Genomic DNA, 55,682 nt, shown 5'->3' on the forward strand with positions numbered 1-55,682 from the left:
TCGCCAACTTCATGGGATTCGTCAAACTCGCAGCCATCGCCATCTGGCTCAAATAGCTAAATCGTCACTACCGCCTAGTGGCTGAAACAATCCATGCACATTCATTTGTATCTGAAAATTTAATCGATTTGCCATGGCATTTGCCTTGCCGATTACCTAACTGAGTGCCACAACACCCTTCCAATCTTTATGGAGGTCCGTCCGTGGAACAGGCAGAAATCGGCCTTATTGGTCTTGGCGTCATGGGTTCAAACCTGGCTTTGAACATCGCGGAAAAAGGCAACAAGATTGCCGTTTTCAACCGTAGCCCGGAGGCCACGAAAAAGTTCTTTGCCGAAGCCGGAGCCCTGCAGGGGCAGATCATTGCTTGCGAGACGTTGGAAGAGTTCGTTGCTGCCATCCGCCCGCCGCGCCCGATCATCATCATGATCAAGGCTGGTGAGCCGGTCGATCAGCAGATGGAGCTTCTGAAGCCCTATCTTGATGCTGGCGACATCATGATCGACGCAGGGAATGCCAATTTCCGAGACACCATCCGTCGTTTTGACTCTCTCAAGGATAGCCCGCTGACCTTCATCGGCATGGGTGTTTCCGGCGGCGAAGAGGGCGCGCGCCATGGTCCTTCCATCATGGTGGGTGGCACTGAGGACAGCTGGAAGCGTGTCGAGAAGGTGCTGACATCCATCTCGGCCAAGTTCAACGGCGACCCTTGCGTGGCCTGGCTCGGCAATGACGGGGCAGGGCATTTCGTCAAGACGATCCATAACGGTATCGAATACGCCGACATGCAGATGATCGCCGAAATCTACGGCATTCTACGCGACGGGATGAAGCTCTCGGCCAGTGAGATCGGTCAGGTCTTCGGACGCTGGAATGAAGGGCGCCTCAATTCCTATCTCATTGAGATCACTGAGAAGGTTCTGGCCGCAACCGACCCGGTGACGGGTAAGCCCATGGTCGATATGATCCTTGATGCTGCCGGCCAGAAGGGTACGGGCAAGTGGTCCGTCATCGAGGCACAGAATCTGGGCGTTGCCGCAACCGGCATTGAGGCTGCGGTCGCGGGCCGTATTCTTTCCAGCCAGAAGGTGGAGCGCGAGGCAGCCGAGAAAATCCTGGGTCTGCCGCAGACGGTTGCCATGCCGAGCACGGATGGCCTTTCGTTCTTGGATGATCTCGAAAATGCGCTGCTGGCCGCCAAGATCGGTGCTTATGCGCAGGGCTTTGCCGTCATGGCGGCGGCATCGAAGGAGTATGGTTGGAACCTGCCGATGCCGACGATTGCCCGCATCTGGCGCGCTGGCTGCATCATTCGCTCGCAGTTCCTGGATGAAATCACGTCCGCCTTCACGAAGGATCCGGACACGGCAAACCTCATCGTGACGCCTGCCTTCTCGAAGCTGGTGCAGGAAACCGATGGCGCGCTTCGCCGTGTGGTATCCACGGCGGTCATGTCTGGTCTGCCGGTGCCGGCGCTGTCTTCGGCTCTCGCCTATTTCGACAGCTACCGTCGCGGCCGAGGCACGGCTAACCTCATTCAGGCGCAGCGTGACTTCTTCGGCGCCCACGGCTTCGACCGCGTCGACGGCGTAGACAAGCATCATGGCCCATGGGGCAGCGGTCTCAACGCGTAACACAAGAATGGCAGGGTGCGGAGAGGATGCGCCCTGCCTTTTTCCTTGTCTCGCGTTAACGCCAACCGCCTTTTACGGGCATTTCCAATTGCAATTCGGAGGAGAAATCATGGCCTGGCAACCGGCTGAAGATCGTTATTCCCGTATGAAATACAATCGCTGTGGCCGCTCCGGCCTCAAGCTTCCGGCGCTTTCGCTGGGGCTCTGGCACAATTTCGGCGATGACACACCGCACCAGCGCAAGCGTGATATCTGCCGCAAGGCGTTCGATCTTGGCATCACGCATTTCGATCTCGCCAACAATTACGGCCCGCTGCCGGGTAGCGCTGAAACAGCGTTCGGAGAGATCCTGAGAACGGATTTCGCAGGCTATCGTGACGAACTCATCATCTCGTCCAAGGCAGGCTACAACATGTGGCCGGGTCCATACGGCGAGTGGGGAAGCCGGAAATACCTCATCGCCTCCTGCGATCAGTCGCTGAAGCGCATGGGTCTCGATTACGTCGATATCTTCTATTCCCACCGGTTTGACCCGGATACGCCGTTGGAAGAAACATGCGGTGCGCTGGATCATATCGTGCGGTCGGGCAGGGCGCTCTATGTCGGCATCTCCTCGTACAATTCGAAGCGGACGCAGGAGGCTGCGGCAATCCTGAAGGATCTGGGCACGCCTTGTCTCATTCACCAGCCCAGCTATTCCATCATCAATCGCTGGGTGGAAGAAGATGGCCTTCTGGATACGCTGGACGATCTCGGGATTGGCTCCATCGTGTTCTCGCCACTTGCGCAGGGCATGCTGACGTCCAAGTATCTCGGCGGTATTCCAGATGACAGCCGTGCCGCGCAGGGCAAATCCTTGCGGCCTGCTTTCCTCAATGACCGCAACATCGAGAACCTGCGCGGGCTGAATGCCATTGCTGAAAAGCGTGGGCAGACACTTGCGCAGATGGCAATTGCATGGGTGCTGCGTGGTGGCCGTGTGACCTCTGCTCTTATCGGCGCCAGCCGTCCCGAGCAGGTGGAAGATTGCGTGAAGGCGCTCGAGAAGCCGGATTTCTCCGAGGCGGAACTTTCCGAAATCGAGGTCTTCGCGAAGGATGCCGACATCAACCTCTGGGCTGCATCGGCAGAGCGCGAAGGGCCTTCGCGCTGATTTCCGACTATCGGATCATGCAGAGAGCCCGGAAATTTGCCGGGCTCTCTCGCTTTCAGGCAGCCTTGGGAGACCAACTCGCAAATGGATCTGGCAGGTCGCGCCAGCGGTCTGGCTGGAAGCTCTTGTCCTTCAGCAGGCAGGCGTCCAGTTCCGCCCGGATCCAGGCTTCGTCCATGGGGTCGGCACCGATGAACACCAGTTCCTGGCGACGATCACCCCAGACCGGATCGAGATAGCGGGCAAGGCCATCGCGGAAACCATTGTCCTGCGGCCATTGCTCACGAGGCACAGCATCCCACCAGAGGCCCAGCTTCTGTGTCCTGATGATCGCTCCCGCCTGTGAAAGCTCGCCAACATGGTAGGGTCTTGTCGCCAGCCAGAAAAAGCCTTTCGCCCTGATGACACCCGGCCAGGACTTGCTGATGAAGCGGTGCAGTTTTTCTGGATCAAAGGGGCGGCGTTGACGGTAGACGAATGAGCGGATGCCGTATTCTTCGGTCTCCGGCACATGGTCCTTGAACCCGTGCAATTCCTTGAACCAGAGCGGATGTGTTTCCGCCTTCCCGAATTCAAACAGTCCGGTGCCCAGAATCTGCTTTGGCTCCACCATACCGAAATCGGTCTCGATGATTTTTGCGACAGGGTTCAGCCCGCTGATGATTTTGCGGGCGGCATCGACCTCGTCCGGCGTGGCGGCAGACACCTTGTTGAGGATGACGACGTCGGCGAACTCGATCTGCTCTACTAAAAGGTCTACCAGCGTGCGGTTGTCCCCATCGCCCGCGGTTTCTCCCCGGTCTGCGAGAAAATCGGAGGAGCCGTAATCTTTCAGCAGATTTGCCGCGTCGACCACCGTCACCATCGTGTCCAGCCGTGCGACGTCTGAAAGACTGTTGCCGTCTTCATCGCGAAATTCAAATGTAGCGGCGACCGGAAGTGGTTCTGCAATGCCGGTCGATTCGATCAAGAGGTAGTCAAAACGCTTTTGCTCGGCCAGTTGACGCACCTCGGTCAGAAGGTCGTCGCGCAGCGTGCAACAGATGCAGCCATTGGTCATTTCCACGAGTTGCTCTTCCGTACGCGAAAGGTTGGCCTCTCCTTCGCGTACGAGACTGGCGTCGATATTCACCTCGCTCATGTCGTTCACGATCAGCGCCACGCGAAGACCATCGCGATTAGCAAGGATATGATTCAGCAGGGTTGTTTTACCTGCGCCCAAAAAGCCGGAAAGGACTGTAACAGGGAGTCTGTTGTCCATTATCGAATTCCCATTTGTTATAACATTACATTTTGAGTTCCAAAAAAGGGCGCCTCAGTTAGCGCCATCTCTATCGTCAGGCGTCTTTGTCCAAGCAATCGACGAGGGATTTGGACATGTTGCGCATGAGGTTGAAGTAGAGCTCTGGCCCTTCCTTAAGTGTTGCGCCTTCCGGATCCAGAGTGCCACTCTTGGCCTTTGTCCCTGCAGTGACGACATCAATCAGTTTGGGCTGAAACTGCGGCTCGGCGAAGACGCAGACGGCATTCAGCGACGCCAGCTTCTTGTGGATCTCGCTCAGCCGTTCAGCGCCCGGTACGGTTTCCGGGCTGACAGTGATCGAGCCCACGACATTGATGTCATAGTGATGTTCGAAATACTGATAGGCGTCGTGGAAGACCACAAGCGGCTTGGCCCTTACTGGTGCCAGCGCACTGCGGATTTCCTGATCCAGGGCGTCGATCTTTTTCTCGAGTTCCGCAGCATTGCGATTGTAGATTGCAACGTGCTCGGGATCGGCCTTGATCAAGCGCGCCTGAATCTCCTTCACCATCGCCTTGGCGTTCGAGGGATCGAGCCAGAGATGCATGTCGAAACCTTCATGATCGTGATCGTCATGCCCGGCCTGTTTCTCATGATCGTGTTTAGCATGGTCGTGCTTGGCGTGATCATGACCGGCATGATCATCGTGATCCTCGTCCGAGTGATCGTGGCTCTCAAATGTACCGCCCTCGCGCAGCTTCAGCTTTTCGACGCCTGGGGCTTCAGACAGCGCGACGACCGTTGCCTTTTTGCCCAGAGCATCCAGCGGCTTCTCCAGGAAGGTTTCGAGGTTTTCTCCCACCCAAAAAATCACATCAGCCTTTTCAAGCGAGCGGGCGTTCGAAGGCTTCATCGTAAAGGTATGCGGCGAAGCAGCACCTTCCACAATCAGCTTAGGCACGGCAACGCCTTCCATTACCGCCGCGACGAGAGAATGGATTGGCTTGACGGAAACCACGACCTCCGGTGCTGCCATAGCGCTACTTGCGGCGAAAACCGAAGTGGTTGCAAAGAGGGCGGCGAGGGAAGTCTTCATGTCTGGCTCCTTGAATGCGTCACGTAATGTTATTACATGAATTGTGTTACCCTATAACGTGTGCAATAGCAGAGGGCAACACCAGAATAGGATTTTTCATGCTGGCTGAGCCGGGCACCTCCGATCGAATTCTCGTGACCATGTCGAATGCGGGCATCCGCCGACAAGGGCGGTGGCTCGTGCGCGGCATCGATCTAACGCTTCGTAAAGGCGAAATCGTCACATTGATCGGTCCAAACGGAGCGGGCAAATCCACGACCGCAAAGCTTGCCATTGGCGTTCTGAAGGCGGACGAGGGGCAGGTACAGCGGTCTTCGGGCCTCAAGGTGGGCTACGTTCCCCAAAAGCTCGCCATAGATCGGACGATGCCTTTAACCGTCGAACGGCTGATGAGGCTTACGGGGCCACTGAGCAAGGACAGGCTGGATGCGGCGCTGTATGCGGTTTCGATCCCGCATCTTGTGAAGGCGGAAGTACAGCACCTGTCCGGCGGTGAATTTCAACGTGCGCTTCTTGCCCGTGCGATTGCCCGAGATCCTGACTTGCTGGTTTTGGATGAGCCCGTCCAGGGCGTGGATTTTGCCGGGGAGACGGCGCTTTACCAGTTGATTGGCGAGATCAGGGACAAGACCGGTTGTGGCATCCTCATGATCTCGCACGATCTGCATGTGGTGATGGCAGCCACCGATACGGTTGTATGCCTGAATGGCCATGTCTGTTGCCGTGGAACGCCTGCTGCCGTCAGCCAGAGCGAGGACTATCGTCGATTGTTTGGCGCGTCCCGCCCCGGAATTGCCTTCTACAATCACCAACATGACCATACACACCTGCCCGATGGGCGCGTCCAGCATCGGGATGGTACCATCACCGACCACTGCCACCCCGAGGATGGACATCATCACGACGGCCATGATCATGATCATCATCACGGTCATGAACATAGCCATAGCCATAGCCACGACCACAAGCACGTTCATGCGCCCGATCTGACGGGGGATCGCCATGCTTGACGATTTCTTCATTCGCGCTTTGCTTGCGGGGGTGGGCCTCGCGCTGACGACTGGACCTTTAGGCTGTCTCGTCGTCTGGCGGCGTATGGCTTACTTCGGCGATACGATGGCACATTCGGCGCTGCTGGGCGTGGCGCTCTCCCTGTTGCTGGAAGCCAATCTGCTGATCAGCGTATTCGCTGTTGCTGTTGCCGTCTCTCTTCTGCTGCTTTTGTTGCAGAGGGTGCATGCGCTTTCAGCGGATTCGCTGCTTGGCATCCTGTCTCACTCGACGCTCGCCATTGGCCTTGTGATGGTGGCGTTCATGACCTGGGTCCGGATTGATCTGATCGGTTATCTGTTCGGCGATATTCTCGCGGTGACCTGGATGGATATCGCCTTGATCTGGGGCGGTGGCACTCTGGTGCTGGTCAGCCTGGTTTTTCTCTGGCGGCCTCTGGTCGCTTCTACAGTCAGCCATGAACTGGCCGAGGCCGAGGGGCTGCACCCGGAGCGGGCCCGGCTTTGCTTCATGCTGCTGATGGCGCTGGTCATTGCAATCGCAATGAAAATCGTTGGCATCATGTTGATCACCGCGCTGCTCATCATACCCGCCGCAACGGCGCGCCAGTTCGCCGGCAGCCCCGAACGCATGGCGGTTCTCGCCTCCATCTTTGGTGCGGTATCGGTCGTGCTCGGCCTGTTCGGTTCGCTTTATCAGGATACGCCTTCGGGGCCATCTATCGTTGTTGCGGCCCTGCTTCTTTTCATCATCAGCCTGCTGCCGCGACCCGGTCGTCAGGAAGCGCAGACTGATCTCATTTCAGGAGGACGCCGATGAGTACGGTCAATCTCACCAAGAACCAGACTTTGGTGCTCGATGTGCTGACCCGATCCGAGGGGCCTCTCAGCGCTTATACCATTCTCGATAAACTACGAGATCATGGATTTCGGGCGCCATTGCAGGTCTACAGGGCGCTGGAAAAGTTGCTGGAATTTGGCCTGGTACATCGACTGGAAAGCTTGAATTCTTTCGTAGCCTGCGCCCATCGAGAACATGCATGCTGCTCCCACGGGACTGTGGCTTTCGCGATTTGCGAGAGCTGCGGTCAGGTCAGCGAATTCCACGATCACGTCATCGACGACCAATTGAACAGCTGGACGCGCGGCAAGGGCTTTAAACCGTCGAAAACGACTATCGAAATAAGAGGTCTTTGCGCCGCATGCAACATCTGATCAAGCAGCTAGCGCAGCGGCGATCGTGCGGTTGCGGCCGCGCTCTTTTGCCTCGTAGAGCGCTGTATCGGCTGCTTGCATGATAGAACTCGCTGAGGGTCCAGCCATGATAGCCAGCCCTATGCTGACTGTCACCGGTGGCAGACTTTGGGGCCATTGCGCCTGCATTGCCGCGTGAATTCGGGTTGCAACGCGATCCGCACCCTCTGGACTGGTATCCCGCAGAATGATCGCAAATTCCTCGCCGCCGATGCGGGCGATGATATCCTGTTCCCGGCGGGTTTGCTCTGAAATCCGTGCTGCCACTTCTTTCAGGCACGCATCGCCAGCCGGATGGCCGTGCGTGTCGTTGTAGCGTTTGAAATGATCCACATCGATCAGAAGCAATCCGAGCACGCCATGCTGTTCACGCGCATTCTGGCAGGCGAGTTCGAACTCGAGGTCGAAGCGGCGGCGATTTGAAACACCCGTGAGAGCGTCCGTGTAGGAGATTTCGCTCAGTTCCTGGTTTGCCTGTTCCATGTCCTGCGTACGGATCTGTTCGCGCAGGATGAGCAGATAGAGATGCCGCATGGTGGCATCGTGCCGGAAGTTGGCGAGCAGGGTGATGATGGTGGCCGCGATTAGGAACGTTATGGCGAGGATTGTCTGGTCATCGAACTTGACCAGTCTTTGCCATGTCATCAGGACGGTGGTCAGACACACGCCGACCGACAACGTCGTCGCGACCCTCGGCCTGAGGTGAAATACGATATTGATGACGATGAGATAGAGTCCGATGCTGAATGCAAGGTGAGCAGCTGTCGCACCGCGCATCTCGACAAGCAGATTGAGCATGATTGCTCCCCAGACTAAACTCGCTGCTATTAGCCAGTCGCGGGAAATATAGTTTTCTAAGCGATTGCTCGACCAGATCACGAAGAGAATAGGCAGGGTCGTGCCAAAGAAACGAATTCCAAAGAACTGCCAGATCAGATCCGGCGCAAATTTGTAATCAAGGATCAGGCCAAAGTTGAAAAGCGCCAAACAAATGGCTGCTGCGGGCAACGACCTCCTGGATTTCATTTCGACGGAATAGGCACCGTAGGAATTTGATAGCGCCTTGGGAAAACGCATTTTGCGCGGGGCTTGGACTAAAGCCTCATCCACCAACGATCTGAGTGGACGTTTGTCGTCCGATTGGAAGCGTGTATCGATCATCGATTCCCACCTGTCCGCGTCAAGCGGCGGTCCTATGCTCGCGGTGAAGCTAAGCGGGAAAAGTAAATTTTGTTCTTATAATTTTAATCAGGCTATAGCCTAGATCTCCTTAAGTTCAGATGCAAAGCGCTTCCAGTTCTCTGCATAGTTGAGTGCCGAAGCTTTGAGCTTCGCTGCTGATGCCTCATCTAGTGTACGGATAGCCTTGGCTGGCGAGCCGACGATCAGCGAATTATCGGGAAACTCCTTGCCCTCCGTCACAAGTGCATTGGCACCGACTAGGCAGTTGTTGCCGATCTTTGCACCGTTTAGGATTGTGGCGCCCATGCCGATCAGCGAATTATTGCCGATAATGCAGCCGTGAATGATGGCGGAATGGCCGATCGTGCAGTCTTCACCGATTGTTGTCGGCGAACCCCAGTCTGTGTGGATCACGGTATTTTCCTGAATGTTGGTGCGAGCACCGATCGTGATCCATTCATTGTCGCCGCGCAGGACCGCACCGAACCAGATGCCGACATCTTCTGCGAGATCGACCTTGCCCATCACATGCGCGCCGGGCGCGATCCAGTAACGATCGGATGCAGGCAGCTTCGGTTCGAATTCGCCCAGCGCATAAATCGGCATGAAAGATGTCCTCCCAGACTTTGATCAGATGACGGTCACAGAAAACTCTGCGACACCTTCCGCGGCACAGGTGATGTGATCGCCTCTGACGATCGGGCCAACACCTGCAGGGGTTCCTGTCATGATGATATCGCCAGCCGCCAGCGTAAAGAGCTTCGATAGTTCAACGATGATTTCCGGCAGCTTCCAGATCATCTGCGCCATGTCGCCGGTTTGCTTGCGCTCTCCATTCACATCGAGCCAGATCGCGCCTGTATGCGGGTGACCAGTCACTTCGACGGGAACGAGTGCGGAAACCGGAGCCGATGCTTCGAACGCCTTCGCCGCTTCCCAGGGCCGACCCGCCTTCTTGATCGCGGCCTGCAAATCGCGACGGGTAAAGTCGATTCCCACGCCGTAGCCCCAGACACAGTCCAGTGCGTCCGACAGCGCGATATTATCTCCGCCCGCCTTCAGCGCCATGACGAGTTCCACTTCGAAGTGAACATCTTCCGACAGCGGCGGGTAGGGAAAACGTCCGTCCGTCACGAGGTTTTGCGGGTTCTTCTGGAAGAAGAAGGGTGGCTCACGGGATGGATCGTGGCCCATCTCGATGGCATGGTCGGCATAGTTGCGGCCAACGCAATAAACGCGGCGGACGGGGACGGTGGCAGAAGAGCCCTTGACCGGTAACAGTGTCAGCGGCGGTGCCGGAATGACGGTTGTGGTCGCGTCGGTCATGGTCTCTCTCCTCAATGCCTTTTACAGTGCTGTTTTGCTTAGGACATTTTTCAGAGATCTGAAATTGATTCTGCATGCGAGGATGCAGAATCCTGCATCGGCGAACTCCGGGATGCGGTCGCGAACGCGTTTGCGCTTTCGCGACCGATCAGTCGAAAGGAGAGGGTTTGTCGTCAGGTTGTCCAGTCCAGAACGATCTTGCCGCTATTGCCGCCCTGCATGATATCGAAGCCGGTCTTGAACTCGCTCGCGGACATCCGGTGCGTGATGACCTTGCGAACATCCAGCCCGCTTTCCAGCATGGCGAGCATCTTGTGCCAGGTTTCGAACATTTCGCGGCCGTAGATGCCCTTGATGGTCAGCATCTTGAAGACAACATTGGTCCAATCGACGGGCGCAGGGCGTGCCGGAATGCCCAGCATGGCAATCTTGCCGCCCATGACGAGATGATCGACCATCTGCGCGAAAGCGGGCGGAGCGCCGCTCATTTCCAGCCCGATGTCGAAGCCCTCCTTCATGCCCAGGCGGGCCTTCACGTCGTGCAGATCTTCCTTGCTGACATCGACCGGAACCACATCTGCCACTTCACCCGCGAGCGCCAGACGTGTGGGATTGATGTCGGTGATGACCACGTGCCGAGCGCCGACATGGCGGGCAATGGCCGCCGCCATTATGCCGATCGGCCCGGCGCCGGTGATCAGCACATCTTCGCCAACGAGATCGAAGGAGAGGGCGGTGTGGACTGCATTGCCGAGCGGATCGAGAATCGCGCCCAGTTCATCATCGACGCTCTCGGGCAGCGGCACGACGTTGAAGGCGGGCAGTGCCAGATATTCGGCAAAAGCGCCGGGGATGTTGACGCCGATGCCCTTGGTTTCCGGGTCGAGGTGATAACGCCCACCGCGCGCGGCGCGGCTTTTCATGCCGATGACATGGCCTTCGCCCGATACGCGCTGCCCGATCTGCAGATTGCGGACATTCGAGCCGACCTGAACGATTTCGCCTGCATACTCATGGCCGACGACCATGGGTACCGGAACTGTTCTCTGCGCCCATTCGTCCCAGGCATAGATGTGGATATCGGTGCCGCAGATGCCGGTCTTGCGGATCTTGACCAGAACGTCGTCTGGTCCGATTTCCGGCACTGGCCGCTCTTCCAGCCAGAGACCCGGCTGAGCGTGCGCTTTGACAAGAGCTTTCACGGATTTTTCTCCCAGAAACAAATCAGATGATGCCGAGCGATTTACCGGCATCGGTAAAGGCGGCGATGGCGAAATCGATGTCCTGTGTCGTCAGCGCGGCAGACATCTGCGTGCGAATGCGGGCTTTGCCCTTTGGCACGACCGGGAAGAAGAAGCCCGCGACGAACACCCCACGCTCATCCAGCGCGCGCGCCATGTCCTGCGCCAGCCGTGCTTCGTGCAGCATGACGGGAATGATGGGGGTTTCGCCCTGCAACAGTTCAAACCCGGCTGCCTGCATGCCTTCGCGAAAACGCTTCGTATGGGCTGCCAGCGTTGTGCGCCGATCATCAGCCTGTTCTGCTATCTCGATCGCCTTGATGGAACCTGCGGCAACGGCAGGCGCAAGGCTGTTGGAGAAGAGATAGGGGCGGGCACGCTGGCGTAAGAGATCGATGATCGGCTGCGATGCGGCCACATAGCCGCCCATGGCGCCGCCGAGACTCTTGCCCAGTGTGCCGGTGAGAATATCCACCTTCTGGCCAACGCCGGTAAGGGTGGGCGTTCCACGTCCTGCTTCACCCAGATGGCCGGTGGCATGGCAATCATCCACCATCACCAGAGCGTTGTAGCGTTCTGCCAGTTCGCAGATGGCGGGCAGGTTGGCGATATAGCCATCCATGGAAAACACGCCGTCGGTGACAATCAGCTTAAAGCGTGAGCCTGCCTGATCCGCCTCTTTCAAGCGATCCTCCAGCTCGTTCATGTCGCCATTGGTAAAGCGAAAGCGCTTGGCCTTGCACAGACGCACGCCATCAATGATCGAGGCGTGGTTGAGGCTATCGGAGATGATTGCGTCCTCAGCTTCGAGTAGCGGCTCGAAGACACCGCCATTGGCATCGAAACAGGCGGCAAACAGGATCGCGTCATCCTTGCCCAGATAGCGGGCGATGGTTTGCTCGAGTTCACGGTGGAGCGTCTGCGTGCCGCAGATGAACCGGACGGACGCCATGCCAAAGCCGAATGCATCCAGCCCCTGCTTTGCTGCAGCAATGATATCCGGGTGGTCGGCCAGCCCGAGATAATTGTTGGCGCAGAGATTGACCACGCGACGGTCGCCACCAGCGGCCGCAATCGTGATCGAGCCGCTCTGCGGACTGGTGATGTTGCGTTCGCGCTTGTAGAGGCCATCTGCCTCAATCTGCGTCAGAACCTGCCTGATGTGATCTTCCAGTTTGAGCGACATGGATCCTCCATTCCGTTATGTTGGAAAAATTCACTATATTGGATCGATCGTCAAGAGGCCTCCACGTAGATCGAGGCTTTTGATCGTGAACAAATTCCGATATAAAGGAATTCTGGTTCAAGATATGCGAGGATGCCCTTGTCGAAACGAACGCCCAAGATTGGCCCTGCCGTACAGAAGGAACGCAAGCGAAAGGGGCTGACGCTTGAACAGCTTGCGCTGCGCTCGGGCGTTTCCAAATCCATGCTCAGCCAGATAGAGCGGGGCGAGGCAAATCCCACCTTCGCCGTCGTCTGGAGCCTGACGCAGGCGCTGGAGATCGATGTTGCCGAACTGATCGGCGGGACGTCCTCCCAGAGACAGACTGTGCAGATCGAGATTACCACCGGAACCCTCACGCCGCGTATTCAAAGTGCTGACGGGCTTTGTCAGCTCAAGATACTCGGTCCGCCGAGACTGGCGGGCCAGACCGAATGGTATGAGGTGGAAATTCAGCCGGGCGGCAGGCTGGAAAGCGATCCGCATACGCTTGGCACTTTCGAGCACTTCACGTCTCTGGATGGCGAATTCCAGGTGCAAAGCGGCGCGGTGAGTGTCGTCATCAAGGAAGGTGAAACCGCGCATTATCCCGCTGACGTGGCGCATGCCATTGCCAATGCAGGCACCGAAACCGTGCGCGGACTGCTGGTGGTTCTCTACAAATAGGCAGGTCATGCTGCGGGTTCTTTCCTTTGTCATCCTGTGATAGAGGATAGCGCGCCCAAGAGAGCTGGAACCAAATTTTTCCCATGTTGAAAGACAAGTATCTGAACCGCGACAGGCTGTTCGCTGTTGCCCCGATGATCGACTGGACCGATCGACATTGCCGCTATCTGCACCGGCAATTGTCGAGCCATGCGGTGCTGTTTACCGAGATGGTGGTGGCGGATGCGATCATCCACGGTCCGCGCGAGAGGCTGCTGTCGCACCATGCTGCGGAACATCCGGTGACGCTGCAACTGGGCGGATCGGATCCGAACAAGCTGGCGAAGGCGGTGGAGATCGCGGCGGACTTCGCTTACGACGAGATCAACCTCAATGTCGGCTGTCCATCTGACCGGGTGCAGAGCGGCACTTTTGGCGCCTGCCTGATGAAGACGCCGGACCTCGTGGCCGATTGCGTGGCGGCGATGAAGGCGGTGACGCGCCTGCCGGTGACGGTGAAGTGCCGGATCGGGGTTGACGATCAGGAGCCGGAAACGGTGCTGCCGGATTTCCTCGCCAAGGTTATTGCGGCGGGAAGCGATGCCGTCTGGATTCACGCCCGCAAGGCCTGGCTGCAAGGGCTGAGCCCGAAGGAGAACCGGGAAATTCCGCCGCTGGATTACGATCTGGTTTATGCCATGAAGCGCGAACATCCCAATGTTTTCATCGGGATAAACGGCGGAATTCAGGATTTGAATCAGGCGGGCGAGCACCTGAAGCATGTCGATGGCGTGATGCTTGGCCGCGCAGCCTATCAGAATGCCGGGCTGCTGACGGGTGTCGATGCGGCAGTCTATGGAGAGCCGGAGCGGGAGTTCGACTGGCTGGCGCTTCGCGATGCGATGATGGCCTATGCGAGCGAGGTGATCGCCTCCGGCGGGCGTCTGCACCATGTTACCCGGCATATGGTGGGCCTGTTCCAGGGCTTTGCCGGTGCGCGACGGTTCCGCCAGATCCTGTCTTCCGAGGCGACGAAGCCGGGTGCTGACCCGGAGCTTATCGCCACCGCGTTTGCAGCGGTTGATCTCACTGCCGGTCCGAAGGGATCGATGGCGGATGGAGAGCGACTGGCCGGTTGATCGGCTCAGACATCCTCGTGCAACTGTCCGGCAATGCGGCGCTGAACCTGATCGGCGCTGCCGCGCACATAGAGCGAAAGCGGCTTGCCGCCCTGACCCGCCATGGCAAGGGCGATGATCGAAACATCGGCTTCATAAACGGTCACGTAGAGCACCTGCGCCGGATTGATGAAAACGGGCTGGTTGTGCGTGTTGATGAAGCCGATCATTCTCAGTCCTTCTGCGTATCTGCTGTCTTAGGAAGATGTATCGCAAAAACCGGTTGATGGCCGTTTAACAATCAGCAATTCGTGATCAACGCCCGAGCGAAATGAACCAGCGTCGAAGCTGCTTCCAGTGCCGACGAGGAATGAGGGCACGAATAGTGCTCTCCGCCAACGCCATTTGAACGGGATCAAGCCTGGCCGGATATTCCGGTTGTTTCTGTTTCAGGAGGAAGGCGTTGTGCAGTGCCAGAACGCCTTCGCCAAATGCAACAGCCGGGTCGCCCATGCTGCGCGGCATGCTGGACCAGCAAACCGGTAGGAGGGCATTTTCCGGACCGCAACACGCCAGCTTGCGGCGGCATTCACGGTTGCGGCAATTCAGAAGGGGCATGGCAAGTGCCTCGCTGATCTTGCGTATGGTGTGCTCTTTCCGATCCGTGTCGGAATTATTGACTGTAGCGTCCATCGTTGCTTCCTGTTTTGAAGACGCGCATGCTCGTTCACGCGGCAGAACCTGCCCGTGGCTTGAAGGTCAGTTCGGGCCGTATCGTGTCGGGATACGGGGTATGCGGTCGGGGCACTGAAAGCTGCCTCGATATGGTAGTAGAAGGTGACACCTCTCAGCGCCCCGTTCAGCGGTTTATGCCCGCGACTTCGGTCTCTCTGCCTGAAATGGCTGCCGGAAAGGTTTGTTGAAACCTATCGGCTCCCGGTGATCCGGCGGACTTGACCCGACAGACCTTCCCGACACCATTCCCCATGTGTGCCACACAGGCACGCCTGACGCGCCAGTTCGGAGATGAAACAACAGGCTGGAATCCGTCGCCTGCCATTTCCCCCGTGTCGCCAGAGGGAGACCATTTTCCGCGAACCCGGAGGTGAAGGTTTTGCGTCTTGCCCTTCACACCCGCGCCGGCCCCGCATCGCCAGCACGCCTGCTGGTGTAACCGTTGCGGAACGGGAGCAGTGAAACATGAGTGGAATAGGGTGGCGGAGTGAGGGGCGAAAAAATATTGGCGAAGGGCGACGATTTTTTCGAACGTCGGTGGGTCGGATCGGACCTGAGTACTAAAGCGCGGCGCGTTCGATTGAACGCGCGAACGACGCTGTAAGACTTTGAAATAATGCATGTCGCACAGTCTTTATCCGGGGCTTGACCCCCCTCTGTCCTGCCGGACATCTCCCCCTCAAGGGGGGAGATCGGCAGAACGGCTGATGCTCGTACACCATCTCCCGTCGATGGGGTTTGCTACGCACGATAGGGCAAGATCTGGAGCGAAGGGCTAACCACGAATCGATCTCCCCCCTTGAGGGGGAGATGTCCGGCAGGACAGAGGGGGGTATGCGGCGTCCGCACCATATCGGCATCGCCCGAACTTGCTTCGAAAGGTCAAGCGCCTGCTTGCATGCGCATGCACGGAATAAATCCCCCACATCTTGCAATTGCAGACGCAACCTCGGCGGCATAGGCTGACCGCGGAACCGGAAGTAACGGGCCGGTTCCGGGGCGTAGAAACCCCACACACGTTCGGCTGGCATCCGCTAAACGAGATGCCCTCTCAGTCACTGGTTGGTGGCTGAGTGATTGAGCTTGCCCTATAAAGCTCTCCACCTTCTATGGCTGGGGAGGCCCTGACGTATGTCCAAGGCGTTCGCGCCTAAAGGTCGGGGCGGTCGTACGTGTGCGATTTTCTAACTCCCCGGCCGCCAGAGGCCACGGCACCACCAGCCCCCAATCGGAAACGATTGCGGGACCGGTGCGGCCGGTTTGGTGTTTTCCGCTGTCTCATCTTCGATGGGGCAACCGGTGACACTCCTGTGCAAGCTGGTTTTTGGCGCGCCTTCCCCCGTTTGAAACGATGCGTGTGATGCGATGCGGCGTGCGGGTGGACGGGCGTGTTCCTGCTCACCTTGCTGCCCGCGCTCGGCGCATCAAGGACGTAGACCGGGAGGCACCTGAGCCATGGACAACTACAATCTCGCTGCCGACCTGCTCGCCACCTTCCGGGCCTCGCCGGATGTCATCAAGGCGCTATGGCTGCTCGTGCCGCCGGGCTTCGTGCTGGGCCTGCTGCATCTGCTGCTGCGATGGCGCGAGGGACGCGCAAGGCCTTGGCGCGTGGCTGGACGTGGCCCCGATGGCGCGAGAATGGTTTGGGCCGCCAACCTGCCGCGCGGTGGGGTGATCGAGGATGGGCGGGTGCAGCCGGTGGATGTGGTGGCGCTGGGGGTGAGGGAGGAGTGAGGGGGGCAATGTCAATCCGAAATTACCCAATTCGATAACAAGGGCTGATCCTAAAAGAAATTTGCTCTATGCGTACAACTATTGATGAGTAAGAATTGGCCGTTCCTCCAATGCAATGTTCGAATTTTAGGCATTGAAGTTTGCTGTCTGTGAAGTGAGGTACTTATTGGCTGAGGTCAAAATTCATCATCCCAAGGATCGTCTGTATCTTTGATTGTCACGCCAAAATTCGCTTGTTGGTGCAAGTGAATATTTATACGTGCCGCCACATTTGAGGGGGCGCTATCAATCGGAAACGCTAGTCCGTGCGCTGTCTGTTGTATGCGCATTTCCCCCCAGACTGAAATTTCTCGGGGCCAATAGGCGCTGGCCATGAGATTGGCAGCCGCATCTGCATAGTCCCAGTTATTTTCCTGATTTTTCTTCCAGCGTCTCGCTATCACCCATTTATCACCGAGTGCATAATCAATCCGTGGCTTGGCTGGAGAAGCTGTCTCATCGCTTCGCGGCTTCGCGCTGCCCCAATCACCATAGATTAGCCGCTCATTGTTAAAGCGCTGAGAAACGGCTTTGAACAGTTCTCTCGATCCTATGGGAACTTCTTCTACACCGCTGATATGATCAAATAGCTTCGGAAAGCTGGTTGTCGATAATACTATCGGTGCCTTTTCAACGGCTGAAAAAATAAACTTGCAACAGTCTGTGAACCATAATTCGTCAAAAAGCGGATTATTAGACCATCCTCCGCAAATGTGAACACCGAACTGATCGGCATCCAGCCCCTCTAATACCGCTCCTAACTCTTCCGTCACATTAGAACGGTATCTGTCAACGCTTACCACTACTCCCTTGTCCAGCTTTAATGCGGCATCGATTTGATGACGAAGGCTTTCATAGTTTGCGCCAACAAGAAAAGCACACGGAATAGCTTGTTCTACTGATTTTGCGAAATCCAAGTAATCACGATAATGGTTTTCTCCGCCAGAAATTCGCGCAAAATCACGCTGCGCATCACTCTTTGTCTTCTCTTTCGGGTAGTAACGATCGATCCCGAGAATAAATGTTCGAGATCCGTACGATTTTTCAATTCGATTTATGCTAGCTAATAGGTTTGAGCTCCCTACCCAAGGGGAAAGCATAATGTAGGGAAAAATTACATCCTTATCTTTTTCCGGTAATTCTTCTAATGCGCGCATCTCTGACGGCCTAACGCAAAGAGATGGCATATATGTGCATTCGAAGATAGATTTGAGCATCTATATCCCTAGTCTTATCTGCGCAGCCTGAGCGGAGACGCCAAAATGTTTACTTGCATATTGGATAAGTTCGTCTTCCGAGACCCAGATCATCTTCAGAAGCTTTTCAACTTCGTTGCGTGGCATCAAAAGATCGGCCGCAAATCTGTTTGCTTCATATTCAACAGAGTTTGAAAGCTTTGATCGGTAAAGAGCGTCATCTGAAAGCCCATCACCTATCAAATCACGATGGAGCAAAAAATGCCCGAGTTCATGAGCCAGCGTAAACCGTTGGCGCTCAACTGTTTCGTGACGATTAATCCGGATCGCATACTGGTCTTCGCCAATCTTCTTAATCTCACCCGAAATCCCAGCCGGAAGCGTGGCTCGGAACACCTGGACGCCCAGTTTTGCTGCGAGGCTACCGAGCTTAACCGGAAGTTCGCCAATCGCCTCATCGATAAGTTCGGCGGTCTTAGCATCGATTTTGTGGTGGATTGTCATAGATCTTCCTCTTTGGGGTCAAGAATCCCGGATGATTCATCTATTCCAATACCTCGAAAGACTGATTCTCGATATAACCGTTCAGCCAAATTGTAAAGATCGCCTCCTGGTTGAGTTTGCTGTTTATATGTTCTGTTCAAAGTGTCAACCGCCAACTCATGCAATGAACCACCTGGCTGGAGCGCTGTACGCGTTTCCTGTTTGGCAATTTCATGCATGTGACCTTTAAGGAGGCCGTCCTGAACCGACTTCTCGATCTCAGCTTTTGAAGTGCTTTCGACACCGTCCTTTATGATGTTGAAGCCAAAGAAAGCGAGGACAGCTACGAATACTCCAAAGAATGTGAATATTACTGATATAGCAGAGAGCAACAAGCTTGAGAATGCATTGACGTCTAGCTGCTTCAAGTTCCCATTTGTTGTAAGAAAAAGGCAAGCAATCACTGCGCCAATCACAACCCCTGAGAGGGCTATGCCAATAGATATTATTAGCCAATAAGGACGAGCCATTTACATGCCACAATAAACTGAAAGATTTTGATTGTTCAGCACGCTTTGATTGCAAATGTCAACTGCTATGTTCACCATATAGGATCTATGGCGCAGCGTGGCTAACGTGGGACCGGGACTTACCGCCCCGGTCTGCCGGTCTTGCCCTTGGTGCGGCTTTTGCGCTTTTGCTCTGCCGGATCTTCGTAGGAGCCGACGCCGACTTTGCCGCGCACGAGGGGGCGCGGGTCGTCTGAATTGAGACGTTCCGGCTGGCCTTCGAGAAGTGGAGAGTGGCGGGACTTACCCCCCTCTGTCCTGCCGGACATCTCCCCCTCAAGGGGGGAGATCGCCTCGTGGCTTCTGTCATGCCTCGGCTTTTCCGGCAGTTTGCCGGGCACGGGCTTTTCGGTTCGGCCAACCGTCATTTCATCGAGTGTGTTCTTGCGGAACAGCGGTTTGGCCGTATCGGTGCCCGGTCCCATGTCGTCGAGGGAGGGCTTGGCGAAGTAGGAGGATTGGGCCTCTCTGTCTGCTGAGGCGGAATTCCCCTCCCGGCTCGCGTTGCTCGCCACCCTCCCCACAGGGGGGAGGGCCTGACTCGTGGCTGCCGCTTGCGCCCGGTCTCCCCCCTTGTGGGGGAGATGGCCCGCAGGGCCAGAGGGGGCTTTTTCCTGGTTCCGGGCCTCGTCCTTGGCGATTGGATCGTCCATGCTGGCGAGTTCGACCGCCTTGAGACGCTTGATTTCGTCGCGCAGGCGGGCGGCCTTTTCGAAGTCGAGATCTGCGGCGGCATCACGCATGCTCTTTTCCAGCGCATTGAGGTGAGCCTGCAGGTTGTTGCCCACCAGATGGCCGCCATCGGCGAAGCCTTTGCCAGCGGTACCGGAGATATCGGCCCGCACGTGATCGCGCTCGTAGACGCTATCGAGGATATCCGAAATACGCGCCTTGACCGATTCCGGCGTGATGCCGTGCTCGGTGTTATAGGCCATCTGTTTTTCGCGGCGGCGGCTGGTTTCTTCCATCGCGCGCTTCATGGAGCCGGTGACATTATCCGCATAGAGGATGACCTTGCCATCCACGTTACGGGCCGCGCGGCCAATGGTCTGGATGAGCGAGGTTTCCGAACGCAGGAAGCCTTCCTTATCCGCATCGAGAATGGCGACGAAGCCGCATTCGGGAATATCCAGACCCTCGCGCAGCAGGTTGATGCCCACCAGCACATCGAAGGCGCCGAGGCGCAGATCGCGGATGATTTCGATGCGTTCCAGCGTATCGATATCCGAGTGCATGTAGCGCACGCGCACGCCCTGTTCGTGCAGATATTCGGTGAGGTCTTCCGCCATGCGCTTGGTGAGAACCGTGACCAGCGTGCGGTAACCCTTGAGCGAGGTTTCCTTGATCTCGCCCAGAACATCGTCCACCTGGGAGCGGGCGCTGCGCACCTCGACCGGCGGATCAATGAGGCCTGTCGGACGGATGACCTGTTCGGCAAACACGCCGCCCGCCGCTTCCATCTCCCAATTTCCCGGCGTGGCGGACACGGCCACCGTTTGCGGGCGCATGGCATCCCATTCCTCGAAGCGAAGCGGGCGGTTATCCATGCAGGAGGGCAGGCGGAAGCCATATTCCGCCAGCGTCGCCTTGCGGCGGAAGTCGCCGCGATACATGCCGCCGATCTGCGGGATCGTGACGTGGCTTTCGTCAATGAAGATCAGGGCGTTATCCGGAATATATTCGAACAGCGTCGGTGGCGGCTCGCCCGGTCTGCGGCCCGTGAGATAGCGCGAATAGTTTTCGATGCCGTTGCAGGAGCCCGTGGCTTCCATCATCTCGACATCGTAGCGGGTGCGCTGCTCCAGTCGCTGCGCTTCCAGCAGGCGGCCCGCCTTTTCCAGCTCCGCCAGACGATGCTTCAGCTCTTCCTTGATGGCCTTGATCGCGCCGTTCAGCGTGGGGCGCGGGGTGACATAGTGCGAATTGGCGTAGATCTTCACCGACTTCAGGTCGCCGGTCTTGTGGCCCGTCAGCGGATCGAACTCGGTGATCGAGTCGATCTCGTCTCCGAAAAGCGAGATGCGCCAGGCGGCATCTTCCAGGTGGGCCGGGAAGATTTCAATGGTATCGCCGCGCACGCGGAAGGAACCGCGCACGAAATTGATGTCCTGCCGCTTGTATTGCTGGGCCACGAGATCCGCCAGCAATTGCCGCTGGTCGATACGGTCGCCGACTTCCATCTGGAAGGTCATGGCGGTGTAGGTTTCCACCGAACCAATACCGTAAATGCAGGATACCGACGCGATGATGATACAGTCGTCACGCTCCAGGATAGCGCGCGTGGCCGCGTGGCGCATGCGGTCGATCTGCTCGTTGATCGAGCTTTCCTTCTCGATGAAGGTATCGGAGCGCGGCACATAGGCTTCCGGCTGGTAGTAGTCGTAATAGGAGACGAAATACTCCACCGCGTTGTCCGGGAAGAAGTTCTTGAATTCCGAATAGAGCTGCGCTGCCAGCGTCTTGTTCGGCGCGAGAATGACGGCGGGGCGCTGCGTGGCCTCGATGACCTTCGCCATCGTGAAGGTTTTGCCCGAGCCGGTGACGCCGAGCAGAACCTGGCTTCGCTCGCCGCTGTTCAGTCCGTCCACCAGATCGGCAATCGCCGTGGGCTGGTCGCCCGCCGGCTGATAGTCCGACGCCATGCGGATAGGAATGCCACCTTCGGACTTGGCCGGACGGGCCGGACGGTGCGGCGTCCACAGCTTGCCATCCTTGAACAGCGGATTGCCGCTTTCAATGAGCTTCGACAGCGCGTCGACCGTGGCGGTCACAGCCCCGGGTGCAATGCTTTGCGCCTCCTCGAGCGACATATCCATGCCCGCGACAGGATTAAGACCGGCGGCGGCGCGCGTTTTCGGATCCGACGATGCGCCGATTGACACCCCGCGAGATGTTTTCTGTGAAGTCGTTTTTTTGTTTGTGCTCACGGCCGCTCCGCCCTTCGGGCTGGCCTCCGCACGGGGCGCCGGACGACCGGCGGCGGCCGCTTGGCCGCTGCGCTTCGCTCTGGCGGCCTCTTCCTTGGCTCGGGCGGCTTCTTCTTCCTTCGCCTCGCGGATGGCCTGCTCACGCGCGGCAATCTCGATTTTCTTGCGATGCTTGCCAGCCTTGGATGCGATTTCGCGCTGCGTTTCGACGGAAGAGGCCTCCGCTTCCGCTTCCAGTTGTTTCAACCAGTCCGACACAGAGCCCGACAGGGGGGCGCCTTCGAAAGCGGCCTGCGGCGCTTCCTCGAAACCGTTGCTGGAATTCTGGGGCGGGGATTTTTTCGGAGCTTTCGACATGCTTGCGAATATGGCGAGAGTCCTGCCAAATTGGAAGTGTTGGCGTGAAACAAATTAGGAACAGTGCAAGCTGACTTGCATAGGTGGCGCGGGTTGCCTAAGTGCGGGTCAAACGGAGTCATCGCCCATGCTTTCCCTTGAGAAGCGCATCGAGCTGAAGAACAGCACACCGCGCACGATGCTTTCATTGCATCACACCGAAAACTGCCGTCTGCTTCCCAACCGGACCGAGCTTCTTCACCGGCTTCCCCATGGCGGTATTGTCGCGGAGATCGGCGTCGCCTTTGGCGACTATTCGCGCGAGATCATGGATCACAACCGTCCGGCTCAGTTGCACCTGATCGATCCCTGGGATCTGACGCGCTACAACGAAGGCTATGAGCGCGTGAAGAGCATGTTTGCCAGCGAGATCAAGAGCGGTCAGGTGCAGTTGCATCTTGGAGGTTCCACCGAAAAGCTGCCGGAGTTTGCCGATCATTTCTTCGACTGGGTCTATATCGATACAGATCATTCCTACGCGAACACCTGGAACGAGTTGGTTCTTTGCGATCAGAAGGTAAAGCGCGACGGGCGCATCTGCGGCCATGATTTCTGCACTGGCAACGTCATCAAGCCTGTAGTCTATGGCGTTGTGCAGGCGGTCAACAAGTTCTGCGTCGACTATGGCTGGCAGTTCGAGTATCTGACCGTCGAACCGGACGCACACTTTTCCTACTGTCTGAAACGGCTGTAAAGCACCGTTTCGTTCAGGCGACGGCCGCTTTGGGAAGGCTGCGCGCACGTGGGTTGCGCAGCCATTCCTCCAGCGCCCGTGCGTTCATCGGACGCGAGAAAAGATAGCCCTGGCCGATCTTGCAGCCGAGCGAGCGAAGGGTTCTCGATTCCTCTTCCGTCTCCACACCCTCGGCAAGAATGGTCATGGACAGCGCTTCTCCTAGCCGGATAAGCGCTGAAATGATGGCCTGATTGCGCGGTGAGGCGGCAATGCCGGTGGTAATGCCACGATCGATCTTGAGGCGGTCTACCTTAAGATCGATGAGACGTGTCAGCGAGGAGTGTCCGGCACCGAAATCATCGACGGCTAGCGCAAAGCCGGATCTCTCCAACTGCTTCAACTGCTCTCCAGCGATAACGGTATCGAGCAGCGCTTCCTCCGTAATCTCGATCTCGAGCAGGCTAGGCTTGATGCCATGCTGTTTGACCTTGGCATCCAGCATCTCTGATACGGAATAGAGGGCGAATTCGCGCGGCGAGACGTTGATCGCAACGGTCGCTTCGGGCAGGCCGAGCTCTGGCAGGCGCTTGAGCATGGCGCAAGCCGCATCAGCAATGGCACCGGTTAGACGGTCGGATGCCTGGATCGAATAGGCGGCCTGCACGATTTCGGGTGGCGCGATGAAACCGAGGGTCGGGTGGTGCCACCGGACGAGCGCTTCAAACCCGAGAATAATGTTCCGCTGCAGGCAGACCTGCGGCTGAAACCATGCCTCGATCTTGTGCTTTTCGATCGCTTCGAGAATATCGGCTTCGATCTGTCGCTGTCGATCAGCCGCAATCCGCAGCTTCGGATCGAACTTGCGCCAACGACCGCGTCCCTGTTCCTTCGAGCGGTAGAGCGCCATATCTGCGGAAACGAACAGTTCATCCGCTTGCGTGGCGTGATCGGGATAGATCGCGAGGCCGACCGAAGTCCCGATGGAGCAGTTCTGACCGCTGAGGAAGAAGGGTTTGCGGACCTGATGCAAAATGATGTCTGCGGAGCGAGTTGCTTCTAGGACTGCATCGTTGCCGGTGACGATTATGGCGAATTCATCGCCGCCGAGCCGCGCGATGAATGTATTGCTCGGAGGGAGAGAATTGCGCAGACGCTGGGCAAATTCCGTCAATAGAGTATCCCCGGCCTTGTGGCCCATTGTATCGTTGACGTGCTTGAAGCGATCAAGATCGACCACCAGCAGCCCGATCTTGCCTTTGCTATCGCGGGCTTCCTGAATGGCATTTGCGAGCGTCGAGTTGAAGGCACTGCGGTTGGCAAGTCCAGTAAGGGGATCGCAGCTAGCGAGCAGCTCCAGCCGAGCATTTGCCTGGAGCATTTCGGAATGAGCTGCCGTCAGCGATGTCGCAAGCGCTGTCGCTTCCAGTTTCCGGGTAATGCTTTCTAGAAACGATCTTTCGCTGTTCTGACAGCTTCTGTGCAGGATCATGGTCAGGACCACGACATTCAGCGCGACGATGATACCCGAAATGCCCCCCGTGGACACCACCGAAACGATGACCGCCAGGTGGATCGGAGTAGAGAAGGCAACGGATACCCAACGATAACCTACGCCCAGCAGCACGGATCCGATCGAGATGCCGAGCATCATCAGGTAAAGCCCGGCATCAAGACTGAATGCGTTGAAATGAGGTAGAATGAATGGCAGGGTTCCCCAGGCAACACCTGACGAACAGGAACCGACTGTGATCAGCGAAAGGCTGAGCTGCGGATTCTTCCGATTTAGATCCACGCGCTGAATGTAACGGGAAATTCCAAAGCGGAACAGCAGAGAGAGATAGATCAGCGCCAGCCAATAGATACCTTCAGGCCCTGTACCTTCCCGAAAGAAAATGAGTGCGTAGGCCGAAGCGGAAATGCCCGCATTTGTCAAAACGGTCGAAACACTGCGGGCCCAGACAGTCTGGGCCTGCAGGTATCTTACATCTGCATTCAGGCTGTTGGAATGCTTCTGCTCGATTGCTGACTTTCGCGGCATCGTCTACATCCGGATATTCACATCACCGTGTTTACTAATGGATGCTCAATAAGATATCCTTAAAAGTACGCGGTAAACCCTTGTCCGACGAGCCATTTGGCCCATTTTGGACGTCTGACTCAGGCAAAACTTCAAATGAAAGCTAATCGATCCTTACCGAACCAATCTCCAAGTGATCGATCTGTCCGAAAATGGTCGTATTTCCAAACTCCAAACCTCGGTAGATTTTGACTGCGAAACCTGATCCAGACCGAATAGTTTAATAAGGATTTTGGATGGCCGCCTCCTTTCCGACCATCGCTGCGAGACGGTTCTGCTATGGGCTGAAACCGAGAGAGACGCCTCCATCTGACATCAATTCGCTGATGCTCCAGCTCCAGAAGGGGTCCAAGGCGGTGCCGCGTTTTCCACGCGAGGGCGCCCTCGGGCGTCGTGAAACGCTGGGTCGTCTCGTATCCGTACGAACGGTCGAGGAACGTGCCGCACAGGATGGACGCCCCAACCCCGCTCTCCGTCAGGAAACCCAGCGGGAGGCGGAACGTCTATTGCGTCGGGATGCCCTTTCCCGTGTCGCGCAGGCGGTGTATTCCGAAAACGGATTCTTTGAACGACTAGCCAGTTTCTGGGTCAATCACTTCGCCGTTAATGCGACGGCAACTTATGAAATGCGGCTTCTTGCACCGCTATTGGAGACGGAGGCTATACGCCCCAATCTTGCTGCCAGCTTCGCGGATCTGCTCAAGGCGGCTGTGCTACATCCGGCCATGCTGATCTACCTTGATCAGGCGTCTTCCGTTGGTCCGCAGTCTCCAGTTGCCGAGAGAAGCGGGGGTGCGTTGAACCAAAGCCTGGCGCAGGAGCTTCTTAGGGTCCATTCGCTTGGAGACCAGGCGGAATTTTCGGCTGCCGATATCAACGGTGCCGCGCTGATCCTTACTGGTCTGTCTCTCGATCCACGCAGTCTTGAGGTGAGCAATCGTCCAGGTCGGGCGGAGCCTGGTTCTCACGTTTTGCTTGGCAAATCCTATAGCGACCGTGCGCGTAACGGTTCCGACCACCTCGAGATGCTGACGGACCTCGCAAACCATCCGGCGACCGCCCGCAACATCTGCAATAAGCTCGTTCGTCATTTCATCAGCGAAGATGTCAATCACGACATGCTAGACGGGATGATCCAACGTTGGCAGGCGAGTGGCGGCAATCTGACCGAGGTCTATCGCGCGATGCTCGAGCATCCGGCAGCCTTCGCGCCCGAGGCCAGTAAAGTCGTTGCACCGTTCGAATTCGTTGTTTCGGCGCTTCGCGCCTTCGATGTAAAGGGCGGCGAGTTCGATGCACTCGTCAATGCTGATGATGATCGGGACGGCGACGATGTGCCACCTCCAGATGGCAAAGTTGCGCCAAGGCGAAAGCCAGGCGTTGCGCGGCTGCTGACGCTTCAATCGCTCCGGCGGATGGGGCAACCTGTTTGGGAGCCGCCGAGTCCTGCCGGTTTTCCGGATGACGCGGCGAGCTGGCTGCTGCCTGGGCAGTTTGCCGAACGAGTCGCTTGGGCCCGGATGGCGGTGCGACTTCTGGTGTCCGATGTCGCGCCCCTGACGCTTCTTGACATGGTACTTGCCGATCTTGTCAGTGCGCAGACCCGCGAACTGATTGCAGCGGCGCCCAGTAAAGTGCACGGCCTGACCATGGTGTTGACATCACCACAGTTCAACCGGAGATGACGATGGCGGCGCATACCGGTTTCCTCCTTAAGCGTCGCGGCTTTCTGGCATCGATCGGTGCACTTGGCGCTTCGTCAGTCTTGCCGAAGGTTAGTCTTTCCGCGACAGCGGGTGATCGTCGGCTTGTCGTCATCTTGCTGCGCGGTGGGATGGATGGAGTCGATCTCGTTCAGCCTTACGGCGACCCAAACTTCGCATTGCTTCGGCCTGAACTTGCTTTGACCCCGGCAACTGGACTGACTGACCTTAATGGCTTTTTCGGCCTGCATCCCGCAGCATCCGGTTTGATGCCGCTCTGGCGCGCTGGTCATCTATCCTTTGCGCACGCCATCGCCAGCCCTTACAGGGGCCGTGTCAGTCACTTCGATGCACAAGACGTGATCGAAACGGGAAATCCCGTTGGAAGCGGATCGCGGACTGGCTGGCTGAACCGGGCACTCGCTGTGATTCCACGGACGGCTTCGCGGGCTGCGGTCGACATAACCACGAGTGTCGAACTGATCATGACGGGCGGCAACAAGACCGACGTCTGGGCGACGCAAAGTGATTTTCCCATGGCCCCGGACGAAATCCGCAGTCTGCAAACACTGCTTCAAACCGATCCCGTTTTTGACAAGGCGGGTGCGGGCATGTCCGGTCTTGATCCGCTGCCGCAAATCGTGAACTCGCAGGCGCGCACTGCAGGTGTTGCGGAACTGGCCAGACTCGCGGGTTCGCTTCTGGCGGAGGATTATCGTGTCGCCAGCTTCTCTCTTGCTGGCTGGGATACGCATCGGGACCAGAAGCGGGATTTTACAGAATCCGCTCGTCTTCTGTCCGAAGCGGTTCTCAATCTTCAGGCCGGTATGGGTGAGGCGGCCTGGCAACAAACCGCAGTAGTTGCCATTACCGAATTTGGTCGCACGCTTCGTTTGAATTCAACCGCAGGTACAGATCACGGCACCGCCAGTGCGGCGCTCCTGGCCGGTGGTGCGATTGCCGGTGGGCGCATTCTTTGTGATTGGTCAGGACTTGCCGAAGGACAATTGTTTGATGGCCGGGATCTGGCTCCGACCCGTGACATCCGCGAACTTTTGGCAGCACTGTTGTTCCAGCAGTTCGATATTACTGCGACCAACCTGAACGCAAAGGTTTTTCCCGGTCTGGGCTTCGAGCCCAGTAGCCTGTTCATTAAGATGAACTGACGATGTAGTGTGCCTCAGGCCGGAACTGCAACCGGTTGTCCAGTCTCGTCAATCGCGACCATGATGAAGGTTGCTTCCGTTACCTTCTCCGTAATGCCATGCCGCGACCGGATAGCCCAGGCTTCTACATGTAGCGTGATCGACGTTCGTCCGATCCGCTCAATCGATGTGTAGATGCTCAGTGTATCGCCGATCTTGACCGGTCGCCGGAACGCCATTTCCTTGACCGCGGCCGTCACGACCCTGCCGCGTGCGCGCTCTCCGGCCCGGATACCCGCTGCAAGGTCCATCTGTGCCATGACCCAGCCCCCGAAGATATCCCCCGCCGGGTTTGCGTCTCCTGGCATTGCCAAAGTGCGCAAGGTCAGTTCCCCATCCGGCTTCAGAGCTTCGATCCTGTCAATCACTCGATCGTCCCCTTCGCTAAAACTGTGAAAGTAGCGTGTAATAAAATGCAGAATTCTACCTGAGAGCCGCACCTGCAATCCATCAGAACATTTTGCACCATAATATACCACTAAGAAAAAGCCAAAAGATTGAGGTGTTTAAATCCCAGGATTGATCAATGATAACAATTTCAGCTGGAATTTACCGATCTGTAATGAGCTGCATCTAATTTGACTTAATCGTCATACGGTGGGGTATTTCTATGAAGAAATTTGGTCTCTCGACGCGACTGTTCATGCTGGTTGGACTTGCAGTTGTCATCCTGATTTCTGCAATGACTATAAGCCTGATGCAAAGCTATTCAGCAGTCGAGGCCGAACGGAAATCGGCACTGGCTGCGATGAACGCGAATGCAATCAGCCTCCTTAAGGCTGCCTATGACCAGGAGAAAAGCGGAAAGCTGACACGCGAGCAGGCTCAGGCCGAAGCGAAGCGGGTTATTGGCGCGATGCGCTACGACAATGGGTCGGGCTATTTCTGGATCAACGACATGGCACCGCGCATGGTCATGCACCCAGTCAAGCCCGAGCTGAACGGTGCAGACCTGACGCAGAACAAGGACCCAAACGGCAAGTTCCTGTTCATGGAGATGGTAAAGGTCGTTAAGGCATCGGGTCAGGGCTATGTCGATTATGATTGGCCGAAGCCAGGCGCAGACAAGCCTGTGGGCAAGTATTCGCATGTCGTCGGCTTTGAGCCTTGGGGCTGGATCGTCGGCACGGGTGTCTATGTCGACGATCTTCAGGCGCTGTTCGCGCAAAAGGCTATTCGTTTCGGCATCGTATGCGGCGCGGGCCTGCTTGTACTGGCTGCGGCGGCCTATTTCATCGTGCGCGGCATTACAAAGCCTATAAACGCGATGCGGCAGGTTCTTGGCCGTATGGCGCAGGGTGAGGCCAATGTATCAGTGGAAATCGGCAGTTCCGCACGAGAGTTGAACGAGATGGCGCATTCCATCGAGGTTCTGCGCACGGCAGTCAACGAACGAGCGGAGTTGCAGGCGCGCGATGCCGAACAGCAGCGCGCCATTGCGCAGGATCGTGAACAGTCTGCACACCAGATCCAGGCTGCGGCAGAAAGCCAGCAGCGGGCCATGGGTGCACTCGGGCATGCGCTTGAAGCTCTTGCGCGTGGAGACCTTTCCGTCGCGCTTGATGATCTCGGCTCGGATTTCGCCAAACTTCGCAACGACTTCAATCTTGCTGTGAGTTCGCTGCGCTCGACCATCCAGCAGATTTCGGAAACGGGCCACGTTGTCCACAGCAGTTCCGCCAACATCTCCGATGCGACCAATAATCTCTCTCGCCGCACGGAACAGCAGGCTGCTGCCCTGGAACAGACGGCTGCGGCGCTCGAAGAGATTACCTCGACGGTGAAGACAGCGTCCGAGCGTGCTGTGGAGGCCCGCGCGATGGTGTCGGAAACCAAGAAGAGTGCCGGCCGCTCCGGCGAAATCGTCAGCGAGGCGATCACCGCGATGGGCCGTATCGAGGATTCCTCGAACCGTATCGGCCAGATCATCGGCGTGATCGACGAGATTGCCTTTCAGACCAACCTTCTGGCGCTCAACGCCGGCGTGGAAGCCGCCCGTGCAGGTGAGGCGGGGCGTGGCTTTGCTGTCGTGGCGCAGGAAGTGCGCGAGCTTGCGCAGCGATCTGCCAATGCGGCCAAGGAGATCAAGCAGTTAATCCAGAATTCGGCCCATGAGGTCGAGGCGGGCGTCTCGCTGGTGCGCACCACGGGCGACGCTCTCGTCGAGATTGTCAAGCTTGTTGAGCAGGTGAATGCGCAGGTGGAGGGAATCGCGACGGCTTCCCGCGAACAGGCCACGGGTCTGCAGGAAATCAATACCTCCGTCAGCCACATGGACCAGATGACCCAGCAGAACGCCGCCATGGTGGAAGAAACCACAGCCTCCAGCCAGACCTTGGAAGAGCAGAGCCGTCAGCTGCAGAGCCTTCTTTCTGGGTTCCGTCTCGGCGAGCAGGACATGCGTATGCACCGCGCCGCCTGATAAGCGAGTATCGAGACCCAACGAACGCCCGTTGCAAGACCGCAGCGGGCGTTTTGCATTTGAGCGATTTTCAAACACAATCGTTCAGGTCTGAGGTGGTTCCATCAGTCGTTGCTACAATGTTGCCCTGAAAAGACCCCGATCTCGAAAGTCTTTGTTTACCCTGTGTGCCTAGAATTTTGAGGTGTGGCATTCCGGCAAGGGTGGCACGCGATGGCCCTGGATGATTGTTTCCCGTTCAGGACGACGGCCCGGTTTCCCAATGTGAGCAGCTTGTATGGCGTATGCTTTGAACACCCGAAGGGCCGTGGCCTTCCTTCTGATCTCCACGATGCTGGTGGGTTGCACCGCGGACGGTTTGGTGCCGCCTGCACCCATTGACCGTGGCACACGGGTCAGCGCCATTCCGCCGGGACGGGTTCCGGTTCAACAGGCGCCTTCCATGGACGCCTATGCCGCGCCAGCCCAGCAGCCGATGGGGCAGGTGGGCAGTCCTTACGAGCCCGCCGCGCAGCCCATGCCACCCGCAGCGACGCGTCAGTCGCGCCTTCCCATGATTGACAGCGATGAGGCGATGACACAGCCCCGTCAGATGGGGGAGCCTCCAAAGACCCTTGGCACGCTGACCTATGACGCCAATGGCGTGAATATGGATGCGGCGCTCGGCGTCGGCGGCGGGCAGCCTGCCCCGCATGTGGTTGGCCTTGCCGAGGAGCAGAATAACGATATTGCGGAAGGCAATTCCTCGCAGCCTGTCGTGGACGGCATCGGCACCGATGCGCCTGTCCAGCGCAACAGGCCCACCCAGCGAAGCGCTCAGCCCTACGCAACAAGCGCGCCGGTGCAACCGGCGCAGGATCTCTATCTCCAGAACGAGCCGCAGCAGAATTCGCTCGCGCCAAAGCGGGTGCAACAGCCGGTGCGGGGCGATCTCGCCGCAACTCAACCGCGCTGGAGCGATTCCCGCCCTGTCGTCGCCCCGAGCAGGATCGAGCCGGAGCCGCAGCAGGTAGCGATGCTGATGCCGCGCAATCCGACACTCGCACCGCAATCCTCCCGCACCGATGCCTCTCCCATGCCGGCATCCGAAGCGAGTTGCCGCGCCCAGTTGAAGCGCATGGGTGTGCTTTACCGGGACAAGCCGCAGATTTCCGATGGCCCGAGTTGCGGCATCGACTATCCGGTTGAGCTCTATGGTCTCTCCGGCGGCGTGCAGGTAAAACCGGCGGTGACGCTCAATTGCCAGACGACGCTTGCTTTTGCGCAATGGGTGAAGAACGAGCTCGTGCCGTCCTCGCGTATCCGCTACTGGAGCGGCATCGGCAAGATCGAGCCCATGGGCGGATATTCCTGCCGTCGCATGAACAACAGTCGCCAGCGCTACAACCCGATGTCCGAGCACGCGCGCGGCAATGCCATCGATGTCGGCAAGTTCGTGTTGAAGAACGGCCACGAAATCGATGTTCGCAAGAAGGGCCTGTTCTCGTTCCGCGAGGGAGCGCTGCTGAAGGCGGTACGCGACGATAGCTGCAAGTATTTCAACACGGTTCTCGGTCCGGGCAGCAATGCCGAACACTGGAACCACTTCCATTTCGATCTGCGCAGCCGTGCTTCCGGCAATCGATACTGTGACTGATCTGAATTCCGGCTGATATATCTTTCACTCCGACGGCGCCTGCGATAAATGCGCTGCAACAAAGGCGGACGGCCATGTTCCGGCCGCCCAAGGGTGAGGACGGGAGTGGAATTTGCAGATCATCAAGACTCGTGAGGAATTGCGGGCCGCTGTCCGCGATCTGCGTGCCGACGGCAGGAGGATCGGCTTTGTTCCCACCATGGGATATCTGCATGTCGGGCACATGACGCTCGTGGAGCGCTCTCAGGCCGAGAACGGCGCCACCGTGGTTTCCATTTTCGTGAACCCGCTGCAATTTGGCAAGAACGAGGATCTGGACAAGTATCCCCGCGATCTGGCGCGCGACTGTGCGATGCTGGAAGCGGCTGGTGTTGATATTCTTTTTGCTCCTGACGTCAGCGAGATGTATCCGAGCCCGATGCTGACCGTGGTGGATGTGCCGACCATTGGTAGCCAGCTGGAGGGTGAGGTGCGGCCTGGCCATTTCGCAGGCGTGGCGACCGTCGTGACGAAGCTGTTCAATCTTGTTCAGCCTGATGCCGCCTATTTCGGCGAGAAGGATTATCAGCAGGTGCAGATCATTCGGCGCATGGTCGAGGATCTGGCGCAGCCGGTGCAGGTTGTTCCTGTAGCGACTGTTCGCGAGCCCGATGGACTGGCCTGCTCGTCGCGCAATGTCTATCTCACCAGCGACGAACGGAAGGCTGCGGTCATCGTGCCGCGCGCGCTCGACCTTGCCGAGCGGCTGGTACGCGAGGGTCTGAAGGATCCTGTGGCGCTGGAGGCGGAGCTCACGGCATTCCTGAAGCGCGAACCATTGGCCGAGCCGGATGTGGTGGCCGTGCGCCATGCGACCACGCTGCAGCGTGTGGCGGACCTGAGCGACGAGGCGGTGGTCGTTGCTCTCTTCGTTCGCTTTGGAACGACACGGCTATTGGACAACCGGGTCATTGCTCCCGTTTCTCGTGCAGAGGATACCCACTGATGAGCGCACCGACAAAGGTTCGACGCAAGACGATCACCGCCATTCGCGCGATGAAAGGCCAGCAGAAAATTGTTTCGCTGACCGCCTACACCACGCCTATGGCGCGCATGCTGGATCCGCACTGCGATCTCTTGCTGGTCGGCGATTCACTCGGAATGGTGCTGTATGGCATGGAGACGACCGTCTCGGTGACGCTCGACATGATGATCGCGCATGGGCAGGCCGTGATGCGCGGTGCAGCCCAAGCCTGCGTCATCGTCGACATGCCCTTTGGCAGCTACCAGGAATCAAAGGAGCAGGCCTATCGCAACGCCGTTCGCATTCTGCAGGAAACAGGCTGCGACGGTATCAAGCTCGAGGGCGGCGCGGAGATGGCCGAAACCATTCATTTCCTCTCGACCAGAGGCGTGCCCGTGCTGGCACATGTGGGTCTGATGCCGCAGATGGTGAATACATCCGGCGGCTTTCGTGCGCTGGGCCATAGCGATGAAGAGGCGGCCAAGATCGCCGCCGACGCTGCGGCTGTTGCGCAAGCGGGTGCATTTGCCGTGGTGATCGAAGGGACTGTCGAACCGGTCGCCAGAGAGATTTCAAAGTCGCTGGCCATCCCGACAATCGGGATTGGTGCCTCCGCCGCTTGCGACGGGCAGGTGCTGGTCTGTGATGACATGCTGGGTCTGTTCGATGCGTTCAAGCCGCGCTTCGTCAAACGCTATGCTGAACTCGGCGCTCTGGTCTCGCAAGCGGCGGCAGACTATGCACGCGACGTGCGGGAGGGTAGCTTTCCGGCGGAGGAACACACGTTCCAGCCCCGGCGTAAACCGGATTGATCTCAGATAGGAGCGCCCTCGTGCCGTTTGAGCCGCCCATCATCCAGCTTTGCCCAGTCACGGCTGACCTTGTGCCGAAGCTTCTCGACCTGCGTCTTCGACCGGATCAGGTGCGGATGGTTGCGAGCGTTAACGATTCCCTTGAGGAGGCCGAGACTGACGAAGACGCAAGACCGCGTGCCATTCTGCACGATGGTGAGCCTGTGGGTTTTCTGATGTATGACGCGACCAGTGCGGGTGATGTTGCGCAACTCTACCGCTTCATCATCGATGAATGGCAGCAGGGCAAGGGTTTCGGGCGGGCTGCTCTGTCGGCTGTCATTGCAGAGATCCGTCGCGAGCCGCATGTCTCAAAGATTTCCATCTGTTACGAACCGGAGAATATGGCCGCACGCCAGCTTTATCTCAGTGCAGGTTTTGTCGAGCAAGGGCTGGACGAGGATGGCGAAATGATTGCCCATCTGGCGTTGCCGCCTTCCTCCTGATCTGCGCATTTTTGACCTCCCTTTTCGGAGGTGGTTGCCTATATACATTGCGGGATCGTTGCAGATTCCCCTGCCACATTTCTACCTGCCATAATTTACGCGAAGGTCTGCGATGCCCGCGATTGTTTCCATTCGAAATCTTCAGAAGACCTATGCCAACGGATTTTCGGCGCTAAAGGGCGTCAACCTCGATATCGAGGAAGGCGAAATTCTCGCGCTGCTCGGCCCGAACGGTGCGGGCAAGACGACGATGATTTCCATTATCTGCGGAATATCTATGCCCACGGGCGGAACCGTGATGGTGGGAGGGCATGATGTAGTTCGCGACTTCCGGCAGACACGTAAACTCATCGGCCTTGTGCCGCAGGAGTTGACGATAGATCAGTTTGAGACCGTCTGGAATACGGTGAGCTTTTCGCGCGGTCTGCATGGCGAAAAAGCCAATCCAAAGCTTATCGAACAGATTCTTAAGGACCTCTCGCTCTGGGACAAGCGTGACAACAAGCTACGCGAGCTTTCCGGTGGCATGAAGCGTCGCGTGCTGATTGCCAAGGCGCTGGCACATGAGCCGCGCATTCTGTTTCTGGATGAACCGACGGCTGGCGTGGATGTCGAACTACGACGCGGCATGTGGGCGGCGATTGACCGCCTGCGGGAGGGCGGGGTGACCGTGATCCTGACCACGCATTACATCGAAGAGGCTGAAGAGATGGCGGACCGAATTGGCGTCATCAGCGGTGGCGAGATTCTGCTGGTTGAAGAAAAGCGCGCGCTGATGCAGAAGCTCGGACGCAAACAGTTGCGGCTTGAACTGAAGTCGCCGCTATCCGTCTTGCCGCCCTCGCTCGACGCTCTCCAGCTCTCTCTTTCAGAGGATGGACGCGCGATTATCCACGAATATGGAAATGGAGTCGGCGAAGGCCGCATTGGCGCGGTTCTTGCCGCAGTGGAACGGGAAGGGCTTTCCATCAGCGACGTTTCCACCCGCCAGAGTTCGCTTGAAGATATTTTTGTTTCGCTTGTAGGAGATCGCGCATGAACTGGGAAGCGATCAAAGCGATCTACTATTTCGAAATGGTGCGGATGAAGCGCACTTTACTGCAAAGCTTGATTGCGCCGGTCATCACGACATCACTCTATTTTATCGTATTTGGCACCGCCATCGGCTCACGTATTCAGGAGGTCAACGGTGTATCCTACGGAGCTTTTATCACGCCCGGCTTGATTATGCTGACGCTTCTTGGCCAGTGTATCAGCAATGGTGCTTTTGGCATCTATTTCCCGAAGTTTGCGGGTACGATCTATGAAATCCTATCGGCACCGGTTTCTATGAAAGAGGTGGTGATCGGTTATGTCGGGGCCGCGGCGACCAAAGGCGTCATCATCGGCCTTATCATTCTCGCGACGGCTTCGCTGTTCGTCGACCTGTCGGTCCAGTATCCGGTTATGATGCTCGTCTTCATGGTGCTGACGGCAATAACCTTCTCGATGGCTGGCTTCATCATCGGTATCTGGGCGGACAACTTCGAACAGCTGAACCTCGTGCCCATGCTTGTGGTGCCGCCGCTGACCTTCCTCGGTGGCAGCTTCTATTCCATCGATATGCTGCCGCCCTTCTGGCAGACGGTCAGCCACTTCAATCCGGTGCTTTATCTGGTCTCGGGCTTCCGCTGGAGCTTCTACGGCATTGCTGATGTGAACCCGGTGATCAGCCTCGTGATGATTGCGGTGTTCCTGATGATCTGTCTCAGCCTGCTGTTCTGGATCTTCCGGACGGGTTACCGGCTGCGGAAATAACTCGCGGCCAACGATATTCAGTCGCGCAGGCGCAGTTGATCTGTCTGCATCTGAAGCGAGCCGAGGGTGGAGAGGAAACTCATGCCCAGAAGGCTTTGCTCCAGGCGGCCCTGTTCGGCCACCAGCGCCCGCAGGTTTTGTCGGGCGATTGGCCCTATGCCGACATTATCCAGACGGACTGGCGCTGCCATTGCTCGCCCATTGGCGGTCATCACAGGTGTCGTGAAATCAAGCTTCGACGGATCAAGGCCGATTGCCTGCGCATCACGCCATGACAGGACGATAGAGCTTGCGCCCGTATCGACGAGCATGGGTATCGTCTTGCCATCGACGCTGACCTGCGCCTGGAAATGGCCGTTGCGGGCGCGGTAGAGCACGACTTCCGAACCGCCTTCACTCGTCGTCATCACCATCGGGCTGCCGGGGATCAGGCCATCGGTCACGCGTGCGCCGATGCTGCGGAAATCATCGCGGTAGACGTAACCAGCGACCAGAACAAGTGCGACAACCAGCCAGATGACGATGTTGCGGAGGACTTCGGATGCCTTGCCTCTTCGCCCCGCCAGAACGCCAGCGGACAGCAGGATGGCAATGGCCGACAATTGAACGAGATGGGCGAAATCATCATTGGCGAAGCCAAAGGTCTGGCCCGCATCGTTGTTGAAGATCAACAGCGCAAGACCGGCACCGAGAATGGCGAGCACGATCATCAGCATGGCCGGGCGTTCTCCTGTTGCGGAGGATCGACGGGGCCAAGCATTTGCAGGCGCGCAGGGAGCATTTCCATCAGCGCATGGCGCTCGGCCTCTGTCATGCTGGTCCAGCTTCCGATCTCATCGCCCGTGCGCCCGCAGCCCACGCAGATGCCGGATTGCGAATCGAGAGCACACACAAGAATGCAGGGCGTTATCATGGCCATTATATTGGCTCTCTACAGACTGACCACAAGAGTGGCGAGACATGCCATTTCCGTGATCTGCTGGGTCGCGCCAATGGTGTCGCCCGTGTGGCCGCCGATCTTCTCCCGCACATAGCGGATGAACAGGAGAGCGGCGCCTGCCGCGCATATGAGCATGGCGATGACCGACCCTGCGGAAGCGCCCGCAACGATGAGCAAAAGCGCGAACCCGAGAGCGGAGAAAACCGAGACGCGCAGGGCGGAGGATTGGGGCTGGCCCATGGCAACCGCTGTGCCGCTGACGCGCGCAGGGGGAAGATGTGCCCAGTGCCAGACCATGAGCGCACGCGAGATTGCGGCGGCCGATATCAGTGCTGAAGCGGCGAGTGTGCCGCCATGGGTGGAGATGAGGGCCGAAAGCGCCGCCGCACGAATGCCAAAGCTTGCGATGAGGGCTATGACGCCGAAGCTGCCGATGCGGCTGTCCTTCATGATGGTGAGCGCGTGCTCCTTGTCACGGCCACCGAACAGGCCATCGGCACTATCGGCCAGACCATCCTCGTGCAGGCCGCCCGTGAGCAAAGCGGCAAGCGCGAGCGCCAGAAATGCAGCAAGCAGAGACGCTTCGGGATAACCTTCCATCAGCCAGATGAGCAGCGCAGAGGGCAGGGCGATGAGCGCGCCAGCAGTCGGGAAGGCACGACAGGCGCGGGCCACGGAGCCATCATGCCCCTCGAAAAAGCGTGCGGGAACGGGCAGCCGCGACAGGAATGCGACGGAGCGCGCCAGATCGGTTATGAATTCAGGCACGTTTTGCAGTTGTTCCTCCGGGCTGCTCTCATTAAGGAGGACGCAGCAAATCAGATTCCATCGCCTAACTCAAAGGGCGAACTGGACTTAACGACAAGGAAGATTGATCCGATGAGCATGAGCGGCCTGCCATTCGATGATTTTCGCACGCTGTTGCGCGAGCTTCCCGGCCCGGACACCCGTGCGCTGGTGGCTGCGCGTGAACGCGACGCCCAATTGACCAAGCCCAAGGGGTCGCTGGGACGCCTGGAAGAAATCGCCTTCTGGCTGGCCGCCTGGACGGGGCGCGCGCCTGCCGTGACACGTCCGCTTGTTGCGATCTTCGCCGGGAATCACGGTGTCGCCCGCCATGGCATCACACCCTATCCGCCATCTGTCACGCAGCAGATGGTAGAGAATTTTGCTGCCGGCGGCGCGGCCATCAACCAGATCTGTGCCGCCAACGATCTGGGCCTGAAGATCTTCGATCTGGCGCTGGACTATCCGACGGGGGATATTACCTGCGAGGCGGCTCTTTCCGAACGGGATTGTGCCGCGACCATGGCATTCGGCATGGAGGCGATTGCCGGTGGCACCGATCTTCTGTGCATCGGCGAGATGGGCATAGGCAACACGACCATCGCGGCGGCCATCAATCTCGCGCTTTACGGTGGTGAGGCGGAAGACTGGGTTGGCCCCGGAACAGGGTCGGAGGGCGAGGTGCTGGCCCGCAAGATCGCGGCAGTCAAGCAGGCGGTTGCTTTCCACCGCGATCACCTGTCCGATCCGCTGGAAGTGCTGCGCCGATTGGGCGGACGCGAAGTGGCGGCGATGGCGGGTGCCATTCTTGCGGCGCGCGTGGAGAAAATCCCGGTCCTGATCGACGGTTATGTGGCGACAGCTGCTGCCTCTGTTCTGAAGGCAGCGAACCCGACCGCACTGGACCACTGCCTCATCGGCCATGTGTCCGGCGAGCCCGGCCACCTGCGCGCCATCGAACGGCTTGGCAAGACCCCGCTTCTGGCGCTGGGCATGCGGCTTGGTGAAGGCACGGGCGCGGCGCTGGCCGCAGGCATTGTGAAGGCAGCTGCCGCTTGCCATTCCGGCATGGCGACGTTTGCACAGGCAGGCGTCAGCACGGCGGGAACACCGACACCGCATCACCATTGAATGACTCCTCTTCGCTCATCGGGTTTCGTGCTGCATGTCGAAATCCGATGATCACCACTTCGGCATCGCCTATCTCGTAGAATACGAGATAGGGATAGGGCGTTGCTGCGAGGATTCGTAATGGCGGCGCTGAGGTCATCTTTCCGGCGTAGGGAAAGTCCGGAAGCAGGCTGATCAACTGATGAAGCCGTTTGGATACCTTGCTGGCTCCATAAGGTGATTGCGTTCGGATGTACTCAAGTATTTCAGCAAGTTCTTTCAGCGCAATCGGCGTATAGCGAAGGATCAGAGGCCGTGTCTGGCCCATACCGCGCTTACCTCAGCCTCGGATGCAAATTGCTGGTTTTCGGCCTGCTTGAGGGATGGCTTCAAACTTTCGAGTTCTTCCTCGCTGAGGCGATAGACGGATTGGTCCTCGCTTGCTATCTGCAAAACCAGACGTGCAATGTCATCCTGCTTTTCGGGCGGAAGCTGGCGAGCGGTCTCAACGGCGATGTCGAACAGCGTTGTCATAGTGCCATTATGCGCCGCTTGCCTTCTCGTGGAAAGAGGGTTTAGGCAAAGCTTTTGCGGCGAGGTTCCACCGCGCGTGTGGCTGCCACGGCGGGCAGGCTTTGCAGAACACGAGTGGCGGGCAAAATTGCGATGACTTCGGTGCCCTCACGCAATTTCGAACGCAGAATGAATTGACCGTCGTGCTTTGCCAGAATTGCCTGCACGATGGGAAGCCCGAGGCCGGTGCCTTGCTCTGCGCTCTTGATCGCGATTGAGCCCTGACCAAACGCAGAAAGCACGACCGGAATCTCATCTTCCGCGATGCCTGGTCCATTGTCCTTGATGGCGACATATTGACCGCCACCGGCGGTCCAGCCGACCTTCACCGTGACCTCGCCACCCTGGCTTGTAAACTTCACGGCGTTCGACAGCAGGTTCAGCAGAACCTGACGCATGGATTTCTCGTCGGCCCAGACCTGCGGCAGATTGGGTTCGAACTGCTGGTGGATGCTGATGTTCTTGGCGCGTGCGCGCAACTGCACCATGCCGATGCAATCCTCGGCGATTTCCAGCAGCGAAAGCGCTTCCTCGTTCAGTTCATAACGACCCGCCTCAATGCGCGACAAATCGAGAATCTCGTTGATGAGGTTGAGCAGATGCTGGCCTGAGCGGTGGATATCGCCAGCATATTCCCGGTAAGTGCCATTTCCCATCGGTCCCAGCACTTCCGAACTCATGACCTCCGAGAAGCCGAGAATAGCGTTCAAGGGGGTGCGCAGTTCGTGTGACATTGAGGCGAGGAAACGCGACTTGGCCAGATTGGCCTCTTCCGCGCGGCGGCGGGCTTCATCCGAAACAGACTTGGCAACCTCGAGTTCGGCAATCAGATCGTCCTTTTCCGACTGATAGGACATCAGCGTCAGGTTGGAGCGATAGAAGCGGTTTGAGACGTAGTGAAAAAACAGAACGGCTGTTGCGCACAGACCGAGAAGCCCGACATCGAAGACGTTGCGGCTATCGAGGGCGATCAGCCCAAGGCTTAGCATCGGCAACAGGAAGGCAACGATGACCGCCATGCGCAACAGGACATTGCTCATGGCTGTGATGGAAATCGCGATCAGCAGCACCGCGCCCTTGTAGAAGTAATAGCCATCGCCGCCGCAGACCGCGCATTCGCTAAAGGCAAAGGTTGCCCAGCAGGCGCCCATCAGGAACTGGCCGAAGATGAACATGCGCTGCCAGCGTTGGGTATTGAGCGCCGTCAGTTCAGTTTTCGAAGCGCGACGCGCAAGCAGGAGGTTCAGCGAGTGCGCCGCAAGCGTGAAGAGCGCCCAAGGCAGCAGGGAGGAATTGCCGGTGATATAGGTGCCGACTGCTGCGACGAGGACGATGAAGAAGGGCAGGATGAGCGCACTTTGCAGCATGTTATTGACATGCAAGGCAAGCGCATCGTGATCGAAGGCATGGCTTCCATTGGCGCTGGACTGCAAGCGTTCACGCGTGGCGCGAACCGCCTTCGACACCGCCTTGTTACGGTGGTGCCGCGATTTGTCCACGATGATCTTGTCGGTGGATGTACTGACGCCGCTGCTCATGCCATTTTTCGATCGAATACGCGTTTTGGGAATGGTAGGGTCTAAATCTTAAGAAGATCCTGACGGAAAGGTTTCGTTTGCCATCTTTGGCAGGCTTCCGTTTGCAATTAGAGCGGAGTTCAACCTGATTGAATCATTCTGCAGCAATGGATTTTCGTCAGGATCAAGGATTTTGCCGATGGGCATATCGGGATATACGTCCGAGGCGAAAGCCGAAGGTATTGGCGAAAATACATGCTGCCCAGAGGGTTGGCCGAAACCGGCCGTCCACTTTGTCGAAGGGCTTGGGCGTATGCTACGGCTACGCCACGCGCCCTTCTCCTCGTGGAACAACCGGTTTGGGCCAACAGAATTGATCCAATCAGGTCGAATTCCGCTCTAAGATTGAACTTGAATGAGTACATATAGAAGGCATCGACGTTACCGAAGGGCGCAGGACTGGCTTCTGACAAGCTGTTTCATTATGGGACTCATTGTCATTGCATCTGTGCTGCAGGACGGAGGCGAGCAGCGGGTTTTCCGTGGCCCATTTCATGTCATTGATGGCGATACGCTTGCAGAGGCGGGGTTTCGTCTACGGCTCGCGGGGATAGACGCGCCTGAGCTGGATCAAACCTGCCGCACCGTGGATGACCAGCCTTGGCCTTGTGGATGGGTCGCGCGGGATCGGCTGGTGGATCTCGTCAAGGATAGTGATGTCGAGTGTCGTGGTACGGAGGTGGATCGTTACGACCGTCCGCTCGTAATATGTTATCGGCTGACTACAAATCTGAACGTTCAGATGGTTCGTGCAGGGTTTGCGCTTTCAACGGGCTTGCTGACCTATCAGCGTGAACAGCTGAAAGCCGAAAACGAAAAGCGCGGCATCTGGGCCGGACGGTTTCAGCGTCCGTCACAGTGGCGGAGAGAGCGGAAGCTTGAACATCAGGGCGTCGATTTCTCCAATATTCTTGATGGTTTGAAAGGAGTACTGTCCCTGCAATGGCTTTGACGAGTGATGAGCAGCGTATCGAAATCTTGCAGACGGCGATTTCTGCCTGCCGGATCTGCCGGGATGTTCCTGCCAAAGGCATCGAGGACCGGCTGCCGCATGAACCCCGGCCCGTTGTCGTCATGTCCTCTACAGCCAGGATTTTGATTGCGGGGCAGGCGCCTGGGCTTCGCGTTCATGAAAGCGGCATACCGTTCAACGATGCATCCGGCGACAGGCTGCGCCAATGGTTGGATGTGACGCGCGAGGAGTTCTACGATCCGGCGAAGTTTGCGATCGTGCCGATGGGTTTCTGCTTCCCCGGCTACGATGCCAAGGGGCATGACCTGCCGCCGCGCCGGGAATGCGCTCCCCTGTGGCGTCGTGCCGTGATTGATGCGATGCCGCAGATCGAACTTGTTCTCGCAATTGGCGGGTATGCGCAAGACTGGCATCTAAACTGCGTCGGCAAAGAAAGCATGACGGAAACGGTGTTCAACTGGCGGCGAAGTTTCATGGTCAATGGTGGAGTCCGCATCCTGCCACTGCCGCATCCGAGTTGGCGCAACAGCGGCTGGTTGAAGCGCAACCCTTGGTTCGAAACAGAGTTGCTTCCCATTTTGCGACAGAGTGTGGACAGCTTCATTCGCTGAAACGATTTTCGGTTACATGCTCCAAATTTCACGCTAATAAGAAAAATAATCTCTGAAGGAGCAAATATGGACCGCCTTGACCGCAAGATTCTGCGCATTTTGCAGGAAGACTCGACACTTGCCGTGGCCGATCTTGCCAAGAAGGTTGGTCTTTCCACCACGCCTTGCTGGCGCCGCATCCAGAAGATGGAAGAGGATGGCGTTATCCGTCGCCGGGTTGCGCTGCTTGATCCTGCCAAGGTCAACACCAAAGTGACTGTATTCGTCTCCATCCGCACCAATAGTCACTCCATGGAATGGCTGAAGCGGTTCTCGGAGGTCATTTCGGAATTCCCGGAAGTCGTGGAGTTCTACCGTATGAGCGGCGATGTGGATTACCTTCTGCGCGTCGTCGTGCCGGATATCGCCGCCTATGATGCATTCTACAAGCGGATGATCTCCAAGATCGAAATCCGGGATGTTTCGTCGGTCTTTGCGATGGAGCAGATCAAATACACGACCGAACTGCCGCTTGATTATATGGTTCTGGATAACCAAAGATCCGGCGAAGAATGATAAAGGGATCAGCGATACGACAGATCGTCGGCACTTTCGACATGAGTTCTAGGGATCGTGTTGAGGATTGATGGAGACGTTCCAGACCGAAGAGCGGCGTATCCGGTTCGAGGCTAGGAAACTGGCCGTCGAGCTTCTCGTAAAAATCCACCTGGAGCATCTGGAAGGTTCACGTCATCTGGTGATGAACCATTATCGGCTGAATTTCGGTCTGTCGCTGAGTGCTGTCGCCGGTCTTGTATCGCTTTACGCGGCGGCAATCCGTTTCGGTGCCGAGTTGGGAAGCGACCCCGGTAGCCTAATGCGAATTGGATTTGCGCTTATTGCCATCGGCTGCCTGGTTGCATCTGCCATGCTGGCAACTCGCGCCTTGCGAAAACTTGCGTCCAGTTCGGCGCACCTGCTTCGCGACCCTTTTCCCAATGCAGAGACGGAACTGGCGGAGATATTCGAAAACCCGACGGCCGATGAGACCAATATTGTACGCAATATCCTGCAAGTGATGAAGCTGAGAGTGGAAGCAGAACCTGCATTCAATCACACTTCGGGGCGGAACACGTTTCTTCTGGTGCTTGGCGTCATCTTCGGACTGGCTCCCTTTGTTGTTGTCTGGCCATGGCCGATATGAGCCTTCAGCCTCGCACCGAATGGCGCGAGGCTGTTTTGCCTTACTTTTCCAGCCGCGCCAGCAGGGATGACGTGTCCCAACGGTTGCCGCCCATTTTCTGAACTTCGGCGTAGAATTGATCCACGAGAGCCGTCACCGGCAGGGTTGCGCCGTTGCGCTTGGCCTCGGTCAGAACAATGTCGAGATCCTTGCGCATCCAGTCGACAGCAAAGCCGAAGTCGTATTTTCCGGCGTTCATCGTCTTGTGGCGGTTTTCCATCTGCCAGGAGCCGGCAGCACCCTTGGAAATGACCTCAACCACCTTCTCAATGTCCATGCCTGCCTTCTTGCCGAAGTGAACAGCCTCTGAAAGGCCTTGAACGAGGCCGGCAATGCAGATCTGGTTCATCATCTTGGCCAGTTGGCCCGCGCCGACCGGACCCATGAGGCCGACCATGCGGGCATAGGCATCGATGACCTGTTTCGCTTTGTCGAAGGTTGCCTGATCTCCGCCGCACATGACGGTGAGGACGCCGTTTTCCGCACCTGCCTGGCCGCCGGACACCGGGGCATCAATGAAACCGCAGCCCTTGGCGGAGGCTGCCTGCGCCAGTTCCCGCGCCACTTCTGCAGAAGCGGTGGTGTTGTCGATCAGAATGGCGCCGGGCTTCATGGCGGCAAGAACACCGTCCGGTCCGATGGTCACCGAGCGAAGATCATCATCATTGCCGACGCAGGTGAAAACGAAATCGGCACCTTCGGCAGCTTCTGCCGGTGTCTTACCCAAACGACCGCCGAACTTCGACACCCAGGCCTCAGCCTTGGCGGTTGTGCGGTTGTACACAGACACCTCGTGTCCGCCCTTTTCCTTCAGGTGTCCCGCCATTGGAAAGCCCATAACGCCGAGACCGATGAAAGCTACCTTTGCCATTACCCATTCCTCTTTGAGTGCTGGCTTTCATTAGACCAGTTTTTCATCCCACGGAAGCACGCGAAATCCAACACGCCGGAAGTGGATAATTGTAATAGTCCATAGAAATAGAAGAAATTATCGTTTGCCTCGTCGAAAAGAGATTTTCTTATGTCGATGCAATTGGTCGTCTATGGGAGCCTTACCTCATCGCTGAACCACCGGACGCTCGGACGCCGGTTGTAAATCTGGAGATGGGGACATGACTGATTTTTCACGCCGGCAGACGCTGGCTCTATTCGGTGGCGCTGTTGTCGCTTCCACACTAACGTTGCCCGGCATCACACGGGCCGCGACCACGACCATCAGGATTGGTTGGCAGAAGGGCGGCGTTCTGGCGCTTGCGAAAGCAGAAGGTGCTCTGGAGAAGCGTTTTGCGGCCAAGGGTGTGACAATCACCTGGTCCGAGTTTTCATCCGGGCCGCCTCTGCTGGAGGCGCTGGGTGCTGGCGCGCTGGACTTTGGGCCGACAGGCGATGTGCCGCCGCTGTTTGCACAGGCCGCGCGTGGAAACCTGGTTTATGCCGGAACATATAAGGGCAGCTCCGAAGGCTCGGCAATTCTGGTCAAGGCGGATTCGCCCATCAAGACGATTGCCGATCTGAGGGGCAAGAAGCTGGCGTTCAAGCGCGGCTCCAGCGCACACAATGTCGCGGTGAAGGTTCTGCGCAAGGGTGGGCTTTCCCTGACGGACGTGACGCTGGTCGATCTTGCGCCACCGGATGCTGCAGCGGCGTTCAAGAATGGCAGCATCGATGCCTGGTCGATCTGGGATCCCTACACGGCGGTTGCTGAAGCTGATCCGCAGACGCGCGTGCTGACGACGGCGCAGAGCATTGTCGACAGCTGGAGCTACTTCCTCGCTAACGGCGATTTCGCCAAGGAAAATGGTGGGCTCATTCTCGAGATCTTCGATGAACTGGCGCAGGTGGGCAAGCGAGCGCAGGCCAACCTGGACAAGACGGTTCCGGCGCTTTCTGCCATCACCGGCGTGCCGGAAGACATTACCCGCAAGACGCTTCAGCGCACGGGTTTCAGCCTCGGGGACGTTGGCATGATCTCGGATCAGGCGATTGCCTACCAGCAGGCGCTGGCGGACGAGTTTTTCGAACTCAAGATCATTCCAAAGAAGCTGACGATCACGGACATCGTCTGGCGCCCGAAGGCAAGCTGAACCCACGAAAGGGAGTGAAACAATGTCCAATACGCAAAAACCCATCGATTTTCTGTGGTTCATTCCGACCAGCGGAGACGGCAGCTACATCGGAGCCAGTGATCTGAACCGGGCGCCGGACAATCGCTATCTGCGAGAGATCGCGGTTGCGGTGGATCGTCTCGGTTACAGCGGCGTGCTGTTGCCGACCGGCGTATCCTGCGAAGAGAGCTTCGTGACAGCGGCCTCGCTGGCACCTTTCACGGAACGCCTGAAGTTTCTCGTGGCCATTCGCCCAGGCACGGCATCGCCAGCCTACTATGCGCGCCTTGCATCGACGCTGGACCGCATCACGGAAGGTCGGCTTCTGCTGAATATCGTTGTAGGTGGTGCGCCTGCCGAACTGGCTGGTGACGGGATATTCCTGCCGCATGACGAGCGATACGACCATGCCGAAGAGTTCTTCCAGGTGTTCGAAGATCTGTTGAAGACCGGAAAAGCGGATCTTGATGGCAAACACATAAAGGCTAAGGAAGCCCGTCTTGGCTTCCCCTCGATCCAGCAGCCGCGCCCACCGCTGTATTTCGGCGGCTCTTCCGATGCGGGGATAGAATTCTCCACCGGGCGTGCAGACAAATATCTGACCTGGGGCGAACCGCCGGAACAGGTGGCGGAGAAGGTGGCGCGGGTTCGCAAATCCGCCGCGGCGAAGGGCAGGGATGTTTCATTCGGCATTCGCCTGCACTTCATCGTTCGTGAGACGGACGAGGAGGCGTGGGAAGCGGCCGACAGGCTGATTTCCAAACTCGACGACGAAACAATCGCCAAGGCACAGGCGCATTTTGCCACGGCCTCTGATTCCGTTGGACAGCAGCGCATGGCGGCTCTTCACGGCGGCCGTCGCGACAAGCTTGAGGTTTCCCCAAACCTCTGGGCGGGTATCGGCCTCGTGCGCTCCGGTGCAGGCACGGCGCTGGTTGGCTCACCGAAGACCGTGGCAGCGCGGCTGTGCGAGTATCAGGAGATCGGCATCGAGACGGTGATTGGCTCCGGCTATCCGCATCTGGAAGAGGCGTACCGGGTGGCCGAGCTTCTGTTCCCGGAATTGGGGATTGCCACGGTACCTCAGCGCACAGGCTTCGGTAGCGAGTTTTCCCAACGCACGGTCTTTTCCGGTGGTGGGCACCAGACACTGCGAGCAGTGGCAGCTTCCTGAGCTGCTTCCGCTGAATTGAACCCGGTTTGAGGAGACTCTCATGGCACTTGCCGATCTCACGTTCAGCCGCACGCTGAAGCAGACGAACAAACGCATCCCTTCCTTCCCAAGACTTGACCGCGCGCATGTTCTTCCGCTTGTCGTGCCTGTGACCTTGATTGCACTATGGCAGTTCGGGTCCTCAACCGGGTTCATATCCGACCGGATCATGCCGTCACCGGTTGCGGTTACGCAGGCCTTCTGGAGCGAAGCCGCGAGCGGTGACCTCGGGCATAATATCCTCGTCAGCGCCGGACGCGCGCTGGCGGGTCTTCTGGTCGGCGGCACAATCGGCTTTCTTCTCGGCATCATCAACGGTGTGTCGAAGCTTTCCGAGCAGCTGACCGATACGACGCTGCAAATGGTTCGCACCATTCCGCATCTCGCGCTTATTCCGCTGGTCATTCTGTGGTTCGGGATTGGCGAAGAGGCAAAGCTCTTCCTGACCTCACTGGGTGTGCTGTTCCCGATCTATCTCAATACCTATCACGGTGTGCGCAACGTGGACCGGGATCTGTTGGAGATGGGCCGGATTTACGGCATGAGCCGTTGGTCTCTGTTCCGCAAGGTTATCTTCCCCGGTGCGCTTCCCTCCATCTTCGTCGGTCTGCGCTATGCGCTCGGCATCATGTGGCTGACGCTGATCGTATCTGAGTCCATCGCAGCGTCTTCCGGTCTCGGCTACATGGCCAACAACGCCCGCGAGTTCATGATGACAGACGTGGTTGTGCTGGCGCTTGTGATCTATGCGCTGCTTGGCAAGCTTGCCGATGTCATTGCACGCCGCCTGGAAGGCTGGACGCTTTCCTGGAATGCAGCCTACCAGAAGTGAGGATCAGCGATGTCTCTCCATATTCATGAACGTCCGGCAACATCACCTTCCGCTATCACCACGAATGGCGCCACTCGCCCTGATGCTGCATCCACGACAACGCAGGCGGTTTCTCTCCATTTGCGGGGGGTCGAAAAACGCTTCGGTGACAACCAGGTTTTGCGTGGCATCGATCTCGATATCGAGGCCGGGCAATTCGTGGCCATTGTCGGGAAAAGCGGCTGTGGCAAGAGCACGCTTCTGAGGCTGCTGGTCGGTCTCGACCAGCACACTGGCGGCGAGATTGCATTTCGCGGCGAGGACGGGAATCCCGCCAAGGCCGACGCGCGCATCGTATTTCAGGAGCCGCGACTTCTGCCCTGGTTCAACGTTGCCAAGAACGTGGCGGTTGGTCTGGGCGAGGGTGTCGACAAGGACGAGGCCCGGACGAAGGCGCTTGCAGCGCTGTGGGAAGTGCACCTGCGCAACAAGGCGGAGGAATGGCCCTCCCAGCTATCGGGCGGTCAGAGGCAGCGCGTTGCTCTTGCACGGGCGCTGGTCAGCAGGCCTGGACTTCTGGTGCTGGATGAACCGCTTGGCGCGCTGGATGCTCTCACCCGCATCAGCATGCAGACCCTGATCGCCCGTGTCTGGCGGGAACTGGGTTTTACCGCTGTTCTCGTGACCCACGATGTAAGCGAGGCGGTGCATCTGGCCGACCGGGTGATCGTGCTGGATGAGGGCAGGATCTCGCTCGACCTTGCCATTCCGCAGCCGCATCCGCGCAAGCACGGAGATGCTGAACTGGCGGAACTGGAAGGCAAATTGCTGGCCGCGATCCTGAAGGATCGTTGAACAGCAACGATCAGAAGGGTTTCACGATCGCCAGAAGCACAACAACGATGGTTGAAACCAGCACGATGGGCATCCCCGCGCGCACGAAGGCGGGAGGATCCAGAAGCGGGTTGGCTTCCATTCGGCGCAACCAGGCGCTCTGCATGCCATGCAGGGCGGACAGCATGACGACGATCAGCAGTTTCAGGTGAAGCCAGCCGCCGGAAAAGCCAATATAGCCGATTGCCAGAATGAGGCCGAAGACCCAGGCGCCCGCAAGCGCGCCGGTGGTAATGATGCGGTCATACCGGCGGAGCGCCGTGATGACGCCACCACGGATGGGGGCGGGCACCATGGAGATGACGAAGGCGTTGATCAGCATGCCGCCGACCCAGATGATGTCCGACGCGACGTGCAGGGCCTTGAGAAGGAAGTACAGCATAAGTTCCGTTCCAGATCGGGAGTCTATGGGACAGGCAGCAGGCGAAGACCGCCAATAACGTCGAGGCCCGATGTGAGCCCCGGCGTTTGTTCAATCTAGAGCGGTTCCAAACAAATTGGAATGGCCGGATCGCGTTGTTCAGCCCTTCAGACGGGCAACCACCAGATGTCCGGGTGTAGGGTTGCCATCCTGCATGCGTACATTGATGTCGGAAATCTCGATCAGTTCGAAACCGGTGGCAGCCAGGCGCTCGCGCACATAGGTTTCAGCGTGGGCAAAGCGCTGATGCGGGCCGACCATGTAGGAGCGACCTGCGAAAACCTCTTCCGGCAATGTTTCCGACGAGAAGATGAAAATGCCGCCTTCCACCATGTTTTCCGCCGCGCCGAAGAAAAGTGGCTCGAGCGCACCCAGATAGGGCAGGACGTCGGTTGCCGTAACGAGATCAAAGGCTTCATCGTCATTGTCTTCGAGAAAGTCCTCGACTTCCGCGACGTAAAGCGTCTCGTAGAGATCCTTCTCGTGGGCGATCTCAACCATGTTTTCGGAGATGTCGATGCCGGTGATATCGTCCACCATGTCGCGCAGGGTGCCGCCGGTAAGGCCGGTGCCGCAACCGAGATCCAGCATGCGCTTGAATGGTCCGAGCTTCAGATCCTGAAGACGCTGGCGCACCAGAACAGGGACCGCATAGCCAAGCTGTTCGACAAGGATATCCTCAAAGCTCTCGGCGTGCTGATCGAACAGCGTCTCGACATAGGCATCCGGGGCCTTGGGGGGCGTTTCGCCACGGCCCATGGCCGCAATGCGGACGGCCGCGCCGCCATGATCGTCCGGATCGATTTCCAGCACCTGCTGGTAGGCAGCAACGGCTGCATCGATCTCGCCCGACTTTTCCAGCGCAAGCGCACGGTTATAGGCTTCCGCCAGCGCTTCTTCGTCGATCTTGCTCATGGCTGCCTCTCGTCAAAACTTCGTCTCTAGAGAGGCGGCTTTAAGCTGAAGGTCGCCGGAAGGCAAGCGCAGGCGGCATTTGCCGACATTTCGTGTTCTCAGTGGATGATGAATTCGCCCTTCAGAGCACGCCATTCATTGGCCGCGATGAGTTTTCGGTGGACATAGCGCACCGAGTGCAATGGCCCGTCCAGCTTCTCCTGCCAGAATTTGAGAAAGGTCTTCATTTCCGGGAAGTCCGGGGCAAGATCGTAGTGCTGCCAGATATAGGTCTGCAGCAGGTTCTTGTGGTCGGGCATGCGATAGAGGATCTGGGCCGTTGTCATGCCGTAGCCCTTCAGCATCAGTTCCATTTCAGGCGTCATTCCGTGGCTCCGTAACGTCAATCTCTTCTGCGGCAATTTGCGGTTTGCCAAGAAGATTGGACCATTGGAGCCTTAACCGAAGCTTAAGGTCAAGACGCTAAATCACGCTTATTATTGTTTGTATTCAATGTCTTAGCACTCAATCTGAATGGCTGCTGCCAAAGCGATTCATCGCCGGTTCAGGCGGCGCGGCGCCAATTTCCCTCTGGAACAAAGTACTGACCTTCCCGTTGGTGCGAGCCGAATGCCCCTGAAAAGAAGGGTATCGGCAAGGGTTTCATACCATCGTTGGTATGACGCCCTTGCATTTGCATCTACGCATCGTTCTTGCCGAAAATCGCTGATTTTCGGGCCGATGCTTCGGGACGACCGACTGATAACGCAGTTAGGGAGCAATCATGCCCAAGCGTACAAGACTCCTCGCCAGTGTGGCGATGCCATTGATTTCCATCAGCCTTCTGGCACCCAGCGTGCATGCCGCGATGCCGGGCATTCAGGTGCCTGCACAGGGCATCCAGTCCGACATCATTCACGTTCAGGCTCCGCCGCCGGGACCGGAAGGTGCAGCAGGCGAGGAAGAGCAGAAGAAGCGTCGCCCGCCGCCAGAAGCACAGGGCGGAGGCCCGCGTGGAGAGCCTGAGCAGCCGCGCGGCGCACAGGGTGGCGCCCGCCCGGAGCGTCCCGCCGCTGAACCGCAAGCCGAGCCGCAAGCGGAAGCACCTGCCCGTGCAGCGCCAGAGCCCAAGACAGGACAGCCCAAGGCAGAGCAGCCCAAGGCAGAGCAGCCGAGAGCCGAACAGCCCAAACCGGAAGCCAAGCCAGAGCCCCAGAGAGAGCCGAAGCCGCAGGGCGATAATCCGCCACGCCGCGAGCCGAAAGCTGCAGAGCCGGCACCTGCCGAACGTCCCGCGCTGCCTGCCGAGCCAGCGCAGCGCGCGGCACCACCGGCTGAACCTGCGCAGCGCCCAAGTGCCGAGCGTCCTGCGGGAGAGCGTCCTGCAGGTGAACGTCCAGCGGGTGAACGTCCGCGCAACGATGCGCGACCGGAAACACGCCCCGGTGAAGCGCCTCAAGGTCAAGCACCCCAGGGTCAGGCGCCTCAGGGCGAGCCCGGGAGACCGGCACCAGCCGAGCGTCCTGCAGCACCGCCCGCTGCCGGCGCGCAGCCGCCTGTGCCACCGGTTCCTCCAGCAGCACCCCCGGCAGATCCGCCAGTAGCTCCGCCTGCTGCCCAGCCACCGGCTGCACCTGCGCCCGGTCAGCCGCCGGTAGCGCCGGGCCAGCGTTCCGACGCTCCAGCCGTTGCGCCGGCTCCCGGTCAAGCAGCAGGTCAGGCGGCAGGTCAGCCTCCTGTTGCTGCGTCACCGACCACGCCGCAGGAAATCGAGCGGGCAAAGGCCATTGCCAACAATCCTGCGCAGGCTCAGGGGCCAGTGGTTCTGCCCGTTCAGAACGGTGCCGCTGTGCTTGATAGTGCCAAGGAAGCGCCTGCCGCTGCCGCAGCACCCAGCCAGCCCGGAGCACCAGGTGCTCCCGGACAGCGTCAAGATGGTCAGCGTCGAGATGGTCAGCGTCCCGGTATGCCTCCGGCGCCAGGTCAGGCGCAGGCGCCTGCACCAGCACCGACAGCTCCGCCGCCACCACCGCCGACATCCGATGCCGCTGCCCAGGCCGCCGCGCCGGGTGGGCAACCGGCAGCACCTGTTCGCATCGAATCCTTCTCGCGCGTTCAGGGTGAGAGATTGCGCGAGCGCCCGCGCTTCGAAGACCCACGTGGCTGGGATGACGTGCGCCGTGCCAATGATGGCCGCGTGATCATTCAGTTCGATAACCGGACGTTCGTTCGCCATGACGATAGTGAGCGTTTCATCAGCGACGGCTATCGTCCCGAATATGACCGTCTGCCGGGTGGACGTACCCGTGAGATCTACGAGCGTGATGGCGGCGTGCAGATCGTGACGATCCGCAATCGCTATGGCGATGTGGTCCAGCGTTCTCGCGTCGGACGCGATGGCCGCGAAATCATCCTGTTCTATGCGCCGGAGCTTGCCGATGAACGCGCCGACCGCGACTACCGCTGGCGTGATCCGGGTGCGGAATTGCCCCCGATGCGCCTGACGATCCCGGTCAACCAGTATATCATAGATACGACCAGCGATCCGGATCGCGACTACTATCGCTTCCTCGAACAGCCGCCTGTCGAACGGGTGGAGCGGGTCTACTCCGTCGATGAAGTGCGTTACTCGGCCCGTATCCGCGACAAGGTTCGTCGTATCGATCTCGATACGGTCACCTTTGCCACGGGCAGTGCCGACATTCCGATGAACCAGGCATCCAGCCTGCGGAAGGTGGCGGACGCCATCAAGAAGGTTCTGGACCGCGATCCATCCGAGACCTTCCTGATCGAAGGCCATACGGATGCTGTCGGCTCTGACGAGAGCAATCTTGTGCTTTCTGACCGCCGTGCTGAATCGGTCGCGCGGGTTCTGACGGATGCCTTTGGTATTCCGCCGGAGAACATGGTGACGCAGGGCTATGGCGAGCGTTACCTCAAGGTCGCGACCCAAGGACCGGAGCAGCAGAACCGCCGCGTGACGATCCGTCGTATCACTGCGCTGGTGAAGCCGGTCGCACAGAACCGCTAAACGGTATCCGAATGATGCAAAGATCGCCGGGCCAGATCGTCCCGGCGGTCTTTTCGCATCAGGTGTTCAGGCCTGTCGTCTCGATGACGAAATCGACAATTGCATTGGTATCATCGAGATTGAAGACGGGCAGGGTGGCGCCTTCCACGGCATGATCCGCAGCAATGCCTAAGATGAATGGATCACTGGGCGCCAGCGGTTCGCGCTTGGCTGCCTCAAGGCGGCGTGCCTCGATTTTCGGGATCGGTTCGCGCTTGTAGCCCTCGATGATGACGATATCGCATGGGGCGAGGCGGGAGATGATCTCCTCGAAGCTTGGTTCATCGGCACCACGCAATTCATGCATGATTGCATATCGCGTGCCGGAGACGAGGGCGACCTCGTGCGCGCCTGCCTGCCTATGACGGTAGCTGTCTGCGCCGACCTTATCGATATCGAAATCATGATGCGCGTGCTTGACGGTCGAGACGCGAAAGCCGCGGCGCGTCAGTTCCTCCACCACGCGTACGGCGAGGCCCGTCTTGCCGGAGTTTTTCCAGCCGGCAATACCAAACAGCTTTGGGGTCATCCCACAAACTCCACATAGCGATGGGCCAATTGCAGGTCCTCCGGCGTATTGACGTTGAAGAAAGGGTCGAGCGGACCAACGGGCGTATCGATGTCGGCAAACTCGACAGTCCGGACCTCGTGGAGGGACAGAAACGTCTTGACGCGCGGATTTTCCGGACCTTCGAGAAACGCCTGCAACTCATCAGCCAAACGGATCGGCCACAAGCCGACAACCGGATGCAGAGCGCCTTGTGACACGGCGATTACGATGCTTTCATCGGATGTCGCAGCCGCGGTCAATCTGGCCGCAAGATCCAGCGGTATGAAGGGGCTATCGATCGGGACCGTCAGCACATGGCTCGTGGGATCGGGCAGGCTTGCGCCGTGGCGCATGGCGGCAAGAATTCCGGCGAGCGGCCCCCGATGACCCTGTAGCGTATCCGGAACAAGGGGGAGCGACGTTCCGAGATCATCCGACGCGTTGAGGAATACGGACAGGTTCTGGTAGCGCAACCGGGCGTCCACGCGATCCACCAGTCTGGTTCCCGCCAGCAAGACCTCGGCCTTGTCTCGACCCATCCGGCGGGAAAGACCCCCGGCGAGGATAATGGCGACGGCAGGTACGGAAGGCAGAGGCATTTGCGTTCTCAATTGGGTGTCTGCGTACTCTTGGCAGCGGGCGTTTCCCGTGTGCGCTGTTTCTCACGGTAGAAGGCATAAAGACCCGATGCAACAATGAGACTGGCGCCGAGCGTCATGTAGCCGTCCGGTCTCTCCTGAAACAGATAATAGCCAAGGCTCAGCGAGAAGATGAGGCTCGTGTAGCGAAACGGCGCGATGAAGGAGATGTCTCCCGTTCGCATGGCACTGATGATCGACAGATAGCCCGCAATGATGAAACAGGCGGCCACGACGATGATGAGCACGGAGTGACCGCTCACGGGCATCCAGCCGCCCATGGGAACGATGAGAACCGCGCCGAAGACCGTGTTCGTCAAGCCAGCAAAAAGCGAGACGAGCAGGGTCGGGATGGCCGAGTTGATCCGCCGCGTGGTCAGGTCGCGGCCAGCTGTGAAGAAGACCGTGATGACCGCCAACAGAGATGCGGGCACGAAAGCTTCCGGGCTCGGCTTCAGGATGATGATGACGCCGACGAAGCCGACGATGATGGCGAGCCAGCGCCTCCATCCGACCGGTTCCTTGAAAAAGGCCCAGGCTCCGAAGGTCACGGCAAGCGGCAGAGAGAGCAATATTGTCGCGGCCACAGACAGATCGATGTGCGAAAGGGCGCTGATATAGGTAATGGTCGCGCCGATCTCGAAGCCGGATCTGAGGATGACGGCCTTATTGAACATCAACCGGAACTGCCCGAGGATTCCGTAGGACCAGGCCATGACGGCGAGAATGATGGCTGTCGCGATGCCGCGCAGAAAGATGATCTGCGCAATGTTCAGGTCATGCGTAATCGATTTGATGAGCGCATCATTGGTGGTGAAGGCTCCCATGGCAATCGTCATCATCAGGGCGCCACGCGAATTCGCTGATAACGGCATTCTGGATTCCCTCAGGCATATATTAGCGATTTCGCTGTAGTCGATCACAGCGGCACGCACCAGTTGTTTGGTTATGAAAAGGCGATTTACCAAATGGCATGCCAAGATTGGCGCGCCGTTCCAGCAGACGCTTCAACACTTGGCGGCGATTGGCTGAAATGCAAGCCTCCGCCGCTGGAAAACCGAATTGACTGGATTAATCACGGTGAGGCTCTACTGTACGGTGAAAGACACTCGATGTAAAACCTGACTTGCATTTTAATATAAAGACTTCTTTTTTGCTTATTTTCGAACTCGGAACTTCGGCTCGTCTGCATTATCTATCAAAAACGTGAAAATTAAAAATTTTAAAATTTAAAATCATAATATAAAAACCTAAAATTGCATAAATCTA

Annotated in this window: 56 protein-coding genes; 28 read left to right on the forward strand and 28 right to left on the reverse strand. The window is 58.0% G+C overall.

From position 1 onward, the window contains the following. The first annotated feature begins 203 nt into the window (after positions 1-203). On the forward strand, positions 204-1,634 hold the full coding sequence (gene gndA / locus MUU53_RS02535; protein WP_247259457.1) for an NADP-dependent phosphogluconate dehydrogenase: 1,431 nt from the start codon (positions 204-206) through the stop codon (positions 1,632-1,634). A 109-nt stretch (positions 1,635-1,743) separates the two neighbouring features. After that, positions 1,744-2,787, forward strand: coding sequence for an L-glyceraldehyde 3-phosphate reductase (mgrA, locus tag MUU53_RS02540; RefSeq protein WP_247259458.1), 1,044 nt, complete (start codon positions 1,744-1,746; stop codon positions 2,785-2,787). A gap of 55 nt (positions 2,788-2,842) precedes the next feature. Here mgrA and zigA read toward each other — a convergent pair whose 3' ends face one another. Further along, positions 2,843-4,048, reverse strand: coding sequence for a zinc metallochaperone GTPase ZigA (zigA, locus tag MUU53_RS02545; protein WP_247259459.1), 1,206 nt, complete (start codon positions 4,046-4,048; stop codon positions 2,843-2,845). A 76-nt stretch (positions 4,049-4,124) separates the two neighbouring features. Continuing rightward, positions 4,125-5,126 (reverse strand): zinc ABC transporter substrate-binding protein ZnuA, encoded by a 1,002-nt coding sequence (gene znuA, locus MUU53_RS02550; protein WP_247259460.1) that lies wholly within the window; start codon positions 5,124-5,126, stop codon positions 4,125-4,127. A 98-nt stretch (positions 5,127-5,224) separates the two neighbouring features. On the opposite strand from znuA, the gene MUU53_RS02555 reads away from it, so the two are divergent. Genes MUU53_RS02555 through MUU53_RS02565 form a run of 3 tightly spaced genes read left to right on the forward strand, consistent with a single transcriptional unit; the run spans position 5,225 to position 7,351 of the window. Beyond that, complete coding sequence (locus MUU53_RS02555; protein WP_247259461.1) at positions 5,225-6,136, forward strand: ATP-binding cassette domain-containing protein; 912 nt, start codon at positions 5,225-5,227, stop codon at positions 6,134-6,136. Further along, positions 6,129-6,956: a metal ABC transporter permease gene (locus tag MUU53_RS02560; RefSeq protein WP_247259462.1), complete on the forward strand. Its 828-nt coding sequence runs from the start codon at positions 6,129-6,131 to the stop codon at positions 6,954-6,956. The genes MUU53_RS02555 and MUU53_RS02560 overlap by 8 nt, the downstream gene beginning before the upstream one ends. Continuing rightward, a complete protein-coding gene (locus MUU53_RS02565; RefSeq protein ID WP_247259463.1) occupies positions 6,953-7,351 on the forward strand; it encodes a Fur family transcriptional regulator in 399 nt (132 codons plus the stop codon). Before MUU53_RS02560 ends, MUU53_RS02565 begins: the two co-directional genes overlap by 4 nt. Here MUU53_RS02565 and MUU53_RS02570 read toward each other — a convergent pair whose 3' ends face one another. From MUU53_RS02570 to MUU53_RS02590, 5 genes are all read right to left on the reverse strand, one after another. After that, positions 7,352-8,377 (reverse strand): GGDEF domain-containing protein, encoded by a 1,026-nt coding sequence (locus MUU53_RS02570; RefSeq protein ID WP_247259464.1) that lies wholly within the window; start codon positions 8,375-8,377, stop codon positions 7,352-7,354. It lies immediately after the preceding gene. 273 nt (positions 8,378-8,650) lie between these two features. Continuing rightward, the gene (locus tag MUU53_RS02575) at positions 8,651-9,178 is read right to left on the reverse strand and encodes a gamma carbonic anhydrase family protein (protein WP_247259465.1); all 528 of its coding nucleotides are present in this window, start codon (positions 9,176-9,178) and stop codon (positions 8,651-8,653) included. A 24-nt stretch (positions 9,179-9,202) separates the two neighbouring features. Then, entirely contained in the window at positions 9,203-9,898 is a 696-nt protein-coding gene (locus tag MUU53_RS02580; RefSeq protein WP_247259466.1) for a fumarylacetoacetate hydrolase family protein, read from the reverse strand. A gap of 173 nt (positions 9,899-10,071) precedes the next feature. Beyond that, positions 10,072-11,151, reverse strand: a complete 1,080-nt coding sequence (tdh, locus tag MUU53_RS02585; RefSeq protein ID WP_247259467.1) for an L-threonine 3-dehydrogenase — start codon at positions 11,149-11,151, stop codon at positions 10,072-10,074. Further along, positions 11,123-12,325, reverse strand: a complete 1,203-nt coding sequence (locus tag MUU53_RS02590) for a glycine C-acetyltransferase (protein ID WP_247259468.1) — start codon at positions 12,323-12,325, stop codon at positions 11,123-11,125. Before MUU53_RS02590 ends, tdh begins: the two co-directional genes overlap by 29 nt. A gap of 132 nt (positions 12,326-12,457) precedes the next feature. Here MUU53_RS02590 and MUU53_RS02595 point away from each other — a divergent pair, with 132 nt between their 5' ends. Both MUU53_RS02595 and dusA read left to right on the forward strand, forming a co-directional pair. Further along, positions 12,458-13,030, forward strand: a complete 573-nt coding sequence (locus MUU53_RS02595) for a helix-turn-helix domain-containing protein (protein WP_247259469.1) — start codon at positions 12,458-12,460, stop codon at positions 13,028-13,030. 83 nt (positions 13,031-13,113) lie between these two features. Further along, the gene (gene dusA, locus MUU53_RS02600; protein ID WP_247259470.1) at positions 13,114-14,148 is read left to right on the forward strand and encodes a tRNA dihydrouridine(20/20a) synthase DusA; all 1,035 of its coding nucleotides are present in this window, start codon (positions 13,114-13,116) and stop codon (positions 14,146-14,148) included. Between the two features lie 5 nt (positions 14,149-14,153). Here the strand turns inward: dusA and MUU53_RS02605 are convergent, their stop codons facing one another. Both MUU53_RS02605 and MUU53_RS02610 read right to left on the reverse strand, forming a co-directional pair. Further along, positions 14,154-14,357, reverse strand: a complete 204-nt coding sequence (locus MUU53_RS02605) for a hypothetical protein (RefSeq protein WP_062554237.1) — start codon at positions 14,355-14,357, stop codon at positions 14,154-14,156. An 85-nt stretch (positions 14,358-14,442) separates the two neighbouring features. Continuing rightward, positions 14,443-14,820, reverse strand: a complete 378-nt coding sequence (locus MUU53_RS02610; RefSeq protein WP_247259471.1) for a hypothetical protein — start codon at positions 14,818-14,820, stop codon at positions 14,443-14,445. A 1,497-nt stretch (positions 14,821-16,317) separates the two neighbouring features. Here MUU53_RS02610 and MUU53_RS02615 point away from each other — a divergent pair. Beyond that, the gene (locus tag MUU53_RS02615) at positions 16,318-16,599 is read left to right on the forward strand and encodes a hypothetical protein (RefSeq protein ID WP_247259472.1); all 282 of its coding nucleotides are present in this window, start codon (positions 16,318-16,320) and stop codon (positions 16,597-16,599) included. A gap of 176 nt (positions 16,600-16,775) precedes the next feature. Here MUU53_RS02615 and MUU53_RS02620 read toward each other — a convergent pair whose 3' ends face one another. The 4 genes from MUU53_RS02620 to uvrB all read right to left on the reverse strand — a co-directional run bounded on the left by MUU53_RS02620 (position 16,776) and on the right by uvrB (position 22,170). Then, a complete protein-coding gene (locus MUU53_RS02620; protein ID WP_343229095.1) occupies positions 16,776-17,855 on the reverse strand; it encodes a beta family protein in 1,080 nt (359 codons plus the stop codon). Then, positions 17,856-18,338, reverse strand: coding sequence for an ImmA/IrrE family metallo-endopeptidase (locus MUU53_RS02625; RefSeq protein WP_247259474.1), 483 nt, complete (start codon positions 18,336-18,338; stop codon positions 17,856-17,858). Then, positions 18,335-18,847, reverse strand: a complete 513-nt coding sequence (locus MUU53_RS02630; RefSeq protein ID WP_247259475.1) for a hypothetical protein — start codon at positions 18,845-18,847, stop codon at positions 18,335-18,337. Before MUU53_RS02630 ends, MUU53_RS02625 begins: the two co-directional genes overlap by 4 nt. Before the next feature lie 119 nt (positions 18,848-18,966). Then, on the reverse strand, positions 18,967-22,170 hold the full coding sequence (uvrB, locus tag MUU53_RS02635; RefSeq protein WP_281434963.1) for an excinuclease ABC subunit UvrB: 3,204 nt from the start codon (positions 22,168-22,170) through the stop codon (positions 18,967-18,969). A 127-nt stretch (positions 22,171-22,297) separates the two neighbouring features. Between uvrB and MUU53_RS02640 the strand changes: the two genes are divergently transcribed. Beyond that, positions 22,298-22,903: a class I SAM-dependent methyltransferase gene (locus MUU53_RS02640; RefSeq protein ID WP_247259476.1), complete on the forward strand. Its 606-nt coding sequence runs from the start codon at positions 22,298-22,300 to the stop codon at positions 22,901-22,903. Positions 22,904-22,916: 13 nt separating this feature from the next. Here MUU53_RS02640 and MUU53_RS02645 read toward each other — a convergent pair whose 3' ends face one another. Next, positions 22,917-24,923 (reverse strand): putative bifunctional diguanylate cyclase/phosphodiesterase, encoded by a 2,007-nt coding sequence (locus MUU53_RS02645; protein ID WP_247259477.1) that lies wholly within the window; start codon positions 24,921-24,923, stop codon positions 22,917-22,919. A 275-nt stretch (positions 24,924-25,198) separates the two neighbouring features. Here MUU53_RS02645 and MUU53_RS02650 point away from each other — a divergent pair, with 275 nt between their 5' ends. Together MUU53_RS02650 and MUU53_RS02655 are read left to right on the forward strand one after the other, a co-directional pair. Beyond that, complete coding sequence (locus MUU53_RS02650) at positions 25,199-26,647, forward strand: DUF1800 domain-containing protein (protein ID WP_247259478.1); 1,449 nt, start codon at positions 25,199-25,201, stop codon at positions 26,645-26,647. A gap of 2 nt (positions 26,648-26,649) precedes the next feature. Continuing rightward, positions 26,650-27,831, forward strand: a complete 1,182-nt coding sequence (locus MUU53_RS02655; protein WP_377307247.1) for a DUF1501 domain-containing protein — start codon at positions 26,650-26,652, stop codon at positions 27,829-27,831. Between the two features lie 14 nt (positions 27,832-27,845). On the opposite strand, the gene MUU53_RS02660 is transcribed toward MUU53_RS02655, so the two are convergent. Further along, positions 27,846-28,178 carry an acyl-CoA thioesterase gene (locus tag MUU53_RS02660; RefSeq protein WP_247259644.1) on the reverse strand — a complete coding sequence of 111 codons (333 nt, stop codon included), beginning with the start codon at positions 28,176-28,178 and terminating at the stop codon, positions 27,846-27,848. A gap of 302 nt (positions 28,179-28,480) precedes the next feature. Here MUU53_RS02660 and MUU53_RS02665 point away from each other — a divergent pair, with 302 nt between their 5' ends. The 7 genes from MUU53_RS02665 (at position 28,481) to MUU53_RS02695 (ending at position 36,025) form a co-directional block, all read left to right on the forward strand. Beyond that, positions 28,481-30,292 (forward strand): methyl-accepting chemotaxis protein, encoded by a 1,812-nt coding sequence (locus MUU53_RS02665; RefSeq protein WP_247259480.1) that lies wholly within the window; start codon positions 28,481-28,483, stop codon positions 30,290-30,292. Positions 30,293-30,569: 277 nt separating this feature from the next. Beyond that, positions 30,570-31,928 carry an extensin-like domain-containing protein gene (locus MUU53_RS02670; protein ID WP_247259481.1) on the forward strand — a complete coding sequence of 453 codons (1,359 nt, stop codon included), beginning with the start codon at positions 30,570-30,572 and terminating at the stop codon, positions 31,926-31,928. Positions 31,929-32,040: 112 nt separating this feature from the next. Beyond that, on the forward strand, positions 32,041-32,913 hold the full coding sequence (gene panC / locus MUU53_RS02675; RefSeq protein ID WP_247259482.1) for a pantoate--beta-alanine ligase: 873 nt from the start codon (positions 32,041-32,043) through the stop codon (positions 32,911-32,913). Then, positions 32,913-33,743 carry a 3-methyl-2-oxobutanoate hydroxymethyltransferase gene (gene panB / locus MUU53_RS02680; protein WP_247259483.1) on the forward strand — a complete coding sequence of 277 codons (831 nt, stop codon included), beginning with the start codon at positions 32,913-32,915 and terminating at the stop codon, positions 33,741-33,743. The genes panC and panB overlap by 1 nt, the downstream gene beginning before the upstream one ends. A gap of 20 nt (positions 33,744-33,763) precedes the next feature. Further along, positions 33,764-34,228 carry a GNAT family N-acetyltransferase gene (locus tag MUU53_RS02685; protein ID WP_247259484.1) on the forward strand — a complete coding sequence of 155 codons (465 nt, stop codon included), beginning with the start codon at positions 33,764-33,766 and terminating at the stop codon, positions 34,226-34,228. A 112-nt stretch (positions 34,229-34,340) separates the two neighbouring features. Further along, positions 34,341-35,267, forward strand: coding sequence for an ABC transporter ATP-binding protein (locus MUU53_RS02690; RefSeq protein ID WP_247259485.1), 927 nt, complete (start codon positions 34,341-34,343; stop codon positions 35,265-35,267). Next, positions 35,264-36,025, forward strand: coding sequence for an ABC transporter permease (locus MUU53_RS02695; protein WP_247259486.1), 762 nt, complete (start codon positions 35,264-35,266; stop codon positions 36,023-36,025). The genes MUU53_RS02690 and MUU53_RS02695 overlap by 4 nt, the downstream gene beginning before the upstream one ends. 17 nt (positions 36,026-36,042) lie before the next feature. Here MUU53_RS02695 and MUU53_RS02700 read toward each other — a convergent pair whose 3' ends face one another. The 3 genes from MUU53_RS02700 to cobS are packed head-to-tail and all read right to left on the reverse strand — an operon-like array spanning position 36,043 to position 37,742. Further along, complete coding sequence (locus MUU53_RS02700) at positions 36,043-36,741, reverse strand: TIGR02281 family clan AA aspartic protease (RefSeq protein WP_247259487.1); 699 nt, start codon at positions 36,739-36,741, stop codon at positions 36,043-36,045. Further along, complete coding sequence (locus MUU53_RS02705) at positions 36,735-36,944, reverse strand: DUF1289 domain-containing protein (protein WP_247259488.1); 210 nt, start codon at positions 36,942-36,944, stop codon at positions 36,735-36,737. The genes MUU53_RS02700 and MUU53_RS02705 overlap by 7 nt, the downstream gene beginning before the upstream one ends. A gap of 12 nt (positions 36,945-36,956) precedes the next feature. Continuing rightward, the gene (cobS, locus tag MUU53_RS02710; RefSeq protein WP_247259645.1) at positions 36,957-37,742 is read right to left on the reverse strand and encodes an adenosylcobinamide-GDP ribazoletransferase; all 786 of its coding nucleotides are present in this window, start codon (positions 37,740-37,742) and stop codon (positions 36,957-36,959) included. A 102-nt stretch (positions 37,743-37,844) separates the two neighbouring features. Here cobS and cobT point away from each other — a divergent pair, with 102 nt between their 5' ends. Then, positions 37,845-38,882, forward strand: a complete 1,038-nt coding sequence (cobT, locus tag MUU53_RS02715) for a nicotinate-nucleotide--dimethylbenzimidazole phosphoribosyltransferase (protein ID WP_247259489.1) — start codon at positions 37,845-37,847, stop codon at positions 38,880-38,882. On the opposite strand, the gene MUU53_RS02720 is transcribed toward cobT, so the two are convergent. Genes MUU53_RS02720 through MUU53_RS02730 form a run of 3 tightly spaced genes read right to left on the reverse strand, consistent with a single transcriptional unit; the run spans position 38,845 to position 40,972 of the window. Further along, the gene (locus MUU53_RS02720) at positions 38,845-39,189 is read right to left on the reverse strand and encodes a type II toxin-antitoxin system RelE/ParE family toxin (RefSeq protein ID WP_247259490.1); all 345 of its coding nucleotides are present in this window, start codon (positions 39,187-39,189) and stop codon (positions 38,845-38,847) included. The two genes, cobT and MUU53_RS02720, sit on opposite strands and share 38 nt — an antisense overlap. Next, positions 39,168-39,395, reverse strand: coding sequence for a hypothetical protein (locus tag MUU53_RS02725; RefSeq protein WP_247259491.1), 228 nt, complete (start codon positions 39,393-39,395; stop codon positions 39,168-39,170). Before MUU53_RS02725 ends, MUU53_RS02720 begins: the two co-directional genes overlap by 22 nt. A gap of 41 nt (positions 39,396-39,436) precedes the next feature. Next, complete coding sequence (locus MUU53_RS02730) at positions 39,437-40,972, reverse strand: sensor histidine kinase (RefSeq protein ID WP_247259492.1); 1,536 nt, start codon at positions 40,970-40,972, stop codon at positions 39,437-39,439. A gap of 463 nt (positions 40,973-41,435) precedes the next feature. On the opposite strand from MUU53_RS02730, the gene MUU53_RS02735 reads away from it, so the two are divergent. The 4 genes from MUU53_RS02735 (at position 41,436) to MUU53_RS02750 (ending at position 43,778) form a co-directional block, all read left to right on the forward strand. Beyond that, a complete protein-coding gene (locus MUU53_RS02735) occupies positions 41,436-41,963 on the forward strand; it encodes a thermonuclease family protein (RefSeq protein WP_247259493.1) in 528 nt (175 codons plus the stop codon). Beyond that, complete coding sequence (locus MUU53_RS02740; protein ID WP_247259494.1) at positions 41,954-42,595, forward strand: uracil-DNA glycosylase family protein; 642 nt, start codon at positions 41,954-41,956, stop codon at positions 42,593-42,595. The genes MUU53_RS02735 and MUU53_RS02740 overlap by 10 nt, the downstream gene beginning before the upstream one ends. Positions 42,596-42,661: 66 nt before the next feature. Further along, entirely contained in the window at positions 42,662-43,150 is a 489-nt protein-coding gene (locus MUU53_RS02745) for an Lrp/AsnC family transcriptional regulator (protein WP_247259495.1), read from the forward strand. Between the two features lie 70 nt (positions 43,151-43,220). Next, positions 43,221-43,778, forward strand: coding sequence for a hypothetical protein (locus MUU53_RS02750; protein WP_247259496.1), 558 nt, complete (start codon positions 43,221-43,223; stop codon positions 43,776-43,778). Positions 43,779-43,818: 40 nt separating this feature from the next. On the opposite strand, the gene MUU53_RS02755 is transcribed toward MUU53_RS02750, so the two are convergent. After that, on the reverse strand, positions 43,819-44,688 hold the full coding sequence (locus tag MUU53_RS02755; RefSeq protein ID WP_247259497.1) for an NAD(P)-dependent oxidoreductase: 870 nt from the start codon (positions 44,686-44,688) through the stop codon (positions 43,819-43,821). 241 nt (positions 44,689-44,929) lie between these two features. Between MUU53_RS02755 and MUU53_RS02760 the strand changes: the two genes are divergently transcribed. The 4 genes from MUU53_RS02760 to MUU53_RS02775 are packed head-to-tail and all read left to right on the forward strand — an operon-like array spanning position 44,930 to position 48,801. Continuing rightward, a complete protein-coding gene (locus MUU53_RS02760; RefSeq protein ID WP_247259498.1) occupies positions 44,930-45,901 on the forward strand; it encodes an aliphatic sulfonate ABC transporter substrate-binding protein in 972 nt (323 codons plus the stop codon). Positions 45,902-45,923: 22 nt separating this feature from the next. Next, the gene (ssuD, locus tag MUU53_RS02765; RefSeq protein WP_247259499.1) at positions 45,924-47,096 is read left to right on the forward strand and encodes an FMNH2-dependent alkanesulfonate monooxygenase; all 1,173 of its coding nucleotides are present in this window, start codon (positions 45,924-45,926) and stop codon (positions 47,094-47,096) included. A gap of 40 nt (positions 47,097-47,136) precedes the next feature. After that, positions 47,137-47,967, forward strand: a complete 831-nt coding sequence (locus tag MUU53_RS02770) for an ABC transporter permease subunit (RefSeq protein WP_247259500.1) — start codon at positions 47,137-47,139, stop codon at positions 47,965-47,967. 9 nt (positions 47,968-47,976) lie between these two features. Further along, on the forward strand, positions 47,977-48,801 hold the full coding sequence (locus MUU53_RS02775; RefSeq protein ID WP_247259501.1) for an ABC transporter ATP-binding protein: 825 nt from the start codon (positions 47,977-47,979) through the stop codon (positions 48,799-48,801). Positions 48,802-48,811: 10 nt separating this feature from the next. On the opposite strand, the gene MUU53_RS02780 is transcribed toward MUU53_RS02775, so the two are convergent. The 3 genes from MUU53_RS02780 to MUU53_RS02790 all read right to left on the reverse strand — a co-directional run bounded on the left by MUU53_RS02780 (position 48,812) and on the right by MUU53_RS02790 (position 50,541). Further along, positions 48,812-49,222: a CopD family protein gene (locus tag MUU53_RS02780; protein WP_247259502.1), complete on the reverse strand. Its 411-nt coding sequence runs from the start codon at positions 49,220-49,222 to the stop codon at positions 48,812-48,814. 138 nt (positions 49,223-49,360) lie between these two features. After that, positions 49,361-50,176 carry a class I SAM-dependent methyltransferase gene (locus MUU53_RS02785; RefSeq protein WP_247259503.1) on the reverse strand — a complete coding sequence of 272 codons (816 nt, stop codon included), beginning with the start codon at positions 50,174-50,176 and terminating at the stop codon, positions 49,361-49,363. 98 nt (positions 50,177-50,274) lie between these two features. Beyond that, positions 50,275-50,541 carry an usg protein gene (locus MUU53_RS02790; protein WP_062554268.1) on the reverse strand — a complete coding sequence of 89 codons (267 nt, stop codon included), beginning with the start codon at positions 50,539-50,541 and terminating at the stop codon, positions 50,275-50,277. A gap of 398 nt (positions 50,542-50,939) precedes the next feature. Here MUU53_RS02790 and MUU53_RS02795 point away from each other — a divergent pair, with 398 nt between their 5' ends. Continuing rightward, positions 50,940-53,186 carry an OmpA family protein gene (locus MUU53_RS02795; protein WP_247259504.1) on the forward strand — a complete coding sequence of 749 codons (2,247 nt, stop codon included), beginning with the start codon at positions 50,940-50,942 and terminating at the stop codon, positions 53,184-53,186. A gap of 58 nt (positions 53,187-53,244) precedes the next feature. Here the strand turns inward: MUU53_RS02795 and mobB are convergent, their stop codons facing one another. From mobB to MUU53_RS02810, 3 genes are read right to left on the reverse strand one after another with little or no spacing between them, the layout of a single operon-like run. Beyond that, a complete protein-coding gene (mobB, locus tag MUU53_RS02800) occupies positions 53,245-53,754 on the reverse strand; it encodes a molybdopterin-guanine dinucleotide biosynthesis protein B (RefSeq protein ID WP_247259505.1) in 510 nt (169 codons plus the stop codon). Next, the gene (mobA, locus tag MUU53_RS02805) at positions 53,751-54,374 is read right to left on the reverse strand and encodes a molybdenum cofactor guanylyltransferase MobA (protein ID WP_247259506.1); all 624 of its coding nucleotides are present in this window, start codon (positions 54,372-54,374) and stop codon (positions 53,751-53,753) included. Before mobA ends, mobB begins: the two co-directional genes overlap by 4 nt. A gap of 8 nt (positions 54,375-54,382) precedes the next feature. Continuing rightward, the gene (locus tag MUU53_RS02810) at positions 54,383-55,288 is read right to left on the reverse strand and encodes a DMT family transporter (protein WP_247259507.1); all 906 of its coding nucleotides are present in this window, start codon (positions 55,286-55,288) and stop codon (positions 54,383-54,385) included. Positions 55,289-55,682: the final 394 nt, after the last annotated feature.

This window comes from Affinirhizobium lemnae, from assembly GCF_022968395.1.
Taxonomy (GTDB): Bacteria; Pseudomonadota; Alphaproteobacteria; order Rhizobiales; family Rhizobiaceae; genus Neorhizobium; species Neorhizobium lemnae.

Bases quoted from the DNA above. Each gene is read 5' to 3' on its own strand.
- mgrA (WP_247259458.1), top strand. From the start codon at position 1,744: ATGGCCTGGCAACCGGCTGAAGATCGTTATTCCCGTATGAAATACAAT.
- zigA (WP_247259459.1), bottom strand. From the start codon at position 4,048: ATGGACAACAGACTCCCTGTTACAGTCCTTTCCGGCTTTTTGGGCGCA.
- znuA (WP_247259460.1), bottom strand. From the start codon at position 5,126: ATGAAGACTTCCCTCGCCGCCCTCTTTGCAACCACTTCGGTTTTCGCC.
- MUU53_RS02555 (WP_247259461.1), top strand. From the start codon at position 5,225: ATGCTGGCTGAGCCGGGCACCTCCGATCGAATTCTCGTGACCATGTCG.
- MUU53_RS02560 (WP_247259462.1), top strand. From the start codon at position 6,129: ATGCTTGACGATTTCTTCATTCGCGCTTTGCTTGCGGGGGTGGGCCTC.
- MUU53_RS02565 (WP_247259463.1), top strand. From the start codon at position 6,953: ATGAGTACGGTCAATCTCACCAAGAACCAGACTTTGGTGCTCGATGTG.
- MUU53_RS02575 (WP_247259465.1), bottom strand. From the start codon at position 9,178: ATGCCGATTTATGCGCTGGGCGAATTCGAACCGAAGCTGCCTGCATCC.
- MUU53_RS02580 (WP_247259466.1), bottom strand. From the start codon at position 9,898: ATGACCGACGCGACCACAACCGTCATTCCGGCACCGCCGCTGACACTG.
- tdh (WP_247259467.1), bottom strand. From the start codon at position 11,151: ATGCCGGTAAATCGCTCGGCATCATCTGATTTGTTTCTGGGAGAAAAA.
- MUU53_RS02590 (WP_247259468.1), bottom strand. From the start codon at position 12,325: ATGTCGCTCAAACTGGAAGATCACATCAGGCAGGTTCTGACGCAGATT.
- MUU53_RS02595 (WP_247259469.1), top strand. From the start codon at position 12,458: ATGCCCTTGTCGAAACGAACGCCCAAGATTGGCCCTGCCGTACAGAAG.
- dusA (WP_247259470.1), top strand. From the start codon at position 13,114: ATGTTGAAAGACAAGTATCTGAACCGCGACAGGCTGTTCGCTGTTGCC.
- MUU53_RS02605 (WP_062554237.1), bottom strand. From the start codon at position 14,357: ATGATCGGCTTCATCAACACGCACAACCAGCCCGTTTTCATCAATCCG.
- MUU53_RS02610 (WP_247259471.1), bottom strand. From the start codon at position 14,820: ATGGACGCTACAGTCAATAATTCCGACACGGATCGGAAAGAGCACACC.
- MUU53_RS02615 (WP_247259472.1), top strand. From the start codon at position 16,318: ATGGACAACTACAATCTCGCTGCCGACCTGCTCGCCACCTTCCGGGCC.
- MUU53_RS02620 (WP_343229095.1), bottom strand. From the start codon at position 17,855: ATGCTCAAATCTATCTTCGAATGCACATATATGCCATCTCTTTGCGTT.
- MUU53_RS02625 (WP_247259474.1), bottom strand. From the start codon at position 18,338: ATGACAATCCACCACAAAATCGATGCTAAGACCGCCGAACTTATCGAT.
- MUU53_RS02630 (WP_247259475.1), bottom strand. From the start codon at position 18,847: ATGGCTCGTCCTTATTGGCTAATAATATCTATTGGCATAGCCCTCTCA.
- uvrB (WP_281434963.1), bottom strand. From the start codon at position 22,170: ATGTCGAAAGCTCCGAAAAAATCCCCGCCCCAGAATTCCAGCAACGGT.
- MUU53_RS02640 (WP_247259476.1), top strand. From the start codon at position 22,298: ATGCTTTCCCTTGAGAAGCGCATCGAGCTGAAGAACAGCACACCGCGC.
- MUU53_RS02645 (WP_247259477.1), bottom strand. From the start codon at position 24,923: ATGCCGCGAAAGTCAGCAATCGAGCAGAAGCATTCCAACAGCCTGAAT.
- MUU53_RS02650 (WP_247259478.1), top strand. From the start codon at position 25,199: ATGGCCGCCTCCTTTCCGACCATCGCTGCGAGACGGTTCTGCTATGGG.
- MUU53_RS02655 (WP_377307247.1), top strand. From the start codon at position 26,650: ATGGCGGCGCATACCGGTTTCCTCCTTAAGCGTCGCGGCTTTCTGGCA.
- MUU53_RS02660 (WP_247259644.1), bottom strand. From the start codon at position 28,178: ATGCCAGGAGACGCAAACCCGGCGGGGGATATCTTCGGGGGCTGGGTC.
- MUU53_RS02665 (WP_247259480.1), top strand. From the start codon at position 28,481: ATGAAGAAATTTGGTCTCTCGACGCGACTGTTCATGCTGGTTGGACTT.
- MUU53_RS02670 (WP_247259481.1), top strand. From the start codon at position 30,570: ATGGCGTATGCTTTGAACACCCGAAGGGCCGTGGCCTTCCTTCTGATC.
- panB (WP_247259483.1), top strand. From the start codon at position 32,913: ATGAGCGCACCGACAAAGGTTCGACGCAAGACGATCACCGCCATTCGC.
- MUU53_RS02690 (WP_247259485.1), top strand. From the start codon at position 34,341: ATGCCCGCGATTGTTTCCATTCGAAATCTTCAGAAGACCTATGCCAAC.
- MUU53_RS02695 (WP_247259486.1), top strand. From the start codon at position 35,264: ATGAACTGGGAAGCGATCAAAGCGATCTACTATTTCGAAATGGTGCGG.
- MUU53_RS02700 (WP_247259487.1), bottom strand. From the start codon at position 36,741: ATGCTGATGATCGTGCTCGCCATTCTCGGTGCCGGTCTTGCGCTGTTG.
- MUU53_RS02705 (WP_247259488.1), bottom strand. From the start codon at position 36,944: ATGGCCATGATAACGCCCTGCATTCTTGTGTGTGCTCTCGATTCGCAA.
- cobT (WP_247259489.1), top strand. From the start codon at position 37,845: ATGAGCATGAGCGGCCTGCCATTCGATGATTTTCGCACGCTGTTGCGC.
- MUU53_RS02720 (WP_247259490.1), bottom strand. From the start codon at position 39,189: ATGGGCCAGACACGGCCTCTGATCCTTCGCTATACGCCGATTGCGCTG.
- MUU53_RS02725 (WP_247259491.1), bottom strand. From the start codon at position 39,395: ATGACAACGCTGTTCGACATCGCCGTTGAGACCGCTCGCCAGCTTCCG.
- MUU53_RS02730 (WP_247259492.1), bottom strand. From the start codon at position 40,972: ATGAGCAGCGGCGTCAGTACATCCACCGACAAGATCATCGTGGACAAA.
- MUU53_RS02735 (WP_247259493.1), top strand. From the start codon at position 41,436: ATGGGACTCATTGTCATTGCATCTGTGCTGCAGGACGGAGGCGAGCAG.
- MUU53_RS02740 (WP_247259494.1), top strand. From the start codon at position 41,954: ATGGCTTTGACGAGTGATGAGCAGCGTATCGAAATCTTGCAGACGGCG.
- MUU53_RS02745 (WP_247259495.1), top strand. From the start codon at position 42,662: ATGGACCGCCTTGACCGCAAGATTCTGCGCATTTTGCAGGAAGACTCG.
- MUU53_RS02750 (WP_247259496.1), top strand. From the start codon at position 43,221: ATGGAGACGTTCCAGACCGAAGAGCGGCGTATCCGGTTCGAGGCTAGG.
- MUU53_RS02755 (WP_247259497.1), bottom strand. From the start codon at position 44,688: ATGGCAAAGGTAGCTTTCATCGGTCTCGGCGTTATGGGCTTTCCAATG.
- MUU53_RS02760 (WP_247259498.1), top strand. From the start codon at position 44,930: ATGACTGATTTTTCACGCCGGCAGACGCTGGCTCTATTCGGTGGCGCT.
- ssuD (WP_247259499.1), top strand. From the start codon at position 45,924: ATGTCCAATACGCAAAAACCCATCGATTTTCTGTGGTTCATTCCGACC.
- MUU53_RS02770 (WP_247259500.1), top strand. From the start codon at position 47,137: ATGGCACTTGCCGATCTCACGTTCAGCCGCACGCTGAAGCAGACGAAC.
- MUU53_RS02775 (WP_247259501.1), top strand. From the start codon at position 47,977: ATGTCTCTCCATATTCATGAACGTCCGGCAACATCACCTTCCGCTATC.
- MUU53_RS02780 (WP_247259502.1), bottom strand. From the start codon at position 49,222: ATGCTGTACTTCCTTCTCAAGGCCCTGCACGTCGCGTCGGACATCATC.
- MUU53_RS02785 (WP_247259503.1), bottom strand. From the start codon at position 50,176: ATGAGCAAGATCGACGAAGAAGCGCTGGCGGAAGCCTATAACCGTGCG.
- MUU53_RS02790 (WP_062554268.1), bottom strand. From the start codon at position 50,541: ATGACGCCTGAAATGGAACTGATGCTGAAGGGCTACGGCATGACAACG.
- MUU53_RS02795 (WP_247259504.1), top strand. From the start codon at position 50,940: ATGCCCAAGCGTACAAGACTCCTCGCCAGTGTGGCGATGCCATTGATT.
- mobB (WP_247259505.1), bottom strand. From the start codon at position 53,754: ATGACCCCAAAGCTGTTTGGTATTGCCGGCTGGAAAAACTCCGGCAAG.
- mobA (WP_247259506.1), bottom strand. From the start codon at position 54,374: ATGCCTCTGCCTTCCGTACCTGCCGTCGCCATTATCCTCGCCGGGGGT.
- MUU53_RS02810 (WP_247259507.1), bottom strand. From the start codon at position 55,288: ATGCCGTTATCAGCGAATTCGCGTGGCGCCCTGATGATGACGATTGCC.